Genomic DNA, 57671 nt, shown 5'->3' with positions numbered 1-57671 from the left:
TCAAAAATCAAAGAGTGAATCTCCGTTTGAGTTATCTTCCATTTCCAGCTTCTTTGGCTGCGGAATCATGGTTGACTGTTGGTTTATCGGCATTTGCTGCTGAGGGATGCTTGGCTGGACAGCAGCGAATTGCACCGGCGCAGCACTGCTATAATTTTGCTTTCCTCCGCCCTGCTGCAGAGGCTCATCTAGCACAAGCTCGCATAGCGTTTTGATGGAATGGATTCTTTCACGCTGACCGGTCTCTGTTTCTGCCGATTTTGCCCGCCTTAATTCTTCTTCCATCTTCAACAATAGCTTTTGCATTGAAATACTCATCGACTCACCTCCATGGATGGTTTATTTATGTATATACTGCGAATCATTTAGTATTTGTACCGTTCCATTCTACAACAATCCACACGTTTTTTCGACTTTAGGGAAGAAATCTGTAAGTTCCACGTGGAACATGTCAATTTTTATCATACTGATTTTTTTATGCTCTGTTTAAATTAGTTGTTGATTTCCGTTCCAGGCGCTTCGCTTTCCGCGGGGCTTGCGCTGAGCCTCCTCGTCGCAAGCTTCTGCGGGGTCTCATCTGTCCAGCTGATCCCGCTGGAGTCTGTGCGCCTTCCACTACAATCAACAGGTTTTTAAAATTCACATTGGTCTATAACAGAGTCTTTTAAAAAAACCCTGGTTACCCAGAGCTCTTAATCTTTTAAGTTTTCAATTTGCCAGTCAATCTCCTGCTTCCCCTGCGCCTCCAGCATTTCATTGACTCTCGAAAATGGCTTGCTGCCGAAGAATCCCCTTCTTGCTGACAGCGGGCTTGGATGTGCCGACATGATGATATGATGTTTATTTTCATCGATCAGCTTGATTTTACTTTGCGCCGGCTTGCCCCAGAGGATGAAAATCACTGGATTTTCACGCTCATTAAGGATGGTGATAATTTTATCAGTGAAGATCTCCCACCCTTTTCCCCTATGAGAGTTCGCTTCCCCTTCCCTCACTGTTAAGACAGTATTCAGGAGCAGCACACCCTGGTCTGCCCATTTTTTCAAATAACCGTTATCCGGAATCTGGCAGCCTAGATCTGCGCTCAGTTCCTTGAAAATATTCCGCAGGGAAGGGGGAAGTGCCACCCCTGGCTTAACCGAAAAGCTTAAGCCATGTGCCTGGCCTGGTCCATGGTAAGGATCCTGGCCAAGGATCACTACCTTAACATTTTCGTAATCTGTATAACGCAGTGCATTGAAAATCTCTTCTTTCTCGGGATAGACCATTATCGTTGCATATTCTTCTGTTAAAAACTCTCTTAATTCCAGGTAATACGCTTTTTCAAATTCTTCCGCCAGCAGCGGGGCCCAGCTATTATTCAAAAGTGCCATGGTTCCAGCTCCTTTCCTTCTATCAAACTACCCTTTTTCATAAAACTATATGTGAACATTTGCCAGCATGTTTAATAGAGCCCATACCGGATATATATATAGTGTAGACGCGGAAGGCTAAATAAGCTTCCCAAACTAGTATAAGAAAAAAAGCTATTAGGAGGAAGATACTATGTTAAAAGTTGAAGTAGTTGAAAACGGCGTACAGGCAGCGGAAAAAATCAGTTCACTTGAAGCATCTGGGTTCGGTAAAGAAAACATTTATATTTTTGCTCATGACGAGAACCGCAGTGAGCATTTAACGGATGCAACTGATACTGGTGGAGTCGGCTTCAAGGAACAAGGCTTCTTTGATTCCATCGGCAACATGTTCAAGTCGCGCGGAGATGAGCTTCGCAACAAGTTCGAGTCCCTTGGCCTTTCAAAACAAGAGGCTGAGCAGTATGAAGTTGAATTGGACAAAGGCCGCCTGGTCCTTGTTGCAACAGATGAAGTAAAATAAACCACCGCATAATCATAACCGATCCTGAGTGATCGTTTATATAGAAACCCCCTGCCAGCTTGGCAGGGGGTTTGCGCGTTATTATCCGAAAAACCTCTGGTATATGCTGCGCGCCTGGGCTAAATCCTTTGTGCCATGAATCAATGCGCGGCCATCCTGGAATATGACCATTCTATTTTCAGCCATTTCCACAGATACCAGATAAGGATTTCCTTTTACCTGATACCCTAGATCCCGCATCTTCTCGGCCGTTTCCTGGAGATTGAGCTCCTGCTGTTTAGGAGGCCTGATCTGTACGGTGTCACGGCCGCAAAGCACGGTTGTTTTCGTCATATTGTCTGCGTTCAAATAAGGGTACTCTGGCAGCTCCCCACAGGAAAGACATCCAGGGTCCTTCGCCTTTGACATTTTCATGCTCGTATACTGGTTCCGCCATAAATCAAAGCTGACAAAAGAAGTCCTGACCGCATCCCAATCTTCAACGAGGATTTTCAGTGCTTCTGCTCCCTGATGGGCAATGACCATCTGAACTGCTGGCCCGATGATGCCACCGGTATCGCATGTCATCCCCTGAAGCGGAACAGTTTTCAGCAGACAATTCAGGCAAGGTGTTTTTCCAGGAATGATCGAAAAACTCATGCCGAAGCTGCCAACACATGCACCGTAAATCCATGGAATCCGGTATTTCTGTGAAATATCGTTGATCGCCATTCTCGTTTCAAAATTATCCGTCGCATCAATGATTAAGTCGACGCCAGCAGCAAGCTCGGCTAATTTTTCCGGAGTGGCATCAGCAATGTATGCGCGCATTTCGACATCGGAGTTGATTGCCCGCAGCCTTTTTTCAGCCGCTGCGGCTTTCGGCAGCTTCTCAGCAACATCCTCTTCCGTATAAAGCTGCTGTCGCTGCAGATTGCTCGCTTCGACATAGTCCCGATCGACAATCGTCAAACGGCCAACCCCTGCCCTTACCAGCAGCTCCGCATTTCCCGACCCAAGCGCACCCGCCCCGATCATCAGTATATGCTTGCTTCTGATCTTCTCCTGTCCGGACTTGCCGATCGGAGGAAACAGAGTCTGGCGTGAATATCTTTCTGACATGGTTGTACCCCTCCCTGTAAAACCAACGCCCTGATCGCATCGGCCAATAAGCCAATGGAACGGGGCGTTGTAAAAATAATCAGCCGCCAGATACAGGCGGGATGAAGGCGATTGTATCTCCCTCTTTGATCATTTCATCGTTCGATGAAAATTCTTCATTGATTGCTGTCATCGAAGTATCAAGCTTTTGCACTCCGTATTTTTCCGCGACAATTTGCTTTAGCTCAGCAACAGTCTTGCCGGCTGCTTCGATTTCGATTGATTCATGTCCTGCTTCATCCCGTAAATGGGCAAAGAATAATATTTTATTCATTGAGATCCTTCTCCTCCGGTTTCCCTGTCGGATATGGGACAGTTTCTAATTGGTTGCCAATCCATTCCTCGCCATCTTCCCAATGTTCTTTTTTCCAGATTGGGACGATTTCCTTGATGCGTTCAATGGCATATCGGTTTGCTTCATATGCATCGTTGCGGTGAGGAGTGGATACAGCGATCACTACGGCGATATCCGTGATGTCTAGCTTGCCGACTCGGTGTGTAATCGCAACCTCTGCCCCGTTCCAGCGCTCCTGGATTTCCGTTCCGATCTGTTCAAGCTTTTTGACCGCCATCGGCTCGTATGCCTCATAGATCAGGTAAAGAGTTTTCTTGCCTTTAGTCAACTCACGCACAGTGCCAATAAAGGTAGTGATTGCCCCTGCCTCACGCTGGACCACTTTATCAATGACGGATTGAACGTTGATAGGTTCTTTCGCGATTTCGTAATTCATCAATATCACCTCAATAAATTGATCCGGATCAGGATTCTAATTCTTATATTTATTACGGACTCTTTAGCCGGATTTCCCGTTCAGTTTGTCCATTAGAGACCTTCTATTGGACGCTTTTCTCTGTTTCTGCCTTCGATCTGTCCGTAAAAATCATTCAAAACTCATCAATATATTAAAAATAAACTGGCTCTGGATTCTCTACGACTGCGTAGCCGCCGATTTTGGCGACTTCGGCTTTGAAGGCTTCGGATTGGATTACGGATCTTAACCAGATGCCCTTTTCGCTTTCGTAAAATGCTTTTGTCATCAGCAAATCGTAGCTTTCGTCTGCTACTGGAATGAAGTCCAGCCCCATCGCCCGGGCAGCGGGGAAGATGCCGAGTCCAGCCGCGTTGTCGTTCCCCTTCACTTCAGCGGCGACGCTAAGGTGGGAGAACATTTCACGGTCATAGCCGTTCACCTCGTCTGCAGAGAGTCCTGCTTCTTTTAGCAATAAATCAAACAAAATGCGGGTGCCTGCTCCCTTTTGCCTGTTGGCGTAGTCTGCACCTTTCACTGCGATGTCACTGACATTCTCGATTCCCAGTGGGTTGCCTTTTGGAAGCATCCAACCCTGGGTTCTTTTTAAAAACGGATAAAGGACTGCGTCTTGCCCGGCAAGAAGTTTCCTTACGTAGGTAACATTATATTCTTTAGTTTCCGGGTCAAGCAAATGAATGCCCGCTACATGGGCTTCCCCTTTTCTGATTGCCATTAAACCGGCCATGCTGCCAACATGGGAAGAAACAATCTTCATGTCGGTGCGCTGCTTTTTAAGCTGGGAGGACAACAGGTCGATCGTCAAATCATGGCTGCCGCTGAAGACGATTGCGTTCTTGATTTCTTCGACAGGTCTGTAAAGTTCGACTTCGACGGTATCTCCCTGCTCGTATCCAAGCTCCTCAGGCGGCACGACGAGCACTCCGTCTGCCCGCACAAGCGACATCGTGACGCCCGCCGCGCGCGTCAGCGGATTGGCAACAAATTGTCCATCCACATAGCCGATATTCATTCGGACAAAGTCCTCCGCTCCCATCGTGGAGACAATCCTGCGTCCCAGCTTAACCTCAAGCTTCGGCCTCTGGGGCTCAGCGATCCCCAAATACTTGCACACAAGCGGCCTTACGAACCACTCAAGCGCCAGGTATGCAGAAACCGGATATCCCGGAACACCTACCACTACTTTATCTTTAATTTTCCCGAGAATGACTGGCTTACCCGGCCTTGTTGCCACACCGTGGGTAAAAACAGTGCCAAGTTCCTCGAGAATATGCACAGTATAATCTTTCGAACCTGCTGATGAACCTGCATTAATGACGACGATATCCGATGTCTCAACTGCATTCAGCAGTGCTTCCTTAATTTTTTCAGGCTCATCCTTCACGATTGGGTGCAGGTATGGATTGCCGCCCCAATCTTCTACATACGCACTGAAAACGGTGCCATTGAATTCAATGATCCTGCCTGAAGACAATGAAGTTTCCGCGCTGACGAGTTCATTTCCTGTCGGGATGATAGTCACGAGCGGTTTCTTGACGACGCATACCTCTGTAACCTGGGCCGCAAGGAGGGCTCCAAGGTCGGCAGGACGCAATTGATGTCCCTGCGTGAACAGCATTTCTTCCTGAACAATGTCCTCGCCAATCGGCCGGATATGCTGCCATGGTGTTGCTGGCTCGATGATTTCGATTGTCTCGTCGTCAATGACGTGGATATGCTCGACCATGATGACTGCATTGTATTGCGTAGGAATCGCGTTCCCTGTATCCACATATTCAAACTGGACGCCCTTTTTCAAATGGAGCGGGCGCTGTTCATGTGCATCATAAGTATCCTCTGCGTTCACGGCAATGCCGTCCATCGCGGATGCATGATAAAAAGGCATCGAAACATTGGCGAAAACAGGTTCAGCAGTAATGCGTCCAAGGGCGGCGGCAGCCGGGATCCATTCTTTTTCCTGAGGCAGGCCGAACGCGGCAAGCACTTCATTCCTTGCTTGTTCGCGCGGCTTGTCTTCAAGATAGATTTTTCGGTTGTATCGTATTCTTTCCATGATGCGGCTCCCCCTATCTCGTCAAAATCACTGGAACGTATTCGCCTTGAGAAATCCCCTCTTTTTCGGAAACAATCTCGACGATTCCATCGCTTTTTACCAAAGTTGTAATCAGTCCGGATTTGCCGATGATCGGCTCTGCCCACCATTCTCCATCTCTTTCTTCCAGCCTGACCCTGATATAATCCGAGCGGCCTGGTGAGGATGGGATGTTTTTTACGATCCGGGCAAAAATCCGCTCAGGTCTGTGTTCGATTCTTTCACCCTTCAGCCTTCTGATGACCCTTTCGCCAAAAAGCTTGAAAATGATCATTGCGGATGCTGGATGCCCCGGAAGTCCGATCACCGGTTTTCCATCTGCAACAGCCAGGATTGTCGGCTTCCCTGGCTTGATGGAAATGCCATGGACAAACACACCTGGGTCACCGAGTGACTGGATGACCTCTGTCGTATAGTCCTTCGTGCCGACTGAACTTCCCCCTGATAAAATAAGGCAGTCAGCCTGTTGATATAATTCACGGGCTTTGCTGGAGAATTCCTGATAGTCATCACGCGTGATGCCGCCATAGATGACCTCAATATCCCATTCACTGGCAAGACCCTTGACAGTCAGGTAATTGATATCACGGATTTGCCCTGTTTCAAGTGTTTTCGTTTCATAAGGAACGATTTCGTCCCCTGAAGAAAGGTACGCAGCTTTCAGCTTACGGTAGACTTTCACTTCGGAAACACCAAGTGCCGCCAGCGCTCCAAGTTCCTGCGGCCGCAATTTTGTCCCTGAGGTTAACAGAACTTCGCCTGCCTTGATGTCTTCGCCTTTCCTGATGACATTCTCGCCTGGCGCGATCTGCTTGTACGTATTCAAGAGCCCGCCGATCTCCTCGCAATGCTCGATCATCAGCACGCTGTCACTGTCAGGAGGAAGCATTCCGCCCGTTGGGACATAAATCGCCTCGCCCCTGCAAACCGGCTTTACGGCTTCTTCTCCCATATGGACCTCACCGGCGACATTCAAGAAGCCTGGCATGGATTCAGAAGAGCCATATGTGTCCCTGGCGATGACGGCATAGCCATCGACGGTCGACCGGTCAAAACCGGGTACATTCTCTTCCGCCGTGACATCCTCTGCCAGGATGTAATGGAGTGCCTCATCAAGCGAGCGGATTTCGGTTTCCCTGATCTTGCTGATTTTTTCATCAATTAATGCAAAGGTCTCTTCAACCGTTTTCACTTTGAAAAATTGCATGCTGCCTAACTTCCTTTCTAGCACCTGAAAACTATTCTCCGGATTCCGCCCATTTTTTCGCATTTTCATATTCTTCTGGATGATTCATATTGAAAAAGACGCGTTCCAGGCTGCCTTCGCAATACAGCTGCAAATCTGATTCATCGAGGTATCGCACATCCAGCCCCTCAAGCATTTGCCTGATCCTCAGTGTCCCCTCTTCGATACAGTCCGCAGCATATCGTGCGACCCTTTTTTGGTAGGCAGCAAAAAGCGGATGCTGCCTGCCCTCGCTTACAGGGATGACCGCATCATGATGCTTCAGGACCTTAACCAGGCTGGATGCAAGCTCTGCTGAGACAAATGGCATATCGCATGCCACTATGAAGTTCTCTTCATAGTCTGATGCCTCAAGCCCCGCATGGATGCCTGCCAGCGGTCCAGAACCCGGATACTGGTCTGTAACCGTTTTAATATTTAAAAATTGATAGGTTTCAGGATCATTCGTTACTAGAATTATATCATCAAATACATGCTTTAACTCATCGATAATTCTCTCAATATTCGTTTTTTCTTGAAATTTCAGGAGAGCTTTGTTTGTCCCCATCCTGCTAGATTTGCCGCCTGATAAAATAATCGCTCCAGCTTTCATCCCACAGCACCTTCTTTTAATTCGTCTGTTTTGTTTGACCCGCTGCTTTATAGCCATTCTCCTGCGCGACAAAATCCAGATGGATTGTGTTCAAGTCAAGCATGGCTGGTGTTGGCTTCACAATATACTGTCTAGTATCTATTACCTTAGTATATCCCTTGCATTCCTCACAAACCTGGATTTGGGCAGCTGCATCCCCTTCGATTGTCAGGAACTGAACCGTTTCATGATCTTCATTGCCACAATGGGAACAGGTTATGCGCTTATCTTGCCAGTGCGCAAGGCAGCGCGGGCAGTGAATGACCTTCTTTCCTCCATCTTCAAGCTGGGCGAGACGAACCGGTTCTCCGCAAACAGGACAGCCCGCTCCATGCACCCCGTACTGAATCTCTTCCTGGACTTTCTCAGCAGCCAGCTGCAAATAAGGACGCAATACTGTTTCGGCAATGAATTGCGGGATCCATCTGTCAATTTCATTTTCCTCTGCAAAACTTGCAAAGTAGATATGGTTAAAAGCAAAGGCTTCATCGATCCACCTTTTTGCCGTCTCTTCATCTAACAATCTTTTAATCGATTCCATTGAATTCTTGAGCTCTGATTGATACTTCGCTAAAAGCTCGCCAATATCCTCTATCCACTGTAAGAATAGGGAAATATCAAAGTCAATGGCCGTCAACGCGAGTACAGGAACGCCTGCCTCCATTGCTGCTTTATCAAGATTAGGCTGGACACGGTCAGGGTTCAAACCAGTTTTCCATTGTTCCTGCAATCTGATGATATCCCTCTGCAATTTCTGGTACTCTTTTGAGACAACGGACTTCTTCATTGCTTCAGCCCCTCTTTCATTCGTAATCTAGTCTCTTTCTGAATCTAAACTTTGAAGGGAATGGTGCCCGGACGGGCAGCCATTCCCTTTATTGATGATTTACGCGCCTTTTTTCTTGTTCTTGTTTTTATCAAGGTCAGGGAAGTTGCCTTTCTTGACTTCTTCTTCATACCATTCTGTATAGTGGTCCTTTGCCCACCATGCCGGGACCTCTCCGGTAATGACGCCTGTGTATCCTGGTCTTGAATTTTTGTGGATGACACTGAGGTAGATGTGGCCGACTACTACCGCAATCGCCAAACCGAAACCGATATTGTGTGCTACATATGCCCATAGGACGACTGCCTTCGGGAACAGGTCTGGGAACCACATCGGGAATCCGGAACCGATGATCAGGATCGCAGTCAGGATCTGGATGATTGAGTTGATTTTTTCACCAGCGTTGAAGAAGGTTTGTTTTACATGCTTGAATTTAAAGCCGAACAGCTCTTTAACGAACTCAGTAAAAAACTGCAAATCCCGCTTCTTCCAGGTAACAAGCTCTTTGCCCCAGCGAATGAGCCCTTTAGGGTCCATGATCAGCCAGATGAAAGTAGGCAGGATGAACGCGATTGCAAAAATCCTGTGGAGCAGGCGTGCTCCCTCCGGCCCGCCAAGCACAGGGTACAGCCAGTCAAACCACTCTGTATACATTGGCAGTGCCGTAATATACAAAGCGAAAAAAGAAATGGCGTTCACGGCATGCGCAATGACGAAGCCTTTCGAGAAACGCTTTACTTTAACATCAGAATTCACTGGTTTACTCATGGCTGCCACCTCCATCCTCTTCATGGCTTTTGCCTTCTTTATTGAATAATTTGCTGGTCACGAAAGCCCCCACAAGTGCCATGCTTGTCGCACCAAGCATCATCTTGCCGATTGGCTGTGCGTAATCCTTCCAGACGACTGCAGATGTCGGGACCTTAGGCTTCTCAGGCAATCCATAGACAGATGGTTTTTCTGCCAGCACATAGATTGTATGTGTCCCTCCGACTCCTTCTGGATTGTAGATCATCGCATTCGGGAAGCGATCCTTGATTTCGCTCAGGCGCTTCTCAGCTTTTTTGAGCATTTCTTCTTTCGTTCCGAACTCCATCGCATCTGTATGACAGGTGGTGACACAGGCAGGCTGCATGCCTTCCTCAAGACGGTCGACGCACATGGTGCATTTCTGTGCCTTCTTGTACTCCTTGCCGTTTTTATCTTTATACGTTGCCAGTTGAACGACATCGAATGGGCAGTTCTGTACGCAATAGCCGCAGCCGACACATTTATCCGTGTTCACATCGACAGTGCCGAATTCTGTATAGTGCATCGCATCCTCCGGGCAAACCTTTACGCATGCCGCTTCCGAGCAATGGAAACAGGATGAATGACGGAAAAGGTACTCAAGATTGCCTTTTCCGTTTTCGTGCTCGATGAATGACAGTACGTTCCAGGTGTTCGCAGTTACATTCGCGTGCGACTGGACGCTGCCCTGGAAGGCTTCCGGTTCAGCCGGAAGGTCATTCCAGTTTTTACAGGCGACCATACATGCACGGCAGCCGTCACACTTGGTGACATCGACAAATTTTACATATTCCGCTTTTGGCATCAGTCAGCCCTCCTTACATCGCAGAGGAATGCCTTATACTCAGGAATCATTGTGTTCGCGTCCCCGATATGAGGTGTCAGGCGGTTTGCTGTATCCCCTGTTGCATATCCTTTATATCCGAAGTGCCAAGGCATGCCGATCTGGTGGACTTTCCTGCCATTGACCGTATGCGGCTTGAAGCGCTTGGTCACCATCGCGTATGCTTTCACTTCGCCGCGCGCGGATGTGACGATGACTTTGTCTTTATTCTTGATGCCTTTTTCCTTCGCAAGCTCTTCGCTCATTTCAATGTACATATGGCCGGCAAGCTCTGACAGCCACTGCTGGTTGCGTGTCATCGAACCTGATTGCCAGTGTTCACTTACACGGTAAGTTGTCGCGACGATCGGGAATTTCTTCTTCGTGCCTTTAAGGTTGAAGTCACCGTCCCAAACCTTGATCGTCGGATTGAATTCCTGGCTTGAGAATGCATTTGGCACCGGACTTTCAAACGGCTCATAGTGTTCAGGGAATGGACCATCGTTCAATGTCGGAGCGAACATGCCGCCAACTCCGTCCTTTGTCATGATGAACGGGTTAGTGCCGCCTGGATCTGAAGGCGCAACAACTGCTTTAAAGTCTGGAACATCGTTTCCGGCCCATTTTTTCGCTGCTTCATCCCACCAGATAACAGCTTTATCCTTATTCCACGGCTTCCCGCCTGGATCTGCAGAAGCCCGATTATAAAGAACGCGGCGGTTCATCGGCCATGCATATGACCAGTTCAGGAAGTTGCCCATCCCTGTGTCTTTGTTGTCACGGCGCTTAGAAAGGTTGCCTTCTTCAGGATAGAATCCAGAATAAATCCAGTTACCGGAACATGTAGATCCATCATCAGCGAGCATTCCGAAGTTTTCGACCTGTTTGCCTGTTTTTGTGTAATATCCGTTGATTTCCCTTGCAACGAGATCGAATTCAGGATGGTCATGTTCACCATAATTCCAGTACAATGCATTAATCGCTTTTGCTGCTGGTGAAGCCTCATTTTTATACATTGCCTTCAGGCGCTGCATAAGCATATGGATGATTTCCATATCTGCTTTTGCCTCACCTTTAGGTTCAATCGCCTTCCAACGGTATTGCATCCAGCGCCCGCTGTTTGAAACCGTTCCTTCTTTTTCATAAGAAGATGCTGCCGGAAGCAGGAACACTTCTGTATTGATCTTAGATGGGTCGCTGCCAGCTTCTTTCTGCCAGAAGGATGACGTCTCCGTTTCCCAAAGGTCAACAGCCACGAGCCAATCAAGGTTGCTGAGAGCTTCTTTTTCCTTGCCGGCATTTGGCCCGCCTACAACAGGGTTTGTTCCAAACAGGAATGTACCGTTCAGCTCTCCTTTGTACATGGCATTGAAAAGCGCGATATGGGAGTAATTCTTGTTACCTTTTGGAATGTATTGATAACAGAACTCATTTTCTTTTGTAGCATTCGGCCCATACCATGCCTTCAATAAGCTGACTACAAATTTTGGCTTATTGCTCCAGTAGCCGGTCTTTGGTGTTTCTTTTTCCAGGTACGCTTTAAGCGTTGCATGTTCAGGAAGCTCTTTTGGTGCTCCAAGATAGCCTGGAAGGTCCCCGAAAAGCAATCCAAAATCTGTTGAACCTTGAACGTTGGATTCACCGCGGAGCGCGTTAACGCCGCCGCCAGGCATCCCAATGTTTCCAAGAAGCAGCTGAAGCATGGCATATGATCGAACGTTCTGAGTTCCGACTGTATGCTGGGTGGTACCCATTGCATATAAAATGGTACCTGCTCTTCCTGTTTTTCCAGTTGAGCAGAATGTTTCTGCCACCTTCAGGTATTCTTCCTTAGGTGTTCCCGTCACCGCTGATACTGTATCAACGTCGTATCTGGAATAATGCTTTTTCATCAATTGGAAAACAGATCTGGGATGTTGCAGTGTTTCATCCTTTACTGGCTTCCCGTCCTCTGTTGTTTCAAATGACCAGCTTTCCTTCTCATAAGAACGGGTTGCTTCATCATAACCACTGAACAAGCCGTCTTTAAAATCGAATCCTTCTTTGACAATGAAGGATGCATTTGTATATTTAGCAACATACTCTTTGTGGAAAAGATTATTTTCAATCGAGTAATTGATCAAGCCTCCGATAAATGGAATATCCGTTCCTGATCGAAGCGGGGCATAAATGTCAGCCTGTGAAGACGTTCTTGTAAAACGCGGATCGACAGACAGGATTTTGCCTCCGTTTTCCCTTGCCTTTAAAAGCCATCTGAAGCTGATTGGATGGTTTTCAGCAGGGTTAGCTCCTATGATCAATGCACAATCTGTATGCTGCAGATCATTCCAATGGTTTGTCATTGCTCCACGACCAAATGAAGGTGCCAGACCGGCAACCGTAGAACTATGTCATATTCGTGCCTGGTGCTCTAAATAAGTGACACCAAGCCCTCTCATCATTTTCGCGAGCAAATAAGTCTCTTCATTATCAAGTGCAGCACCGCCAAGGCTGGCGATCGCTTCCGTTTTATTGACATACATTCCGCCAGATTTTTCAACGAATGTTTTGTCGCGTGTTTCCTTCACGCGTTTGGCTATGGTATCGAGCATCCATCCCCAGTCTTTTTCTTCCCATTTATCGCTACCAGGAGCGCGATAACGCGGCTTCAGGACGCGTTTCTCTGAAGTGAAAAGCTGTCTGATCGTCGTCCCTTTACTGCACAGGCTTCCTTCATTGATGGGATGATCCGGATCCCCTTCCGTATATACCACATCTTTGTTTTTTGTATGGACTAAAATTCCGCAGCCGACCGCGCAGTATGGACAAATGGTTGGTGTAACAGTAGCTTTGGCAATCTTGAATTCTTTTGTTTTCGCATGGACTTCAATTTCATTGAAGCCAAGCTCGACAACAGCCAGGGTAGCCGCAGTGGCACCTGACAGCTTCAGGAACTGCCGGCGATTCAGGTTGATTTCAACCATCTCTCTCTCTCCTTCCCAATAGTTGCTAAGAACATCCCTAATCCCACAGGTAATCTAATTCAATAACTGCTGGGCTTCCCCCCTTTCAAGGAGGCCTTCAGAAGCAGATGTCGGGTTCAGGTCATCATTGATCCTCCCGGCTGAAGTATAAACGGTCGCCATTTTTCCGCGCAGGTAGCCAACGACCTCTATATTAAGGAATCGGGCTAATTGCACAGCCTGCTTTGTGGCCGCGGTGCGCGAGCCAATGACGGCAAAACCAAACTTCGCTGCCTTTGAGAGCATTTCATATGAAACCCTTCCAGTCGTCATCAAGACAAGCCGATCAGGATGCAAACGCTTACGAATTGCATGGCCAATAATTTTGTCGACCGCATTATGCCTGCCGATGTCTTCACGGACTTCAATGCTTCCATCCTCAAGGATGATGCATGCGCCGTGCATACCGCCTGTTTCCAGGTATAACGGCGAATTCTGTGCGAATTCGGCGCGTTTTTTTAATAAATATGTCAGCGAATAGGTTTCATCTGAATTCACTTTGTTGAACTTCTTCACATCCGTCATCGAAAAGAACGTCACTCCGCGGCCGCAGCCAGCTGTATAATGCTTCTTTTTTGAAAACAGCTGTTCAGGGTCAAAGGAATTGCACAACGTCACGTTCAGATTGCCTGTTTTTTCATTAAAATGAACACTGACAATATCTTCAGGTGTATCAATCATCCCCTCGGAAAAAAGGTAGCCATATACCCAATCCTCCAGATCCTGATTTGTCAGCTGGAAAACAGCGATTTCGTATCCATTCAATTTGAGGCTGATAGGATACTCTTCGGGACAGCCTTTCATGTTCATGTTTTTCACCCCTTATCTGGTCGTTCGTCATGGGTTATGATGCAGCAACCGACTATTCCAAAAACGGTTTCTCAACCTTCTAAACTGTTAATTTACATTCCACTATGAATAAGAGAGCAATACCCCTACACCCTTAATGTACTGGAAAAAGAATGGTTTCAACTGCGTCAATTGTTACAATAATATAGATGAAAATTGTCTAATTCTTTAACAATCAAGATTTTCTGTTAACGAAAGATTTTTATCCCAAGCTGTGCCAAATTTCACATACCAATCCTAAACGAATTCATTCTCCCTCTCAGTAACTTTCATCACGGCAACTTGCTAATGACACAAAATCGTCAAAAATTACGGCTTCCACTTTAACATGGAATGAGAAACCTCATGTGCCGAGGTGAAATGACTGAACAAAACCAATTCTTTGTCTAATCCATCAGAATTGGTATAATCATAAGAAAGTGAAGAAAGGTGACCGGTCTAGCCCGGCGCCAGTTTTTGAAAAATGGAGGTATTTGTTCATGGCTTTGAAAAAGGTGTTAACACTCGCAGGTTCCGATACTAGCGGCGGCGCTGGCATCCAGGCTGACCTTAAGACATTCCAGGAGCTTGGCGTTTATGGGATGACCGCTCTTACGACAATCGTGACGATGGACCCTAAAAATCACTGGCACCACGAAGTTTTCCCGCAGCCAGTTGATCTTGTTGAAAAGCAGCTTGAAACGATCCTTTCCGTCGGCATCGACGCGATGAAGACAGGAATGCTTGGTACGGTTGACATTATCGAGCTTGCCGCACGCAAAATCGATGAATTCAAATTAGAAAAGGTCGTCATCGACCCTGTAATGGTATGCAAAGGAGAAGACGAGGTCCTGATGCCTGAAAACACAGACGCAATGAGAGAATTGCTTCTTCCAAGAGCAACAGTCGTTACTCCAAATCTGTTCGAAGCATGGCAGCTTGCACAGACTGGCCCGATCCGTACGGTAGATGACATGAAAGAAGCAGCGGTTAAGATTCATGACCTTGGAGCAAAAAATGTCATGATCAAGGGCGGAAACAAGCTGAACCACGAAAAAGCTGTAGACCTTCTTTATGATGGAAAAGAATTCACCCTTTTCGAATCTGAAAAAGTCGAAACCAGCTTTACGCACGGTGCAGGCTGCACATTCGCTTCAGCGATCACAGCACAGCTTGCAAAAGGCAAGACAGTCAATGAGGCATTGGACGTGGCAAAAGGCTTCATCACTGAAGCAATCAAACACGGCTTCAGGCTGAATGAATACGTAGGCCCAACCATGCACCTTGCATACAATAAATTCGCAGACGGCAATCGTGGCGAATAATAAGAAAAGCGAAAGCGCCTCGGTCAGCCCCGACAAGCGGTGGAGGTCCGACCAGTGAAGTCGTTCTTTGACTTCATTGGGCGGACCGAAATCGAAATGTGTAGGCGACTGCCCAACTCCGACAAGCGCTGGAGGGCCTGACAGTGAAGTCGCTCTTTGACTTCATCGGCAGGACCGAAGCGTCTCGAGGAGTTAGGAGCCGAGCTAGACAAGCGTCTCGAGGGGCTAGGCGCTGGAGCTGGACATTTCTCGGAGTGAAATTTATTCTTTCTTATCTCAAAACAAAAAGGATGGCGGCTGCCATCCTTTTTGTTTTTCCCCTAAAAAACAATTCACTTAAAGCATACATTTCGCTTTCAGAAGTGTTTTTTAGTAATATAGATATAATCGATTTTTAACATAGAAGGCTGTTCATTCGGCTAATATAAACTGCATGACATAGTGCTGCCGCATCGACTCGGGAAGGAGGAATGAAGATGGATCCGGTTATTTTATCAGAAGTCCAGGAAACTCTGGAACGTTTTGCAGACAAGGAAGTCTACATCCATTTGGAAACAACTAATGGTGCATATGCCTCACATAACAATGAATCGTTTTTCTCATCTGGGGCTTTTATCCGCAACGCGAAGGTTACATATGAGCGAGCGAAGATGACAGGTGAAGGACCTTATCGGGTCGGATTGAAAATCCCATTTGGCTGGGTATACGCTGAAGGGATCACCCATTTCGAAATCGATGATAAAGGAAGGCTGCTGCTTGCCGGCCATGATTTTAGCGGAAAGCTTGCCGTCGCTCTGCAAATAAGCGAAACGCCTTTTAATTAGAGACACTCAGCTTTGAACAGGCTGGCCGAAAGGAGAGATTTTACGATGGAAAAAGAAAGGCATGTACTTGTGGTATTCCCTCATCCCGATGATGAGGCATTCGGTGTTTCCGGTACAATCGCATCACATGTCAACCTGGGGACTCCTGTCACATATGCCTGCCTGACGCTTGGGCAGATGGGCCGAAATATGGGAAACCCGCCGTTTGCGAACCGCGAAACGCTGCCTGCAATCCGGGAACAGGAATTAAAGGCAGCAGCACACGCACTTGGGATTAATGATTTGCGCATGCTAGGTTTCCGTGACAAGACGGTCGAGTTCGAGGATGAGAATATGCTAAGCAATCTTATGTCCTCACTGATTACCGAATTGAATCCTTCACTCGTCATCACCTTCTATCCTGGGTACTCCGTCCACCCGGACCATGAGGCAACAGGTGCAGCAGTGGTGAGCGCCGTTGGAAAAATCCCCGAAGCTGACAGACCGAAGCTGCACTGCGTCGCATTCTCAAGAAATTGCGTCGAAGAGCTGGGAGAGCCGGATATCGTCCATGATATCAGCGCTGTTGCGGACATCAAGCTTGAAGCAATCAAGGCACACCGCTCCCAGACGGAACTGATGCTTGCTGAAATGGCTGATAAGCTGAAGGAAAAAGATCCTAAGACAATGGCCTGGATCAATAACGAACGCTTCTGGACGTATAAGTTTTCCTGATCAATCCACCTTTTAGGGTGGATTTTTCATTTCCGCTCATATATTCCTTCAACCATCAATCCCTTTACAAACACAACTTCCTGCTCCGGTTTCCCTTTGATTTTCCAAACAGACTCTTTGAAACCAAGGAATTTGCTGTTATTTGTCTTGCCGATCAACCGGTCGAGCTCGAAGTTTTTTTCTCCATTCAAATAATATTTTTGATAACTATCATAGCCGCGCTGGAATTCTTTATCCTTATAGACGAGTACCCCGTCTTTTTTATTCGTATACACTTCTAAACTAGCATCATAGGAATAAAGACAGCCTATTAAAATAATTGGGGCAAGAATAAACACCCATCTCTTCTTCTTAAGAAACAAGAGATCACTTCCTCTATATTTTTTTAATTTTCAGCTATTTCCCTCTAATATTATCACAAAAACCCATTACTTTTCATTCACCCTTTAGACAACTAAAAGAAAGGTGCGCATCTAAAACCACTTTTCTGCACTTATAATTTCATTGATTCTCTAAATGTAAGCGCCAACACCTCCTTCATATTTTAGACACATCCCGTTCAAATACCTTTCACAATTATGGAACTATTGTGTGAAGCTCATCACACTTCTGATCTTTTCATCAAGTTACGATAATTAGTGAAAAACACTTAAAGGGGGTAAGAAAGTGATGCAAAAAGCTTTGATTAGTTTTGTCATCAGCGCTCTGCTCGGCCTCGGGCTTGGTTATATAGCCTTTGAGGTTGCAGGCAGCAGTAATGATAACCCAACCGAGGTGGCAAAACCAGAAAAGGAACAATCCAAACCAGCAAGTGACAGCAAGCAAGAAAATGACGAGGACCAGGCTGCTCAGACTGTATCTGCTGACGATAACATCCTTAAGGCAAAAGGCTGCCTTGGGTGTCATTCGGTTTCCTCATTAAACCTCACCGGCGGAGCTACCGGACCGGATCTATCAAAGGCATTTGAAAATGTAGAGGGCAAACATGGAAAGCCAATCGACCAGTTTTTAAAAGAGCCAACCTCTGCTGTAATGTCAGGTGTCATCGGCGGTAATCCACTATCAGAGCAAGAGATTTCCGAAGTGGTAAAGATTCTTGAGGAAGCTTCCAAAAAATAAATAAGGTGGTGCAAGGTTGATGAAAAAATGGATTCCAATTGCCTCTGGACTTGCAACCGGGCTCCTGGCCGCAACAGTTTTATTCGCTGATTTTTCACCTGGGAACCGAAATGAAGCCATTGCGGACAGCAGCAAAAACAAGTCAAGTGCAGAAAAGGTATATGTACCATTTGGTGAAAAGGATGAGTATTATCTATTTGCATCAGGCGGTCACTCAGGGCAGATGTTCATTTATGGCGTCCCTTCCATGAGGCATATCAGGACGGTACCGGTATTCAGCCCAGATTCAGCAACAGGATACGGTTTTGATAACCACTCAAAAGAAATGATGGGCGGGTTTACCTGGGGAGACCTCCATCACCCGGCATTTTCTGAGACAAATGGGGACTATGACGGCAAATACATGTTTGCGACCGACGTCGGGAACAGCCGTGCTGCTGTCATGAACCTCGAAACGTTCACAGTGCGTGATATCATCAATGTTCCGAATACGAGCGGTCCTCACTGTGCAGCGTTCGTTACTGAAAACACTGAATATATGTTCCTTCCAACCCGGTTTGCGGTACCGATCGGCAGAGAATATGCTCCATTGGACGAATATAGCGATAAATACCGCGGAGTGATGTCCGCTGTCACATTCGATGAGAAGAATGAAAAATTGAACATTGCCTATCAGGTCGCTCTTCCGCCATGGTCCTATGACTTATCGGATGCAGGGAAAAAGGAATCTAAGGATTGGGCAGTCATGACCACGTATAACACAGAAGAAGCTACAACGAATCTAGAAATCAATGCTTCACAGGCAGACCGCGACTTCATCGTCCTGTTCAACTGGAAAGAGCTCGAGAAGATGGTCAAGGACGGACAGTATGATGAAGTGACAGGACAGAAAATGATCTTCCCTGAAAAGCATAAGGGCGGAATCTATTTAGTGCCTGTGGCTAAATCGCCGCATGGTGTCGATGTCACTCCAGATGGCAAGCACTTCATTGCATCCGGAAAATTAGCGCCGGCGATGACCGTGTTTTCTTTTGAAAAAGCGTTTAAAGCGATTGAAAACAAAGACTTTGCAGGAGAACGCAACGGAATTCCAATCATCAAATATGAATCAGTCATGGAAAGAGAAGTTAACCCTGAAAACGCATTGGGACCGCTTCACACCCAGTTCGATGACAAAGGATTAGCCTACACCACCATGTTCATCTCATCTGAAATTGTTAAATGGGATCCTAAAACAGGCGAAACATTAGACCGGGTTCCTGTACAGTACTCACCTGGACACTCTGTAGCAGCTGAAGGCGACACAGTCGCACCTGATGGAAAATACATCATTGCCTTAAACAAAATTGCGAAAGATAGCTATCTATCTGTCGGGCCTTCCCATCCTGAATCGATGCAGCTTATCGACTTGCGCGGCGACAAGATGGAAGTCATCCAGTCTGCCCCTGTAAACCCTGAACCACACTATGCACAAATGATCAAGGCAGACAAAATCAAGACCATCACAGTCTACCCAAAGGATGAGAAAAACCCAGATGCAGTTTATAGTCAGGAAGAAACACGAATCGAACGCAAAGGCAACGAAGTCCATGTGTACGGAATCGCCATGCGCTCAAAGTTCATTTTCGATTCAAAAGCGAAAAGGCCTGACCAAATCGAAGTCAAAAAAGGAGATAAAGTCTTTATCCACCTGACAAATATTGATTTTGACCAGGACATTACGCACGGCTTCGCAATCAATGGTTACGACTTAAATATTGAAGTACAGCCTGGACAGACAAATACAGTAGAATTTACAGCCGATAAAGCAGGAACATTCCCGATTTACTGCACGAACTTCTGCTCAGCGCTGCATCAGGAAATGACCGGGTACTTCCTTGTAAAGCCTTAATAATTCCAAATGAAAACAGGTGAAGGGTATCATCCTCTGATGTTGATGCCCTCTCCCCTTTTAAATCCTGTAAATAGAAAGGGCGTGATTCCTTTGGCTGGAAAAAAACTCTCTATTCTCTCTTCCGGATTGATTGCTGCTGCAGCTGTATTAATAGCAGCATCCATATTTTTCCCATGGTGGGGAATGGAGTTTTTTGCTCCCCAATATCCTGAAGGGTTGAACATCATTGTGTATCCAGATCAATTGCAAGGCGAAATTGATATTGTCAATGGGCTTAACCACTATATTGGAATGAAGGGCTTCAGTGAAGAAAACTTCCCTGAGCTCAGTTATCTTAAGTACTTGATTGGCGGATTAGCCGCACTCACACTCCTTACTGCCATCCTAAGAAGTAAAAAGCTTCTCTATATCCTGATTGGAACTTTTACAATTGGCGGATTGCTTGGTGTTTGGGACCTGCGGCGCTGGCTTCATGACTTTGGAACAGATTTAAGCCCGACAGCACCAATAAAGGTAGAACCATTTGTCCCGCCAATCCTTGGCGAAAACACGCTCGCAAACTTCATCACAAACAGCTATCTTGGACTGGGTTCTTATTTGGTATTAGCAGCATTCATCCTGATTCTCATTCCCCTCTGGAGGGATCGTTGACCATGAAAAAAATTCTTTGGCTGCTCTTGCTCTTTTCCGTTATGACGATTCCGGAACAAGGGACGGCAGCAGAAAACCTGCAGGCCGTCATTGATTCAGCCAAAGACGGCGCCATAATCGAGCTTGAAAATAGGATATATAACGGCAATATCGTGATTGATAAGCCACTGACCCTTATCGGCAAGAATGGGACTGTCATTTCAGGGGATGGCAAAGGGAATGTTATTTCTGTGCGTGCCCCTGGTGTCACTGTGGCAGGCCTCGCTATAAGAAAAAGCGGAATGGACCGAAACAGCTCTGAAGAATACGCAGCGATCAAGATCTATACAGATAGAAACATCATAAGGAACATCAGCATTGAACAATCCTTTCACGGAGTTTATTTAAGCAAAGCGCATAACAACAGGATTGAAAATGTTCGGATTATTGGGCTTGGAAAGGGAGAAATCGCTGCCCAGGGAAATGGCCTCCACATTTATTACTCAAATGGCAATCTATTAAAGAATAACTTTATCGAAGGAACAAGAGACGGAATGTTCTTCGATTATGCAAATGATAACAAGGCAATAGGCAATGAGATAACCAAAACACGTTACGGTCTGCATTACATGTATTCAGACCGCAACGAATTTAAAAACAACATATTCACATTTAATACAGGTGGAGCGGCCATCATGCACTCCAGCCATCTAAAGCTAACAAACAATCAATTTATCTTTAATTATGGACACCGTTCCTTCGGAGTGCTGGTGTTATCAGCAAACGAGAATGATATCGAGAACAACACTTTCTACATGAACCAAAGAGGGTTATATATAGATCAATCTACAAGAAATTCGATTCGAAATAATAATATTTCCCAAAACCAAATAGGAATCGAACTTTGGGCCAGTTCAAATGAGCAGGTGTTTTCCGGCAATACAATCGATGAAAATACAATACCGGCTGTGACGCTTGGCGGAACTGGCAGAAATGAGTGGAGCTATAAGGGATTAGGCAATCACTGGGGCAGCTCCTTCCCTTTGCTCGATCTTGACCAGGATGGCATTGGCGACAGTTCCGCTATCTATAAATCCTCACTCTATCAACTGATTGAAGAGCAGGAACTTGTCTACCTTTTCCTGAAAAGCCCGGCAATAAAAGTTTATGAAACAATGAATCAGCTGCTGGATAACGAAAAGGTAATGTTTGAGGATCACCATCCTCAGATGGGCAGGGAGAAAAGTAAATTCTCCTTTCCAGCCATGATGGCAATCGCCGTCTTGATTGCGGCAATCTTCGTAAAAAGGAGACAATTGTTATGCATTACATTTGGAAGGAATGGAAGGAAAATATAAGAGGCAAAGGGCTTTGGCTCGCAATCGGGACCATTATGCTTGTTTCTGTCCTTTTGCTAGTAAGGTCATCCGCTCTTTCCTATGATCAAGGCTTTTATATCCTGCTTATCAATCTTTTCGACACGCTTGTTTATTTCATCCCAATCTTATGTCTGTTCATGGGTGCATTTTCTGTTTACCAGGAAAAAGAGCAGAAAACACTTGTCATGCTTTTGACAAGGCAGGATCACTTTATGGCATTCCTCGTTAAAAAAAGTCTTGGACTGCATTTAGTGCTTCTAGGTCCTGTTTTATTCTGGTTCTTCCTGTACCTAGTACCATTGAAAATATATTATTCAACAGATATCGTAACCTATTTTATCTTTATCCTGGCAATCTCGGTATTGGTGGTTATTTTTATCCAGATGGGTACCCTTATTGGCAGTATTAGCCGTTCAAGGATGCAAATTGCAGGTCTTTCCATCATAGTCTGGTTCTACTTCTTTTTTCTGCATGATTTTGCTTTGCTCTCATTCATGAAAGATGTAACACATGAAAATGTAAAGCTGTTTTCCCTCGCCTACTTCCTGAATCCAATTCAGGCAGTGAGAATGTATTTAGAGACAGGGCTGGGAATTTACTCATTTGGTCACATGTCACGCCTATTAAAGTCTTTCATGTGGCTGCAGCCAGGCGTCTTCCTTGGAGCAAGCTTTTTGTTCTGGATGATTGTCTCATTTATCAGTTCTATCCTGCTCCATCGCAAGGAGGGGTTTGAATGATCAGCGTTTCAGGTTTAACACAGTCCTATGGCAATAAAGAAGTCTTAAAAGATATAGACCTATCAATTGAAAAAAATGAGATCTGTGCGCTTGTAGGAAGAAACGGTGCCGGGAAGTCAACATTTATCAATAGTTTGCTTGGCCTGATTCCGATCAGAAAAGGCGAAATAACGGTAAATGGCATGAATCGGAAAAATAGTAAGCGGTGGAAAAACGAAATAGCCTATTTGCCGGAGAAGTTCATGTTGTATCCATCTTTGACGGGTTACGAAAACATGTTATTTTTCGCCCAAGCAGGTAATGGAAGGGCCAATTCTGAAAAAATGGAAAAGCTCCTCCGGTCTGTGGTCCTTTGGGAAGAACGAAACATGGCGATTAAAGGTTATTCCAAAGGAATGCTGCAGCGGTTGGGATTGGCTATTACTCTTTATCAGGATTCTGACATTTTGATTCTTGATGAACCAACAAGCGGCATTGATCCAATGGGACGGAAGGAAATTTTAGAGGTGCTCAGTTCCTTGTCAGGAAAAACAATCCTTCTTTCCTCCCATCACATGGATGAAATTAAGCAGATTTGTACTCATGTTGCATTTTTAGACAATGGAACGATCTCCAAATACACAGTTAATGAATTTTTAAAATCCCAGAAGCTGGAGGGTATTGAAAAATGAAAAAATTGGCGGGATTACTCGTGTTATTTATGTTCATAACGGCTGGCTGCAGCCAGGAGCCTGATTGGAAAGTCGAAGTTGCGAAGGAACCGGTCTTTTCGGAAGGTAAAGAATCGGAATTTGAAATTAAGGTCACAGAAGATGGCAAGAGCGTTTCAGATCTTGAAATTTCCGCTGAGCTTGCAATGGCCAGCATGGACCATGGGATGATCAATCTTGATTTAAAAGAAGTGGATGATGGAGTTTATTCAGGAAGTGCAGAGTTTTCAATGGCTGGCAATTGGGAAGCAGGCTTCATGTTAAAAAAAGACGGCATGACACAAGAAAAGGTTGTTGAAATGAAGGTCAAAAAAGCTGAAGGCGTTGCATCCATCAATGATGAATGGATTACTGACGAAGATCTGGAATTTTATCAATTCATCAATAAGCTCCATATCGAGATCAACCGCGAAAAAGACAGAAGCAAATACTCTGGTGAAAAACTGGATGAAGCCATGGCCTATTGGGATAACCAGGAGAAACTGAATCAGGATAGGAACCAGCTTTTAACCCAAATCATCCGGCTCAGGGCAATGGCCATGCTTGGACTAGAGAAAGGTCACAAGGCTTCAGAACAGGAAATCCAGGATGCAATTGAGAATGTGCGCAGCCAGTATAGCAGTTCAGACGCAGCCAATGCTCTGATCGCCGAATTCGGCGAAGAGCGGTTCTGGGAAATCCAAAAGCAGCAGTATGAACGGATTGTCCTCACCCAAAAGGTCCAAAATGACCTAATCCAAAAAGTGAAGGAGGAAAATCCAAAAGCCGGCGAACAGGAAGTCCTTTTCACAGCCGAAAAAGAATATGAAGAACTGCTAGTAAGCCAGGTAAATTCGTTGAAGATCAAGATTATGTAAGTCCTCATTTTGAGGGCTTTTTTTGTCATTCTTTGTTTAAATTTGTGAGTGATTACTCACTATACAATATGTAGATTTTAAGTTATCCTAAAAGTGAGTGATTACTCACTTTTTAAAAGGCGGTGGAATTCAAATGATTGTTGAGATTAAAAATGTATCTAAACGATACGGCAACCATGAAGTTTTGAGAGAGATCAATCTGGAGATCGAAAACGGTGAAATCTTTGGGCTGCTTGGCCCCTCGGGTGCAGGAAAAACCACTCTTGTACGGCAGCTTGTCGGACTTGAAATGCCAAGCGAAGGTGAAAACTATCTTTTCGGCGAAAAAATGCCGTCATTGGAACTGATTGAGAAAATTGGCTACATGGCGCAATCCGACGCGCTATACACCGAGTTATCCGCGAAAGAAAACCTTGAGTTCTTCGCATCATTGTTCGGTCTGAAAGGCTCGAAGAGAAAAAAGCGCATCCTTGAAGTGATGGAGCTGGTTAACTTATCCCCTCATCTTAACAAACTGGTAACCAATTATTCTGGCGGCATGAAACGACGCCTATCCCTTGCTGCTGCATTGCTGCATGAGCCTGAGCTGCTGATCCTCGATGAGCCTACAGTCGGAATTGATCCCGTCCTGCGCCAGAGCATCTGGGCAGGATTCTATGATTTAAAAAATAGCGGCAAGACGCTGATCGTTACAACACATGTAATGGATGAAGCTGAAAAATGCGACAGACTCGGACTGATTCGTGATGGCAGGCTGATCGCAGTCGGCACTCCTGCCGAATTGAAGGAAAAGACTGGTTCAGCCAGCGTCGAGGAAGCATTTTTGGCATACGGAGGTGTCCATCATGAGAATTAGAGCTTTAGTGATCAGGATTATCCGGCAATTTCTGAGGGACAAAAGGACGCTAGCAATGATGCTTGTCGCCCCGCTCCTGATCTTGACGATGCTCCACCTTGTTTTTAACGGAGAAAACTATATTCCAAAGGTTGGTTTGGTCGATGCCCCAGACGCTGTAGTGGAGAAACTGGATTTAAACGATGCAAAAATTACAGAATATGACTCTGAAAAAATCGCAAAAGAAGATGCCCTCGGCCATGATCTCGACGGCTATGTTGTCTTTGATGGCCCGATGGTGGAAAAAATCGTGCTCGAAGGAAGCGATCCATCCGTTAACGGCGCAGTGATGAAGTGGATCCAGCTTGCTACGAAAAAGCTGCTGCCTACACAGGTACAATTTGAACTGAACGTCGACTATCTTCATGGTTCTGAGGATATGGGCCAGTTTGATTATTTCGGACCAGTACTGCTCGGATTCTTTGCCTTCTTCTTCGTGTTCATCATTTCCGGGATTTCATTTTTACGGGAACGAACGAGCGGCACACTTGAAAAGTTACTGTCGAGCCCGCTGAGGAAATGGGAAATCGTCATCGGTTATGTTCTTGGATTCGGACTCTTCACAATGCTGCAGGCTACGCTGATTGCCTGGTATGCGATCTATATCCTCGGAATGCTGATGGAAGGTTCCTTTTTCTATGTATTGCTGATCACTTTATTGCTGTCGATGACGGCGCTGACGCTTGGCACCCTGTTATCCGCGTTTGCGAACAATGAATTCCAGATGATCCAGTTCATTCCGATCATCATCGTGCCGCAGTTTTTCTTCTCCGGCCTGATCAATCTTGATACAATCTCCGATTGGCTGAGCTGGCTTGGCCCGATCACGCCGCTGTATTATGCTGCGGAGGCATTGCGTGATATTATGGTGAGAGGATATGGATGGGATGCCATCTATGGGAATATGTTGATGCTGGCCGGGTTTTCTGTTCTTTTCATGTTCCTGAATATATTAGCATTGCGGAAACACCGCGCAGTCTAAACCGCGGCGAAAGGAGTAAACGATGACAGATCATGACTTAAAAATTGACGAGTTAATGGACGGAGAAGAACTCACTGATAAGCAGAAGAAAATTATCATCTCTGCGATTGAATCCTTCGCTGAAAAGGGATTTTCCGCCACATCAACCAGCGAAATCGCCAAAAAGGCAGGCGTCGCTGAAGGTACGATTTTCAGACACTATAAAACGAAAAAGGATTTGCTGTTGGCAATTGTAGCTCCGGTGATGGCCAAGTTCGTGGCACCTTTTATCATAAAAGATTTAAAGAAGGTCCTGGATCAGGATTATGAGCATGTAGAGGATTTCCTTAAGGCAATGCTTGAAAATCGCCGGGATTTCCTGATCAAAAACCTCCCTACAGTTAAAATCCTGGTGCAGGAAATTCCATTCCACCCTGAATTGAAGGAGCTTTTCAAGGAACATATAGGTTTGAGAATCTACGAACGGTTTGAAAAACTTGTAGAGCATTATCAAGCCAAAGGCCAGATTATCGATATTCCTGTCTACAGCGTATTCAGGATGACGTTTTCCGCCATATTTGGGTATTTGATCGCGCGATATATGATCCTGCCCGAAGCTGAGTGGGATGATGAAGCAGAAACAGAGCGGACAATTCAATTCATCCTGTATGGATTGGCTGGACCTAACAGTCAGAAAAGCGCAAGCGCCTTGGTCAGCTCCGACAAGCTTTGGAGGGCCGAGTGAAGTCGTTCTTTGACTTCATTGGGCGGACCGAAACGTCTCGAGGGGCTAGGCGCTGGAGCTGGACAATTCTTGAAGTTAATTTTATACATTCTTAAATTACAAAAAATAAACCGGGCATGCCCGGTTTATTTTTTCATTTAAAGAAATCCTATTTCTACTATTACCGCAACTCATCAAGCTTCACGCGATAAAGCTTATCGTCACCTTCCCCAGGTGTACCGCGGCCGTCTGTGTTATTGCTGATAAAATAAGCATACTCGTCGTCCACAATAACATCGCGGACTCGGCCCACACCAGTGACAACCTCTTTCGTTGTTTTCGCAGCAGGATCGAATTCACGCAGCGCTTTTCCTCTCAATGTTGCAACAAATAGCTTACCGTTATGCGAAGCCATTCCGGATGGAGCCCAGGTATTGTCCCCTGACTGGAAGAGCGGTGTTTCCATGCCCTGCTTTGTATCATTGCCTGTAATCTCTGGCCACCCATAATTCTTTCCTGGCTCAATCACATTGATTTCATCGTGGGCGGACGGACCATGCTCGCTTGCATACATCGTTCCATCCTGTAACCAGGCCAGCCCCTGTGGATTGCGGTGTCCATAGCTGTATACGTATGAGTTTTCGAAAGGATTATCCGATGGAACAGACCCATCAAGATTCAGTCGCAGGATTTTACCGCCTAGTGAATCTAAATCCTGGGCAATTTCAGGATTGTTTGCTGCATCTCCAGCTGTTGCATATAGCTTCCCATCTGGGCCGATTTTGAGCCTGCCTCCATGATGAACCCGGCCGCTCGGAATTTTATCAAGTAATAACCTGCCTTCAACCCATTCATCATTACCCAATGTCAGTTCGACGATCCGATTGAACTGTCCGGTGCCATTCTCGTATGTGTAATAGGCAAAGGCTTTGTTGGATTTTTCGAAATCAGGTGCGAGCACAAAACCAAGCAGGCCTGCTTCCGCTGCCCTGGACAATTCTTTTTTCAACGAAACTTTCTGCCTCGTTGTGCTGTTGCCTTGCACTTTCACGATCGCCCCAGGGCGCTCACTCACGTAAAACGTGTCACCAATTTTATTGATAGACCATGGAATTTCCAGATTTTCCGCGATAACCTCAAGCTGATCAGCCTGGGCGACAGCTTCCTGATCTGGCGAATCCCCCTGACCTTCACCAACGGGTTTCGTTTCATCCTCACCGCTCGAACAAGCGGCCAAAACCATCATCCCCGCAAGCAGCACATACAAGATTTTATTCATGACACCCGCCCTTTCAATAAATTTATCTTATGAAAATCACGCTTCCAACACTTTCATAATCGCCTTCCCTACGCCGCTTTCTTGATTCGTCAAGGTCACTTCGCCGCATAGCTGTTTAATCTCTTCGGCTGCATTTCCCATCGCAACCGGTTTTCCGACTCTTTCCAGCATAGAAACATCGTTAAAATTGTCTCCCAGCGCCATCGTTTCTTCCATGGTGATGCCCCTGGATTGCACAAACTTTTCAAGGGCAATCCCTTTTTGTGCGTCAAGACTGGTAACTTCAATGTTTTCACTGCCCGACGAACTGACTGCAAGACCGGAGATTTCCTTCAATCCGGACCGTGCTGCCTCTAGCTTTGCATCATCCAGTGAAAAGGCAAGCAGCTTATAGATTTCATATTGATCATCTTCAAACAATTTTTCATACTGCCCAATCACCCTGACCAGTCCCTTATGCAGCCTTTCTTCAGCTGCTTCAGCTATTTGATCAATCGGCACTTCAGGGTTAGCTGTTGAAAATATATCAACAATAATCGAGATGGCCTTATCTTCATCTTCGGTAAAAGTTCCCTGGTTTGTATAGACCTCAAAGTATACGCCGCTTTCCACCATCCTTAGTGCTGCCTGGCGTGCTTCTGCTTTGTTAAGAGGATTGGAAGAAACAATCTCCCCATTATCTCCTCGCACCTCTGCCCCATTCACGCAGATCATCGGCAGCTGAAGGCCTGCTTCCTCAAGCACGAATCTCGCTTCCTGATACGAGCGCCCGGTTGCGACGACAACTTCAACTCCCTGTTCCTTTGCTTTTAAAATCGCTTCCCGGTTTTCTGCAGTAATCTGCTGGGTCGCCGTCAATAATGTTCCATCCATATCTGTTGCTATGCATTTAATCATGTCTTCACCTTCTGTAATTATTTTCAGTATTATCATCCATGATAGACCTTCAAACATTTCACTTCAAATAATACGTGTATATACATCTCCATCATTACTAAGCTCTATTAAACTTGCTTTTTATAAATTTTAATTTCTCTGATACTTTCATATTGTCATGGTAAAAATCATATGCTATTATGTAGCCACGAGCTGCAATCGTTTGCATATAAAAATAGCATAAGGAAAAATCATTCAGGAATTCATCAATATCAATGCTTTTCCTTATTTTTATCCTTTATATGTAAGCGTTTTAAAGGTGTTGTATAAGATTTATTTCTTCTAAGAATTTATGCAAATGTATGCAAACGCTTTCGGAACGCATGGGATTGCATGCCACAAAAAACAAAACATTTGGGGGTATCTCTACAATGAAAGCAAAAAAGCTATTTCCAGCAGTTCTTTCCCTTGGGCTTTTAGTCGGCGGGGGTCTTGCAGGCTGTTCATCAGGCGATGACACTAAGAAGTCAGGAGATGGCGGCGGAGACCAGGTTACCGTTGACATTTTCCAATTCAAGGTAGAATTTAAGGATCAATTCGAAAGCCTTGCAACAGCTTATGAGGAAGCAAACAAAGGTGTTGATATCAACATCACAACTGTCGGCGGCGGGGAAGATTACGGTGCTGCTCTTAAATCAAAATTCGCTTCAGGCAATGAACCTACTATTTACAATGTAGGCGGACCACAAGACGTTGCAGACTGGGAAGATAAGCTTGCTGACCTTTCTGATACAAAAGCTGCAAAAGCTGCTCTAAGCGGAACTCTTGAAGGCGTTACAAAAGACGATAAAGTACTTGGACTTCCATACAACCAGGAAGGCTATGGCTTCATCTATAACAAAGCTATTTTTGAAGAAGCAGGAATCGATCCAAAGAGCATCACTAGCTACAGTGCTCTAGAGGAAGCTGTTAAGACACTTGACAGCAAGAAGAAAGACCTTGGTCTTACATCTGTATTCGCTCTTCCAGCAAAAGAAACTTGGGTAACAGGACTTCACCTTTCAAACGTGTTCCTTGCACCTGAATTTGACCAGAACGTAATCAACGCTTTCGAATCCAAGGAAGTGACTTTCGAACACGGTGATGCATTCAAGAAGATTCTTGACCTGCAAAACAAATACTCTGACCAGCCTACTGTAAGCCTTGACTATGCTAAGCAGGTAGAAGAGTTATTCTCAACTGGCAAAGCTGCAATCATCCAGCAAGGTAACTGGGTATCAGGTTCAATCGCTGGAATCGACGAAGAGCTTGCAAGCAGTGGCGTAGGAATCCTTCCAATCCCTGTTGAAGGCTACAAAGAAGATTCAATCCCTGTTGGCGTACCAATGTACTGGGCTGTAAACAGCAACAAGGACGAAAAAGAAGTAGCAGCTGCTAAGGAATTCCTTGACTGGTTATATACTTCTGAAGAAGGTAAAACAGCAGTAATCGAAGATTTCAAATTCATTCCTGCATACGATGGTTTCGACGCTGGCAAAATCTCTGACCCTCTTGCAAAAGAAATCTATGAGTACTCTCAAGCTGGAAAGACTTTGGCTTGGACATTCATGGGTTACCCAACTGGCTGGGGACAAGAAAAGCTTGGTGTTAACATCCAAAAATACGTGAGCGGCGAAATGAGCTGGGATGAACTAGTAGAAGAGTCTTCCAAAGCTTGGGCAGACGCTCGTAAGTAATAGTTTTTTACAAAAGAAGGAAACAGAACGGCTCCGGCTGTTTTGTTTCCTATCTTTTTTCTGTGGCACTGTTAGCATTCCGCTCCAAAGCTGGTTTTTTGTGGAATTATGAAAAAGCCCTACTGCCGGTTTTTTCATAATTCTTCTCTTTCAGCCTGGGAGTCCCAATAGCACACAAAATTAAAAACATCCTGACACCAATAAGAATAGGAGGATTTACAGATGCGCAACCGGAATCTCTGGTACTGGCTTTTCCTTGCACCAGCATTGCTTGCTCTTGCTGTGGTTGTTCTTTTGCCGCTTGCTTACGGCGTTTATTACTCATTTACGGACTGGAACGGGATCAAGACCCCTTCTTTCGTTGGCCTTGAACATTATAAAGCACTATTTGCTGAAGAAGAATTCAGGAATGCTCTATGGTTCACCACAAAATTCACTGTTGTTTCTGTGTTCCTGATCAACTTTTTCGGCCTCTCATTGGCATTGCTGGTCACACAAAAATTCAGAACGAATAATATCCTGAGAACGATTTTCTTCATGCCGAACCTGATCGGTGGATTGATCCTTGGTTTCATCTGGCAGTTCATTTTTATAAAGGTGTTCGCGAGCGTCGGAGAACTGATTGGCGTAGAAGCTTTAGAGGGATGGCTATCCACTCCAGCAACTGGATTCTGGGCAATGGCAATTTTGATGAGCTGGCAAATGGCCGGTTACATCATGGTCATCTATATCTCATTCCTTGAAGGTGTACCGCAGGAATTGCTTGAAGCAGCTGAAATTGACGGCGCAAACAGCTTCCAGCGTTTTTATCACGTCACATTCCCGCTGGTTATGCCGGCTTTCACTGTCAGCTTATTCCTGACCCTTTCAAACTCATTCAAGCTTTATGACCAGAACCTGTCGCTCACTGGCGGAGGTCCCTACAACTCCACTCAAATGGTCGCGATGGAAATTTTCAAGACAGCATTCGTGGAGAATGCGATGGCATTCGCGCAGGCAAAAGCGGTCATTTTCTTCCTGATCGTTGCTGTCATTTCACTGACACAGGTGTATATCAATAAAAAACGGGAGGTCGAGATGTAATGAAAAAGAAAAAGCAGAGCCGAATTATTTTAGAAATTCTCGGCATCATCCTTGCTCTGATCTGGCTTTCCCCGTTTTATTTGATGATCGTCAACTCTTTTAAGACGAAAAAAGAAATGTTCACGGATACACTCAAGCTTCCCGATGTTTTTTCATTCGAAAATTACACAGTCGCATTTGAGCGTCTTGATTTCATCAAAACATTTTTCAATTCAGTCCTGATCACCGTCCTTGCGGTTGCGGTAATCATCCTTTTCTCCTCGATGGCTGCCTATGCCCTTTCGAGACGAGGCGGAAAAACAAGCGGCATCATATTCATGCTGTTTGTTGCAGCGATGCTGATTCCTTTTCAATCGGTCATGATTCCATTGGTGTCGATTTTCGGTAAGCTTGAAATGCTTAACAGGGCCGGGCTGATTTTCATGTATCTTGGCTTTGGCGCGAGCCTCTCGATCTTCCTCTATCACGGAACATTGAGCGGAATCTCAAAATCGCTTGATGAAGCGGCGACGATTGACGGAGCGAACCGTTTCCAGATATTCTGGTACATCATTTTCCCGATGTTAAAGCCTGTTTCCGTCACAGTGGCAATCCTGAACATCATCTGGATCTGGAACGACTACCTGCTTCCTTCCCTTGTCATCAATCAGCAAGGAATGGAAACAATACCGCTTAAGATGTTCTTCTTCTTTGGGGAATATACGAAGCAATGGCATTTGGCGCTGGCCGGATTGACGATTGCAATCATTCCAGTCATCATTATTTACTTCTTCCTTCAAAAGCAAATCATCAAGGGAGTTTCAGAAGGTTCGGTAAAATAATCGATACTATAGGAGAGACAACCAATGGCAGTCACAATCAAAGATGTAGCCAAGGCGGCCGGTGTATCACCTTCAACCGTTTCACGGGTGATCGGCGATCATCCTCATATCAATGAAGAAACGAAGAAGCGTGTCCGAAAAGTGATGGAGAAGCTGGGGTATCACCCTAACTACCAGGCAAGGAGCCTCGTGGTAAGGAGCACTGAAACAATTGGCATTGTCATGCCCCATTCAGCTACCCAGGCAATGCAAAATCCCTTTTTCCCTGAGGTCCTCAGGGGTATCAGCCTGTTGGCCCATGAACATCAATTCGGGATTTATTTAACGACCGGCATTACTGACGAAGAAATTTTCCAGCAGGTTGTATCCATGGTCCAGGGCCGGAGAGTCGACGGCATCATCCTTTTATATTCAAAAACGAATGACAGGATCATGAAATACTTGCTGGATGAAAAATTTCCTTTTACCGTCATAGGCCGCCCATATCTGAATGCTGAGCGGATTACTTATGTCGATAATGATAATATTTACATCACCAGGCAGGTAACGGACTATTTGATCAGCCTGGGACATAAAAAAATTGCTTTCATCGGTGTCAATTTAGACTATGTTTTTACAATTGACCGGCTTGAGGGATACAAACAAGCGCTCCAGGAAGCTGGCATTCCTTTCGACGAAACGTATATTATCCATGAGCAATGCTTAAAATCTGAAGGAAAAGAAGGCATCAAGAAATTCCTCTCCTCTCATGAGCCGCCTACTGCACTTGTAGTCGCAGATGATTTTACCGCCATCGAGCTCATGAGTTTATCGGAAGAATTGAACATAAAGGTGCCAGAGCAGATTTCAATTGTCAGCTTCAATGATGTACCTTTAACCGAGCATATGAAGCCGCAGCTGACTTCTGTGAATATCGACATCTTCCATTTAGGATTCGAAGCTGCTAACTGTTTAATAGAAATTATCAAAAATCCAAAATCACTGCCAAAAAGGATTACGATTCCTGCCAGGATGATTGAACGAAAATCATGCTGCGCAATCAATAAGTAAGCCTATGGCTAGCAATACTATTAAAGTAAAATATCGGGATACATCAGGTCTATTACAAGAAATGAGGGTTCAAATGAAACACACATGGTGGAAAGAGGCAGTTGCCTATCAGGTATATCCAAGAAGCTTCATGGATTCCAACGGCGACGGCATCGGCGATTTACAAGGAATGATTTCAAAATTAGATTACTTAAAGGAATTAGGGATTGATGTCATCTGGATATGCCCGATGTACAAATCCCCTAATGATGATAATGGATATGATATCAGTGATTATCAGGATATCATGGATGAATTCGGGACGATGGCAGACTTCGACCAGCTGCTTGCTGAAACACATAAGCGCGGGATGAAGCTGATCATTGACCTTGTTATCAACCACACAAGCGACGAGCATGCCTGGTTCCTTGAGTCACGCGAATCAAAGGATAGCCCTAAACGCGACTGGTATATTTGGCGCGACGGCAAAGACGGCGCTGAGCCGAACAACTGGGAAAGCATCTTCGGCGGTTCTGCATGGGAATATGACGAAAAGACAGATCAATACTTCCTGCACATTTTCTCCCGCAAACAGCCGGACTTGAACTGGGAAAATAAAGAGGTCCGTACAGCATTGTACGATATGATCAACTGGTGGCTTGATAAGGGCATCGATGGTTTCCGCGTTGACGCAATCAGCCACATCAAAAAGGAAGAAGGCCTTAAGGACATGCCTAATCCTGAAGGGGTACAGTATGTCTCTTCTTTTGACAAGCATATGAATGTGGATGGCATCCAGACCTTCCTTGAGGAGCTAAAGCAAGAGACTTTCTCTAAATACGACATTATGACCGTCGGCGAGGCAAATGGCGTCAGCATCGAGGAAGCAGACCTTTGGGTTGGTGAGGAACAAGGGAAGTTCAACATGGTATTCCAGTTTGAACACCTTGACCTTTGGGACTCTGAAAAGAAGGCCCTGGACCTGGCAAAGCTGAAGAAAACTTTTACACGCTGGCAAAAAGGGCTTGAAGGCCACGGCTGGAATGCATTATTCATCGAAAACCATGATAAAGCCCGCATTGTTTCCACATGGGGAGATGACAAGGAATTCTGGCGCGAAAGTGCAACTGCACTTGCTTCAATGTATTTCTTAATGCAAGGAACGCCTTTCATCTATCAGGGACAGGAAATCGGCATGACGAATGTCCAGTTCCCATCGATTGATGATTATGATGATGTAGCCATCAAAAATCTTTACAAAATTCGCCGTGAAAACGGTGTGCCACATGAAGAAATCATGGAATTCATCTGGGCAACGAGCCGCGATAACTCCCGGACTCCAATGCAGTGGTCTGATGCGCCTAACGCCGGATTTACAACAGGAAATCCATGGCTCGGCATGAACCCTAATTACACAACCGTCAATGTTGAAGCACAGCTGAATGACCCTGACTCCATCCTTCATTTTTACAAAAAAATGATTGAGATGAAGAAGGCGAATGAAGTATTCACATATGGCACCTATGATTTAATCCTTGAAGACCATGACCAAATCTATGCATATACCCGTACATCGGAAGATGCACAAACTGTCGTGATTTCAAATATTTCCGGGGAGCCAGCAGCATTCGAATTCAACGGATTCCCGCTTGAATCAGTCAAGCTTCTGCTCAACAACTACGAAGTTGAAGAACACGGTCCAGAAACAGCATTTACCCTGAAGCCTTATGAAACAAGAGTATATAAGAAATAAAATATTAAGGGAGTGCCTATTTCGAAGGCACTCCCTTTGTTGTATCTATATTGCATGCGTAGTTTCGGGTATTTAAAATCATTCTTATTTCCCGAGCTTTTACTCAATAACAAAAGTTTGATAAATGACTTCTTCCCCATCCTGGAGTTCTGTTTGTTCGACAAATTCAACACCTTGCAGTGAAAAGACCTTCTTCCAAAACTGTACTGCTGGTTTGTTCTTAACAAGCTGGGAGATGTAATAACGGCCTTTATTATGCGTAAAAACTTCAAGCGCGGCTGCTATTGCGATTCCCTTTCCTCGGAAGGAGTTCAGGACAAAAAAGTCATTGACCACTTTATCGACTTTTTTCGTGAACGGGGCTTCAAGAATCAGGATAAAACCTGCAATCTTTCCATCGACCTTGATCATATATGGAGTAACCCCTTCTTTCCCCCAGATTAACTCAAATGAATCAAATTCAAAAATACCATCTCCCCCGATCTGCAAGCCGTCTGAATACGCAGAGAGATCGTGCAGATAAAGTGAATACAGATTGCGGAGCAACTGCTTTTGCTCTAATTCAATTTGATCTAATAACAGGTCACCTCTTCTTCTCCTACTGAAATTAAGGTAATAGTCCTATTAACATTTCAATCAATTCGACAGGAATCCTTCTTTCAAATATTGAATTTATCTAATTGGGGCTGTTTTCTGTTTAACCTGCTTGCTTTAGGAGAATATAACACAGGAAGGAATTGGGCGAAGAAAGTTGTTGGCAAAACAGGGGTTATGCATTAAAATGATTTTTGGCTTATAAATATGTATTTTAAGGGTGAATTTGTTTTGGAAAAATCATTGCGTAAAACGAGATCTACAGGGGATTTATTAGCATTCATCATTCCCTCATTAATAGGAATTTTCTTTTTTATGATACCAGTCTCCTACAAAGGAGAAATCACGATTCCAATCGCTGTCTTATCTGGTTGGGTCCAGGACATTCTTGGCGGCACGCTGCCTGCAATCATGACTGGAATCATAGTTTTGACACTAATCGGTACTGTTTTAATTAAAACTGTAAGGCCGGAAATATTGAATCGCAATCATTTTCTTAAAGCCTTGTTCGATGTTCCGGCAATTTGGCTTGTTGCACGAATCTTAGGTGCCTTATTTGCGATCATGACCTTATTCAAATTAGGACCTGAAGCGGTTTGGTCACCTAACACAGGCGGACTTCTGCTTAATGACCTATTGCCAATCCTGTTTGCCGTTTTCCTGTTTGCAGGCATGTTCCTGCCGTTGCTGTTGAACTTCGGTTTGCTAGAGTTATTTGGTACATTGCTGGCAAAAGTTATGCGCCCGATCTTCAAGTTGCCTGGCCGATCTTCGATTGACTGTATTACTTCTTGGCTTGGCGATGGCACAATCGGCGTACTGCTGACCAGCAAGCAATACGAAGAAGGTTACTATACAAAAAGAGAAGCGGCAATCATCGGCACGACATTCTCTGTAGTATCCATTACTTTCAGTCTCGTGGTCATTGCCCAGGTTGATCTTGCCCATATGTTTGTTCCTTTTTACCTGACTGTAACCGGTGCGGGTGTTGTTGCTGCCATCATTCTTCCTAGAATCCCGCCACTGTCTAGAAAGCCAGATACTTATTATGGTGAGCAGAAGAACACAGACTACTCCGAAGATGAGATTCCAGCAGGATATACTCCTTTCTCCTGGGGTATGGCGCAGGCTGTCGAAAAGGCAAGCAGCAATAAAAGCATGAAAGATTTCTTGATTGCCGGCATCCGCAATATCCTTGATATGTGGATGGGTGTTGCGCCAATCGTCATGGCGCTTGGAACTCTGGCTCTGATCGTTGCTGAATATACACCAGTATTTCAATGGCTCGGCATGCCATTCATTCCGCTGCTTGAACTGATGCAGGTGCCTGAAGCAAAGGCTGCCTCAGAAACATTGATTGTCGGATTCGCGGACATGTTCCTTCCGTCGGTAATCGGTGCGGATATCGCCAGCCCTATGACGAGATTCATTGTAGCCGCTGTTTCCGTAACTCAGCTGATTTATATGTCTGAAGTTGGCGGATTGCTGCTTGGTTCAAAAATTCCTGTCAGCTTCGGGGAATTGTTCATCATCTTCCTGCAGCGCACGCTAGTGACATTGCCAATTATCGTTCTCGTTGCACATATAATTTTTTAACACTAAAAGAGAGCACCTTTTTAACAGGGGCTCTCTTTCTTTAGTGATATGACAGAATAAATTCCACTTCGAGAATTGTCCAGCTCCAGCGCCTAGCCCCTCGAGTCGCTTGTCTAGCTCGGCTCCTAACTCCTCGAGACGCTTCGGTCCTGCCAATGAAGTCAAAGAGCGACTTCACTGTCAGGCCCTCCACCGCTTGTCGGAGTTGGGCAGTCGCCTACACATTTCGATTTCGGTCCGCCCAATGAAGTCAAAGAACGACTTCACCGGTCGGCCCTCCAGCACTTGTCGGGGCTGACCAAGGCGCTTGCGCTTTTCTTATTAAAAGCACTGAAAAGAACGAATCTGTCTCAAGTCGATACCGAAGTATACCCATCCCCAGCGGCGGCGCCATCTCCAGCCTGCTACGGAATTCCTTCCGACAAAGGTTGGATAAAACCAGAAGCTGTTGCCATTGTTCAGCCAGATGTAGGTATATCGGTACAAGCATCTTCTGATCCCGCCTGGATCAACTGCGAAAGCGCTTGCCTGCGTTTCCTGCGGGGTGAATTGAGGTGGAGGTGATGTTGGCGCCCCGCCTCCTTGCTGACCTCCGCCTGGTCCGCCTGGAAATCCACCAGGCCCTCCCGGGAATCCGCCTGGTCCTCCCGGGAATCCACCAGGTCCTCCCGGAAATCCACCAGGTCCTCCTGGGAATCCGCCAGGTCCTCCTGGGAATCCGCCTGGTCCCGGAAAAATCCTTGCATCATATTGTGGGTAAAATTCATTTTCATAGAAGCCATAGCCCTCTTCATTTTGCTGATATGGTCCATATGGGTAAAAGTTGTTGTAATACAAACTCATATCCCCTCTCTAGATGTATTCCATGTAATGTATGCAAAATGCCCATATCGGTGCTAATCGGCACTCAATTTTTCAATCTCTTTTCGAATTTGTCCGGTAATGGTATCCACCTTCTCAAAATCCATTGCTTCGATATAAATGGCCTCTAACTGATCTCGCAATTGTTTTGCACCGGCAAGTGAAGCGATCGCTTCATTCATCTTATTTTTGTAACGGCTTCCGACATCCTCGATCTCGACAGCATATTTTTCATCCGTACCGGGAGAGATTAGCTCTTCATACATATCAATGATTTCATCCGTCTCTCTTTCCGGGAAATATTCATGTGGTGCCGTACTGTCAAAAATCGCAAAGTCCAGTTCGCGCACGATCACCATATCAAGGCTGTGGGGATCGAATCCGCAATGATAAACCTCTACGTCAAAACCACGTGACTGTGCTTGTGCAGCGAGCTTTTTAAGCATTGTCGATTTCCCTGAACCCGGACGTCCTTTGATAAAATACCTCTTGCCCACTGTCTCTGTCAGGTTCGGAACGAAGTCGACCGCACCAACAGGAGTGGCGGCACCGAGGAATCGGTCAAGTACCCGGCCATTTCCATCTGTTGACTGGTTGTCACCGAAAAACCGCTCAATCAATCTGTTCGTCAGCTCATTCGCTTTATCAAAGTCCATGTTTTCGATATAAAATTTTTCCCATTCATCGTGAATCTTCAAAGCTTCGGCGAATAGGCTGTATGCTGTATTGAATGACTCGCTGATTTTTTCGCCAAGCTGCAAGATCGTCTCCTTGTGCTCCTGGAGTTGTTCGGAATCCCAGGCTTCACCCAGGTTCACATACTCCTCAACTGCACCAGGTGCTTTTGGCTCGATGACATGCGGTGCAGTGCCATCAACGATTCCTGCATTCAATTCAGGAATCAGCACTCCATCAATCGATTTGTTATCTGAAGAGCAATGCAGGAATTGTATGTCATACCCTTTTTCGCTCCATTCATTGCCGATTTTTTTCATGAGTGAAGATTTTCCCGTTCCTGGTCCGCCCTTCAATATGAATAACCGGGACAAGCCCTGCAAACTAGAGTCATATAAACTGTAAAATCCGCGGGCAGTGTTGCCGCCGGCAAAGTAGTTCAGAATCTTTCCAGCCATTTAATCGCACTCCCTCCAGCCGTCAGTACACGGCAAGTTTTTGCTTCCCCCTCACTATATGCCAGTTGAATCACCTAGGTGTTTGCCCATTTACAACCTCAATTTGTTTTCCATTGATAGCTCTTCTTTTCTACCAAAAAATACCACAGCCATAAACTGTGGTATTTCATCATTTTGTTATCTCAGCGTATTTTCCATCCGCAGTCTTTATCAATTGCTCCGGAGCCAATTCTACCTGGAAGCCAATCTTACCTGCGCTTATAATGATCGTCCCGAGTTCCTGTGCACTGGCGTCCAAAAAAGTCGGATAGTTCTTTTTCATGCCAATCGATGAGCAGCCGCCTCGGATATAACCGGTGAATTTCTGGATGTCCTTAACCGGCAGCATTTCCACGTTCTTTTCGCCTGCTTCCTTCGCAGCCTTTTTCAAATCCAGCTCCGCTTCGACCGGAATGACGAAGACATACAAATTCTTGCTTGCTCCCACCGCCACAAGTGTCTTATAGACTTGAGCAGCATCGCGGCCAATCTTGCCGGCAACAGCCACTCCGTCAATCTTGCCATCATTCGCGTCATAAGTAAGAATCTCGTATGGTACCTTCTGCGTGTCGAGAATCCTCATCGCATTTGTTTTAACCTTAGCCATCCTTGTTCCTCCTAAACTGAGGTGTTTAGGTTCATTTTACCTTATGAGCTCAGTTGGGTTCAATTGCCATCAACGCCTAAGGCTATTCAAGCTATTGTTCACATTAACAGCCTTCCTGCCGACAGAAATATACGTCACTCCAGCTGATTCTGCCTGATCAAGGTCATAGCAGTTGCGGCCATCAAAGATAATCGGCTGTCTCATCAAAAGTGGATAGCGCTCCAAATCATACTGGGTGATTTGCGGCCACTCCGTCATGATGAATACCACATCCGCTCCTTTGAGGGCAGTGTCGACATTTTCAGTATAATAAAGCCTGCTGCCGAAGAAATCTGCGACCTTGCATGAAGCAGCCGGGTCATAAACTGAGATGTCCGCCTGTTCCTCTAACAACTGGGCAATCAGCTCGACAGCCGGCGCTTCACGGATGTCATCGGTGTGAGGCTTGAACGCAAGGCCCAGCACTGCCACCCTTTTTCCGCTCAGGCTTCCAAACAGCTCCTTCGCTTTATGAAACAGCTGCTGCTTCTGCCGGCTGTTCACCTCGATGACGGACCGCAGGATTTTAAAATCATAATCATAGTACTCTGTCAGCTTTTCAAGCGCCTTTGTATCCTTCGGGAAGCATGAACCGCCATAGCCAATCCCCGCTTTTAAAAACTGGCTGCCGATCCGCTGGTCCATGCCCATTCCCTTTGCAACGTCCTCGATATTCGCGCCGGTATGCTCACATAGGTTCGCCACTTCATTGATGAAACTGATTTTCGTCGCCAGGAATGCGTTTGATGCGTACTTGATGAGCTCCGCACTGCGTACATCCGTCTGCACAACCGGCCGCCCAAACGGTTCATACAGTTTTGCGACCGCGCGGCCCGCCTCACGATCATCTGCGCCGATGACAATGCGGTCAGCATGGAAGGTGTCAAGGATCCCTGAGCCCTCACGCAGGAATTCAGGATTCGAAACGATTTTTACCTTCAGTCCATTCGGAATGATAGCCTGAAGCTTCTTTTTAATCCTTTCATTTGTCCCTACTGGCACAGTGCTTTTGGTGACAATGACCACATCCCTGGTCAGATGTATGCCAATTTCACTAACCGCAGCTTCAAGGTATTCAAGATTAGCCGAGCCATCTTCATTTTCAGGCGTCCCCACAGCAATGAAAAAATAGTCAGCCTGTTTGCAGGCGATTATTGAATCGCTAGTAAAATGGAGCCTTCCCTCTGCTACATTCTTTTTCAGCATCTCTTCTAGCCCAGGCTCATAAATCGGGCATATCCCACTAGAAAGCGTGTTGATTTTATGTTCATCTATATCAAAACAGGTCACATAGTACCCAACTTCCGCAAAACTAACACCCGTGACAAGGCCAACATAGCCTGTCCCCACTACCGTGATTTCCATATTGGCCCTCCATTCTTTAATGCATTCATTTTATCACGCACCAACCACATTATTAGCCAAGAAGCTCCATTTGGTAAAAACTTGTCTAGTACATTTATTGTCAGGGTAAAGGAAAAAAGCATGTTTTTGATCAAATAAGGAAAAATTAGTTATTATGAAGAATTTCAAGGAGGATTGCAGATGAACGATTATAATTCAAAGCTGCCTCGCTTTCCTGAGCCTTACTGGCGCAAAACTGCTGAGCTGCCAACATTCCCTAAGCTGCAGGAAAATCTCAAGGTGGATGTTGCTGTCGTAGGCGGCGGGATTACTGGTTTGACTTCCGCCTACCTGCTTGCCAAAGCGGGAGCCAAGGTAGCCGTGATTGAGGCCGGCACCATCCTGAATGGAACAACAGGGCATACAACCGCAAAGGTAACCGCACAGCACGGCTTAATCTATGATGAGCTGATCAGCCATTTTGGCGAGGAAAAAGCACGCCTATATTACCAGGCGAATTATGATGCAATGCAATTTGTCAAAAACATCGTGAAAGAACAGCAGATCGACTGTGATTTTTCAGAAGAGGATGCTTACATTTACACGAATTCCGAAAAAGAAATGGAAAAACTGCTGAAAGAATTCAAGGCATATGAAAAGCTTGGGGTCGTTGGCAGTGAATATGTTTCCGAGATACCGATTCCGGTTCAGGCAAAAGCTGCAATCGCCATGCGCAGCCAGGCCCAATTCCATCCGCTGAAATTTTTAAAGCATCTCGTTGAGCGTTTTACAGAGATGGGCGGTATGATTTATGAAAATACAACCGCAGTCGATATGGAAGAAGGCTCTGAACCTGTCGTGACGACAAGAGACGGCCATAAGGTGAACTGCAGCCAAATGATCATCAGCACGCACTTCCCATTTTACGATTTAAAAGGGTTTTATTTTTCAAGGATGCAGGTCAATCGCTCTTATGTGCTTGCCGTCAAGACTGAAAAAGAGTTCCCGGGCGGCATGTACATCAATGCCGAGACACCGACCCGCTCACTGCGCTATACAGACTGGAATGGCGAGAAACTGGTGCTGTTTGGCGGCGACAGCCATATCACCGGACAGGAAGAAAACACCCATCAGTATTATGAGGCACTCGAGGCATTCGCTGCACAGACTTTCGGCGTGAAGGAAATTCCTTTCCGCTGGTCGGCGCAAGATCCCACTACCCTGGATAAAATTCCTTTCGTCGGCAAATATTCATCTGGAACGGATAACATTTTCGTTGCCACAGGATACCGGAAATGGGGGATGAGCAACGGCATCAACGCTGCCATACTCATGTCCGACCTTGTTCTGAAAAAAGACAATCCGTACAAGGAATTATTCGAGCCGCAAAGATTCCATGCCAAGCCTGATGTAGCAACATTCGTAGCAGATAATGCCCTCGTTGCAAAGGAACTGATCAAAGGAAAATTGGATCGGCCATCAACCAATCCAGAGAGCCTGGATCATGAGGAAGGTGCAGTCGTAACGGTCAATGGTAAACGCGCAGGAGCATATCGCGATGAAACCGGCCAGCTGCACATCGTCGACACAACCTGTACCCACATGGGCTGCGAACTAAACTGGAACAACGGAGAACGCACTTGGGACTGCCCATGCCACGGCTCACGCTTCTCATATAAAGGGGACGTACTTGAAGGGCCAGCAGAGCTACCCTTGCAAAAAGTGGACTTAGAATAAACAAAGCCGCCATTCAATGTTTGAGTGGCGGCTTTTCATTTTTCTTCGAGATTCTGGCAACGGGGAATATATTCAGTTCAACGGGGATTATCTTTGTTCCAACGAGGATTATCTCCATCTCAAAGGGGGAAAATTAATTCCAACGAGGAATATCTTCTCCCCAACGAGGAATATCTCTATCCCCACGCAGATAAAAAGTCTCCAACTTTAGAAAACAAAACCAACCTTATCCCTTCTCCGCTAAAAGTGTCTTATGAATCCAGATGCTGGCCTGCATGCCGTCCCCCAGCGCGATCGTCACCTGTTCTGAATGTGCGACGACATCGCCAGCGGCCCAGACGTTCTCGACATTAGTCATTTTTGTCCTGGGATCGACCAGAACATGCTTGTTTTTATGAAGTTCCACACCAAGCTGTTTTGCCAGCTGTGATTTCACTTCATTGCCGCCGAATGCAATGAATCCTCTTTCGGCTTCCAGCTGCTCACCGCCTGAGAGAACAACTCCTTTGAAATCAGAACCCTCAGCAAGAATTTTTTCAATCGGACCTTCGACATACCGGATGCCTTTTTCCTTCATTGCCGACTTTTTTTCCTCATCCACTTGAGTATTTTCATGATTCACAAAGGTTATTTTATCGGTAAAATAGTTCAAAGTCAGCGCCATATTCGCGCCTGCATTGCCTGCACCCATCACGATGGTGGACTTGTCCTTCACTTCATGGCCATCACAATCCGGACATACATAAACACTCATTCCAAGCGTCGGCATCAATTCTGGAAAGGAAGGGATGCGATCCATGACGCCTGTGGCCAAAAGCAATGTCTTTGCTTCGTATCGATCTCCTCTGTCCGTCTCAATCTGGAAGCATGATTCCTTCTTCTCCGCACTCACTGCCTTCTTTGCCACAAACTCGACTCCGTATTTTTCGGCCTGTTTGCGGCCTGTCTCCCTTAATTCTGGACCACTGATGCCATCCGGATAGCCAAGGATATTATGATAACTGTGGCATATTGCCGACCGTCCATCCCCGGCATCCAGCACTACTGTTTTATGATTGTAACGGCCAAGCTGAATTGCTGCCTGCAGCCCGGCAATTCCGCCACCTACTATAAGACAATCGTACATATCCATCCACCGTCCTTTTAAAAAAATTCCCATAGTAGCATATTTCCCTGTTAAAGCGTGGATAATCCGGATTTTGCAGACAATTGGAAGGACCGGCAACTCACGAATTTTTTCAATATTTTCACTAACACTAGTTTTGTCGAAGAGCTGTAAATTACTACTTATGCACTATGAAATCATATATAATTAACGTGAGGTGGATAATTATGACAAATTCAGTCGTTAAAAAGTCAAGAATTCTGCTTTATGTAGTTTTAGCCTCTATGATCCTGCTATCGAATTACATTCTTTACCGTACATCAATGTTCGGGGCTGTTCCAGATGGTGCCGTCATTGGTTCATTGCTAGATTTATTAATCATTTTGCCTCTCATGACTTACTTCTTGATCATCCGTAAAAGATATTCCTTGAAGTACCTGGGCATCGTCATTTTAGCCGGCTTTGCAGCTGCCTATTTCATCGTTCCTCAGCAGCATTTATCCCAATACCCCTTCCTTCCCTATCTCCTGCTGGTTTCAGAAGGTGCGTTCCTGCTGTTCGAGCTATACATTGCCTATACTGTCATCACAAGGATGCCTAAACTGCTCAGGGAATATAAGCGGCTATCTAAACAGAACTCTTTGTTCCTTTTTAATATTAGAGAGGCAGTCGAAAGCCATCTTCCAGGCAATTCGGCGGCAAAAATCCTTGTTACCGAATTTTCCTTGTTCCATTACTCGCTTTTCTCTTGGAAAAAGAAACTGCAAATTGATCAGGGTCAGCCTTTTACCTACCATAAAAAAACAAGCGTGAACGCAGTCTATATCATGATTATCCACGCTATTACGATTGAATCGATCGGGTTGCACTACTTCCTGCATAATTGGAATGCCATTGTTTCTTACATCCTGCTGTTTTTAAATGTGTACGGGATCCTGTTTTTCCTGGCTGAGCTCCAGGCTACCCGCCTGACTCCATTCCTGCTCACCAAGGATCACTTGTTATTGCAGACAGGATTCTCGAAATCAATGCACCTGCCCTTAAGCAATATTAAGGAGATCAAACACTACGAAGGTCCGGAAAAATTCAGCCGGAAAGAGGAAGCAGAGCTCTATGATGCAAGGGTTGCTGATTTAATTCAAGAAAAGCCAATGTTTGAAATCCTACTTCATAAACCACAAGATGTCCATTTCATGTATGGGTTGAAGCGGAAAGTGAACCGGATTGTCCTGAATGTTGATGAACCCGATGTTTTTTATCGCGAAATGAAGCGGTCACTCCCTGAGTGATCGCTTTTTTCTTATAATCTCTCAGATAAGCAGCATAATCACCCGAAAATCCTTGGCAATCTCTCAAAAAAACACAATAATCTCTCAGTAAGAGTCAATATTCTCCTACTCCGGCAGTATAATCTCTCTTTCACCCAAAAAAAGTAAAAACCCGGACGCAATTCTGCGACCGGGTTACGAATCTGCTAAGCATGATAAATTTCTAAAATTCTTTCCAGTGAAAGCTCTGCAGTGCTAGCATATACAATATCTGCAGTCTCGAAGCTTTCCTTCGGCCCAACGGCAACCGCGTACATGCCCGCTGCCTTGATTGCCTGGACGCCTGCTGCGGCATCCTCGACGCCAATACATGCTTTAGGCTCAACGCCCAGCATTTCTGCCGCGCGCAGGAATACTTCCGGATGAGGCTTTCCATTGACGACAGTCTTAGCGTCAACGATGATATCAAACTCTGATTTCATCCCAAGAGAATCCATTACGGTGAAGGCATTCTTGCTTGCGGATGCAAGGCCCAGCTTAAGTCCTTTTGCCTTAATACCCGTGATCAATTCTTTGATCGCTGGCAACAGATCAGCTGGCGTGATGTCTTGGATCAGAGTAAGGTAATGATCATTTTTCTTGTCAGCCAATGCCTCTTTTTCCTCGGCTGTAAAATCGGCAGTCCGGCCGCCGATCTCAAGGATTTTCTCCAGCGAATCCATTCTGGATACACCCTTCAGTTCCTCATTATCCTCACGTGTAAAAGTGATCCCCAAATCTTCCGCCAGCGCTTTCCACGCTAAGAAGTGATATTCTGCTGTATCAGTGATGACGCCATCGAGGTCAAAAATAAACGCTTTAAGTGGTCTTGTCATGGTCAAACTCCTTTCATGAATCGCTGCTGCAGCTTCTTGCTGCATTTTCTCGTGATTAAAGACACTTTGATCCTGTGCACACTCCAAAATGTCTATTCAAGCACTCTTCTTGGACATTTCGAGCCTTCCCTCTCTCCAAAATGTCCATTAAACCCTGCTTCCTGGACACTTTGAGCCTATCCTCACTCTAAAATGTCCATTAAACCCTGCTTCTTGGACACTTTGAGCCTATCCTCACTCTAAAATGTCCATTAAACCCTGCTTCTTGGACATTTTTAGCTCATCCTCACTCCAAAAATGTCCATTAAACCCTGCTTCTTGGACATTTTGAGTCTTTCCGCTCTCCAAAATGTCTATTATAGCCTTCTTCTTGGCCACTATGAGCTCATCCTCACCCCAAAATGTCCATTAAACCCTGCTTCTTGGACATTTTTAGCTCATCCTCACTCCAAAATGTCCATTAAACCCTGCTTCTTGGACATTTTGAGTCTTTCCGCTCTCCAAAATGTCTATTATAGCCTTCTTCTTGGCTACTATGAGCTCATCCTCACCCCAAAATGTCCAATAAAGTCTTCTCCCGTAGCTGCATTCTAATGATAGAGACCTTCAGGCTTCCCCGAAGATCTCTTCATCACCTTATTTCATTTTTACAGAAAGTTTGCCCTCTGCAGGGATCGTAACGTCCTCGCCGTAAAGCTTCATGGCAAGCTCTGGTCCTTGCTGTGATAGGACGACGTTTTCCTGGTTGACTTCTACCTTGATGTAGTGGTCGCGGTAGATGATGTTGAAGCTGTATTGATCCCAGGCTTTAGGGATGAACGGCGCGAATGACAATGTGCCTTCAGCCGTGCGCATGCCCGCGAAGCCCTGGACGATTCCGAGCCATGCGCCAGTCATGCTCGTGATGTGCAGGCCGTCTTCTGTATCGTTGTTGTAGTTATCAAGGTCAAGGCGCGCTGTGCGGTTGTACATTTCATATGCTTTCTCTTCCATGCCAAGCTCTGCAGCAAGGACTGCATGAATACTTGGTGACAGGGATGATTCATGGACTGTCATTGGCTCATAGAATTCAAAGTTGCGGCGCTTCTCTTCTTCTGTGAACTCATGGTTGAAGAAGTATAGTCCCTGAAGGACATCCGCCTGCTTGATGAAGCAGCTGCGCAGGATTTTATCCCATGACCAGTTCTGGTTGATCGGACGGTCTTCAGCTGAAAGCTCATCCACCGTCATCAAGTCCTTATCAAGGAAGGTATCATGCTGGACGAAAACACCTTTTTCTTCATCATACGGGAAGTACATTTTTTCAATGATATCCTGCCATTTCGCCTGCTCTTCACCAGTGAATTCAAGGCCTGCAAGGCGTGCCTCATGGCCGTTCTGCTTTAAGAAATCGATGACTTCCAGAGTGTAGCGAAGGGTCCAGACTGCGATTCGATTCGTGTACCAGTTGTTGTTTACGTTGTTTTCGTATTCGTTTGGCCCTGTTACACCGTGCATCATGTAGACGTTCTTGGACTTGCTGAAGTGGACGCGGTCTGCCCAGAAACGGGAAATGCCTGCGAGCACATCAATTCCGTATTCATGAAGATAATCCTTATCTCCAGTGTAGTTCACATAGTTATAGATCGCGTAGGCGATTGCGCCATTACGGTGAATCTCTTCAAACGTGATTTCCCATTCATTGTGGCACTCGACGCCTGTAAAAGTAACCATAGGGTAAAGGGCACCTTGAAGCCCCTGCTGCTTCGCATTGTGGAACGCGCCATCAAGCTGGTTGTGACGATAAATCAGCAGGTTGCGGGCAACCTCGGACTCCGCAGTCGAAAGGTATAGCGGGATCGCGTAAGCCTCTGTATCCCAATAAGTCGCACCGCCGTATTTTTCACCTGTAAAGCCTTTAGGGCCGATATTCAAGCGTGAATCTTCACCATAGTAAGTGGAGAACAACTGGAATAGGTTGAAACGGATTCCCTGCTGTGCAGAGTCATCACCTGCGATTTCGACATCAGCGATTTCCCAGCGGCTCAGCCAGCCATTTCTGTGCTCTTCCAATAGCTGTTCAAAGCCTTTTTCAACCGATCGTGCAAGTACTTCACGCCCTCTTGAAACCAGTTCGCCAGCTTCATAATCACGGTCTGTTGTGACAGCTACATATTTATAAAGGGTTACAGTTTGTCCCTGCTCCGCCTTAATTTCAATCACATTTTCTACATATTCTTCTTTTTCATTTACTTCGACCTTGGCTACATCTGCATTGACAACCGTTTGCATAGATGTCGCTACCTGGAAAGTCGGAGTGCCAAATGGGTTGTCTTTCGTCTTCATCACCAGGCTGCCGTTATGTTCGGAAACATCCCTGCTCACTTCATACCAGAAGTCTTCTTCATAGTTCGAGTCTTCATTGCGTACGTCGCCATCCAGATATGGAATAAAGGTAACGTTTCCATTATAGTTTTTAGCGGTCACAGAATAACGGATTGCCGCAAGCTCACGGTCAGCAACAGACAGGAAGCGCACAGCTTCTACTTCCGTTTCCTTCCCATTCAGGACGAATGTGAATTTTCGTGTCAGGACACCATGCTGCATATCCAGCTCACGATAGTAATCCTTCACTTCTGCTTTGTGAAGATCAAGCTCCTCTCCATCAACAAGCACCTTGATGCCGATGAAGTTCGTCGAGTTGATTACCTTGCCAAAATAGTTCGGATAGCCATTTTTCCACCATCCTACACGCGTCTTGTCCGGGAACCAGACACCAGCGATATAAGAACCGCGATGGAAATCTCCTGTATAAGTTTCTTCAAAGTTGCCGCGCATCCCCATATGGCCATTTCCAAGGCTCATGATGCTTTCAGCAAGACGGAAATCTTCTTTATGCAGTTCAGTTTCGATGATCTTCCAGCTATCTATTCCAAATAGTCTTTTCATAGCTTATATCTCCCTTTGAAAAGTTGTACAAACGTTTGCACTATTATATCATGAATTTCCGTAAAAATGACAAAACGAAAGATGATATTTTTGTGTCTTACTGAACTTATTATTATTTTACTACTATAATCCAGTACCTCTTTGCTCACTAAGCTACACTTTGTGAAATCCCCTATTTATATAGTAAATATGTTATAATTTTTCAGAATTTTCATATAATCTAATAGTACTAAAAAATTACAAAGAAAGGAGGGAAATACAATGAGCATCAGATTTTTCAAGGTGGCCGTGGTCTATTTTGTTATCGCAATTATTCTTGGGATTGTTATGGGGATCACGCATGATTTTTCACTGACTTCGGTACACGCACACTTAAACCTGCTAGGCTGGGTATCGATGGCCTTGTTCGGAACGATTTATTATCTTTTTCCTGGAGCGGGTAACAGCAAGCTCGCATCGGCGCATTTTTGGCTGCACAACATCGGAGTTCCAGTGATGCAGGGCGGGATTACACTCGTGATGCTGACAAAGAACAACAGCTTCACTATACTGGCTATTGTCGGATCTTTAGTCGTCGTCCTTGGCGGCATACTCTTTCTGGTGAACGTGTTTAAAAATGTAAAGGCCTAAAATCCGTCTTTAATTCTCATCAAAAAAAGTTCGCCTGGGCCCAGGCGAACTTTTTATATTATGCAAGCTCCTTCTGTTTCGTTTCTGTGCCCCAGAAAAATACTGCAGCGGCACCGATCAGGATCGCAATGCAGAATACGGTGAAAATCGTGGTGATCGATAGGTTTTGCGCTGACAGATACGGTACCATCAGCGGGCCAATTATTCCGCCAATACGCCCAAAGGATGCGGCCATCCCTGCTCCAGAACCGCGGATTGTAGTCGGGTACTGTTCCGGTGTATAGGCGTACAATGCACCCCAAGCACCAAGGTTGAAGAATGACAACAATACTCCCGCGGTAATCAGCAATGCCAGTGAGTCAGCCGTTCCAAAGAAGTATGCGCTTAATGCCGTACCGATCAGGTAGACAATCAGCACGAACTTCCGGCCTGCTTTTTCAATCAGCCATGCAGCTGTAAAATAACCCGGAAGCTGAGCAAGGGTCATGATCAAGACATATTGGAAGCTCTTGATTAACGTGAAGCCCTTCATCACCATTACGCTCGGCAGCCAGAGGAACATTCCATAATAGGAAAATACAACGCTGAACCAAAGCACCCAAAGCATTGCCGTTTTTTTGATATGTTCTCTGGACCATACCTCGGCGATACTCTCCATGATGGTCAGCCTTTCCTTCTTCTCGACAGCCAGATATCTCGGGGAATCCGGCAGGTTCATACGGAGATAAAGAGCATACAATGCAGGCAATGCACTTAATATTAAAGCCGTCTGCCACCCGTAATTTGGAATGATGAAATAGGAAATCAGTGCTGCAACAAGCCAGCCCGCTGCCCAAAAGCTTTCCAGCAGAACAACGACCCTGCCCCGCTTCTCAGCAGGCACGCTTTCAGACACTAATGTTGACGCGACCGGCAGCTCCCCTCCAAGTCCCATACCAATAAAGAACCTTAACAGTAAAAAGAAAGATAAAGTCGTTGCCATCGCGGATATCCCGCTTCCGACAGAGAATAGCAATAACGTTATAATAAAGACATTTTTCCGGCCAATCCGGTCAGCCAACAGGCCAAAAACGAGTGCTCCGACAGCCATGCCAATTGAATTCACACTGCCAATCCAGCCCATTTCCTTCGCTGACAAATTCCAATCCACTTTTAATGCAGCAATAATGAAGGATAAAATCCCCACATCCATTGCATCAAACATCCAGCCAAGCCCGGCAATCCCCAGCAGCTTTTTCTCCGATATCTCCTGTGTCTTCTTCATTTGACCCTCCTACTATACAGAGATACAAATAGTTTCCCTTAATTTGTTATTTTTAACATACAAGTTGTATCAACACATCTATATTACCACTTGTCTTTACATCAGTCATGATAAAAAATCAGGTCCAGATCTTCTTCATAAATAATTTCCATGAATCAGCAAACATTATAACTAATTCCCTTTAAAATGGAGCGGATCATGAGAAAAAACAAATCAAACTCGATACCTTTTCTGATTTTGGCGTTCATCCATATCGTGCTTTACATAGTATTTGCAAAACGCAGCAATCAAAAAAATGTATGGGTGCTGTTAATGTCCAATATCGGATTCGCTTATTTGTTTGAATATCCAGTCCTTAATCTTTTCAATGGATATTCTTATAAACCATCCATGATCAAGAACCGCACCCAGGATAAAGTTATGGGCGCTATATTATCACAAGGTTTTTATGTACCTGTTACGGCTACCCTGTTGACCTTATACAGGAAAAATGGGTATTGGAAACTTGGCAGCACCCTCATTTATTATCTAATCGAACATTTTTTCTTACGCTTGAAAATTTATAAAGCCCATTGGTGGAGGCCTGCCTTTACGCTTTTTTTCATGAATATCTATTTTTATTTCAGCGATTGGTTCTACAAAGCGCTGAACGAGAAAAAAAATTGGGCACTGGTGATTGCCCAATACCTGTCAACTTTAGTAATCGGAGTTACATTGCTATTTATATCTGCCGTTGGAAGAAAGGTCAGGTTTGGACGTGGTGCCTACCACTCATGGCGCGAGCATTTTATCATTGCTCCGCTCTATAGTTTGATTCGGGTCGTATTCCTGGTAAGAAACTCTTCAAAAAATGGACTGCTGCCGAGACTGACGATGTTCATCGGAACCATCGGCATGGATATCATGCTGGAACGGGCAGGCATCTTGAAACTGCGTCCTAACAAGGTATGGAATTTAGCTTTCAACGCTGTGATGGTTTTTACATCAAGGTTTCTGTATTTAAAAATCCGCCAAAAACAGTAGAAACCCCCTCTGCAAAGCAAAGGGGGTACTCAATTATTTAAGTTGGTCAAGGATGACCTTAACCTTGAACAGGTCGCCATCGATTTCGATATCAAGTGAGCCCTCGTGAAGGTCGACGATTGATTTTGCAATCGCAAGCCCAAGTCCCGAGCCTTCTGTATGGCGTGACTGGTCGCCGCGCTTGAACCTTTCAAACAGCTCATCCAGGTTTTCCCCCAGCTCGTATTTCGTGACATTCTTAAAGGTGAGGAAAGCTTGGTTTCGCTCTTCTTTTACCGAAATATACACTCTCGTATTCTCCAGTGAATACTTGAGGATATTGCCAATCAGGTTATCAAACACCCTCCACAGCTTCTGGCCATCAACAAATGCATACACTGGATGTTCCGGCTGGGAAACTCTCAGCTGGAGAGAAGATTGGCTGAGTGCCTCATTATGCTCCGCAAGTGCCTGCTGCAGCAGCTGGTTAAGGTCGACCTTTTCCTTGTGCAGTTCGATATTGCCGCTTGCCATTTTCGTTGCCTCGAACAGGTCATCGATCAACACCTTCAAACGCTTGGATTTCCGGTCGAGGATTTCGATGTAGGAGTCACGATCGTCCGGAGCAAGGTCAGGAGTTTTCAGCAGCTCCGTATACGTAATGATCGATGTCAGCGGTGTCCTCAGATCATGGCTCACATTCGTGATCAATTCCGTCTTCAGGCGCTCACTTTTCGCCTGCTCCTTGTGGGAAACCTTGACTGTATTCCTCAGTGCATTGACATTAGCTGCATGCCTTGCGATTGCTGACTTCCCCTTCACCGGAATGTCTGCACCAAGATTGCCGGCAGCAAGTTCTTCTGTATGCTTGATCACTTTATTCAGGTAACCTGCTTTCCTCATGATGAAGATGATAATCGGAAGGCTTATTACTCCAAAAGCGAAAGCAATAACAATAATATCTCCTCCACCCGCCACAAGGACTGCAACAAACAACATGCCCATTACGAACACAATCCCGAGGATGACAAGAAGCTGAAAACCGATGCTCTTGATAAAAAAAGCATCAAGTATGGCGTAATAGCTTTTAACTAATAGGCTTTGATTCATATCTTCTTTTAGCTTTAGCCAATTTTTCCGGTAATCTGTAAAGAATTTAAGCTGGATCCACCCGAATGCCAGCAATGCAGCTGCACATACCAGACTGAATATAAACTCAATAAATGATGCGAATAGATTTGAATGGTAATAAACAAATTGTTCACTTACCAGTGTCATGAACAGCAAAAGAAAACTTCCAGTCGCTAAAAGCAGCATTGCTCTTACATCCAGCGGGACCCTGAAATAGAATGGCTTCAGCTGATCAAAAGAGCCAAATACAGCAGCGGGTTTACGTTTTGCCAGGAAGTAACTGGCAATCAGTGCAGCAATACTTGATATAAGATAACCGAAAAAGAGTTTTTGCCCTTTCTGGTAGTCTTTATATTGAATGATTGCGCTATTCCTTTGTGAAGCATGCTTAGATAAGCCAATTTGACCCGTGAATTCCCGGTTTTTTTGATTCTCCAGGATCGTTTCGGCCACCTCATTATAAGGCATGAAGTTTTCGCTAAAACCTGTGAATAAATAATTTTTCTGAACAACACCAAAATCCTGCACATAATACATATCTTTCTTATTCAAAAAGTCAGATCCTGAATCCCTCTTTGACAGATTTAGATTCGTATAGACTTCTCCTGTTGCACTGTCCTTCAGATAATATTTGAATGCATACCCAAGATTGGTGAAGTCATGCCGATATTTTTCAAGTTCACGGTAATAATCGTCGATTTTCTTTTCTTTTTCTTTCACGATTTTAGCGCGGACATGTTCATCATTGTTGAAGTTTTCGGTTATATCCGCGATTTTTGTGTCTCTTTCCTTTGTCAGCGCTTCTTCTGCGGCTTTATTACCAGAATCGATTGCTTCCTGGATCTGCTGATCATATTGCATTCCGATATTGGATAACTGGTCTCCGAGATTGCCGTACCTCGTACGATGCTCTTGAATTTCCTCTTCTGAAACGGTGATTTCCTTTTTCATGTCTTCTTTTGGCATTTTATAAAGCTCATACACATTCAGCATTTGAACAAGCTGATCCATTTGCGAGTTATATTCATCCGATTCAAAATAATCGCCTTGCATATACCTGCTTCCATTTGTAAGGACCGAAAACAGTCCGCTAAGACCGAATGTGATCAAAAGAACCCAAGCGACAAATAAATACTTACTTTTCGATTTTATATCCAATCCCCCACACCACCTTCAAAAATCTTGGATTTTTCGGATCGATCTCTATTTTTTCGCGTATTTTGCGGATATGGACGGCGACTGTGTTTTCGGCATTATAGCTCGGTTCCTTCCATACTCGCTCATAAATATCGTTGATGGAAAACACTCTGCCCGCGTTGGTCATCAAGAGCTCGATTATCTTGTATTCAATCGGCGTCAGCTTGACGGGCTCGCCATGCGCGGTGACTTCCTTAGAGGACTGGTCCAGTGTCAGCCCGTTCAGGTCAATCGCCTTTGTCTTCCCTTCATATGTACCAAGCGTGACATACCTTCTAAGCTGCGATTTCACCCTCGCAATCAATTCCAGCGGATTGAACGGCTTCGTGACATAATCATCCGCTCCAACCTGAAGCCCAAGAATCTTGTCCGTATCCTCGGTTTTCGCACTCAAAATGATGATTGGGATATTCTTGTCCTCACGGATACGGAAAGTCGTCGTAATCCCGTCCTGCCGCGGCATCATCACATCAAGGATAATCAGGTGCACCGGCTGCTCGTTCAAATTCTCGATCGCTTCAATCCCATCAGCTGCCTTAATGACCTTGATTCCTTCATTTTTCAAATAAATCTCGATCGCATCGCGGATTTCTTTTTCATCATCAACCACCAGCACATTGTATTGCTCCATGTAAAAAACCCCCTTCCCATACAGGCAAGCTTTGATAGTTCCTATTCTAGACGGAGAACCTTAACATTCACCGACGATAAATCTTAAGATTTTCTTAATATTGGTAAAAGCAGTGTGTGAATCTATTATATGTTTTATCAGGAGAGATAGAAAAGGCATTTTGCGAGGGGGAGGTTCGGATGATGGAAATGACTGAGGGGGACAGACAGCACTTAAATAGTTTTGCCCATCCCCTGTGTAAGCATGAATACACCTCCCTATTTCTGATAGAATATGGTTATGATGTACCGCAAGGAGGATCTTAGATGAAAAAGAACACTGTCATACTTTATATCGCAATGAGCATGGATGGTTATATCGCGAGGCCCGATGGATCAGTTGACTGGCTTGATGATGTCGAAGGTGAAGGCGACAATGGGTACATTGATTTTTACAGCAAGGTTGGAACGGTTATAATGGGCAGGAACACGTATGATGAAGTCCTGAAGCTTGCGGATAAATTCCCTTATGCCGATAAGCCTTGCTATGTTTTAACCCGTACATACAAGGGTGAACACCCTCATGTGAATTTTACTGATGAAGACATCAACACGCTGATCCCACGTTTAAAAGAAAAGTCCGACGGCTATATTTGGCTTGTGGGAGGAGGGCAGCTCGTCCGACAATTCCTTGAACTGAATATGATTGAAGAGATCGATCTATATATCATTCCTAAATTGATAGGCGCAGGGATTCCTTTGTTTCCGCAGGGCACACCACCAGCCAATCTTGAATTAACCAGTACGGGGCGCATTGGGCAGATCGCAAGACTCACATATAAGCTAAAACCATAAAACAAGGCGCTGGAGTATCCAACGCCTTGTTTCATTAGTTCAGGTTAATATGGATTGGATCAAGTTCAATTGGAAGATTTGTGCTTAAAGAGCTTAAGTTAATTCTAAACACATATTCTTCCGCTGAGAAGTTTTTGATTTTACTGATATCAAAGGTACTCCTGAATATCATATTTTCCTTATCAAGAACTTTTACCGAATGTTTGATTGGCTGTTCCAAGATATCTTTTCTTGATTCTTCAACCAGTATGATATCGTTTCTTGCAAAATCCTTGAAAAGCATGAATTCATTTTCATTTCTATCTCCGTTATTTACACGGAAATCGATAATGACTTTATCGCCTATTACGTCCAAATTCTGGACCATTACACCAAGTTCCTGACGGTCTGATTTTATTGCAGCCGGCATTGACTGATTAAGCGCGAGGAAAGCAACTTTGTCACTCAATCTCAAATGAGGCTGAATTGTAATACTGCTTGTATCAAGGCTTGTTGGAAGAGTTAGCCTTCTTTTTTCAATGACCACACCATCCATAACATTCCTCTCTAGTTTATTGTCAGAAGAACCCCCTCTTTCAATTGGCTTGCCTTTATCATCAACGATCCCAAATTCGACAAAATCCCGTTCACCATCCTTATAGGATAGTGTATATTCAATAGCTGCCGAAGACTGAGCTTTAATTAATGAATTTAGTTGAATAGTATTTTGTTCGATTCCAACCTTTTGGTTCAAAGCGATTTTTTCAAATGGCAGCTGTTTAATCGGCACGTCAAAATTCCATTTCCCTTGCTCATTTCTCCAGTTATCATCTATTTCACCAATCCCATGGAAGTTTAATGACAAAGTCGTTTCCGCAGGTAATTCTTTCCTTGGGTAGCTTAGCTGGATATGACCTTTGTAACCATCGTCAGTCGGCAGCAATTTTACCAGTTCCATCGTTTCCTCAATAATAGGATCCCGGTCAAAGATTTCATAGAAAGCATAGACCTCTTCCTTGTCTCCTTTTACCTCGCCTTTCACATCAAAGGTGACGCCAACCATCGCACCGTCATAATAGGCATCCGTAACCGTCACATCAATGCCAGCAAAGCTCGCCTTTTCATTCAATTCGGTGATGAGCTGTTGCGAGGATAGATCCATTGCTACCCTGTCATGTTCATAAAGCTTCGCTAAAAAAGGAATTTCAGCCAATACATTCGACATGGATGGGAATAAGAATCCTGACGATACGAAAAGGACTGCAGCCGCAGCAGCTGACATCCCCAGCACCTTTAATCCCGGCTTTCGCTTTGATTTCATCGGGATTCCCTTCCTTACTCCTGCCCTGATTGCTCTTACAACATCATCCTTTGGTACCTCAATCTTTTCGATTGAGTCATGAAACATTTTCTTTTCCATCTGGACCGCCTCCCAATCTAATCTTTAATTCCTTCCTTCCGCGCTGCAGATAAGTCTTCACTGAGTTCTCGGGTATGTCCATCATTC

Annotated in this window: 55 protein-coding genes (1 of these 55 only partly in view); 25 read left to right on the top strand and 30 right to left on the bottom strand. The window is 45.1% G+C overall.

Annotated elements, in window-relative coordinates; genetic code table 11:
• Both ACXAEA_RS02305 and ACXAEA_RS02300 read right to left on the bottom strand, forming a co-directional pair.
• The gene (locus ACXAEA_RS02305) at positions 1–318 is read right to left on the bottom strand and encodes a YwdI family protein (protein ID WP_475094329.1); all 318 of its coding nucleotides are present in this window, start codon (positions 316–318) and stop codon (positions 1–3) included.
• 374 nt (positions 319–692) lie between these two features.
• Positions 693–1373 carry a uracil-DNA glycosylase gene (locus ACXAEA_RS02300; RefSeq protein WP_475094328.1) on the bottom strand — a complete coding sequence of 227 codons (681 nt, stop codon included), beginning with the start codon at positions 1371–1373 and terminating at the stop codon, positions 693–695.
• Positions 1374–1545: 172 nt separating this feature from the next.
• Between ACXAEA_RS02300 and ACXAEA_RS02295 the strand changes: the two genes are divergently transcribed.
• Entirely contained in the window at positions 1546–1875 is a 330-nt protein-coding gene (locus ACXAEA_RS02295; protein WP_475094327.1) for a YflT domain-containing protein, read from the top strand.
• A gap of 81 nt (positions 1876–1956) precedes the next feature.
• Here the strand turns inward: ACXAEA_RS02295 and ACXAEA_RS02290 are convergent, their stop codons facing one another.
• The 11 genes from ACXAEA_RS02290 to fdhD all read right to left on the bottom strand — a co-directional run bounded on the left by ACXAEA_RS02290 (position 1957) and on the right by fdhD (position 14004).
• A complete protein-coding gene (locus ACXAEA_RS02290) occupies positions 1957–2976 on the bottom strand; it encodes a thiazole biosynthesis adenylyltransferase ThiF (RefSeq protein ID WP_475094326.1) in 1020 nt (339 codons plus the stop codon).
• Between the two features lie 79 nt (positions 2977–3055).
• A complete protein-coding gene (gene moaD, locus ACXAEA_RS02285) occupies positions 3056–3289 on the bottom strand; it encodes a molybdopterin converting factor subunit 1 (protein WP_475094325.1) in 234 nt (77 codons plus the stop codon).
• Positions 3282–3746 carry a molybdenum cofactor biosynthesis protein MoaE gene (locus ACXAEA_RS02280; protein WP_475094324.1) on the bottom strand — a complete coding sequence of 155 codons (465 nt, stop codon included), beginning with the start codon at positions 3744–3746 and terminating at the stop codon, positions 3282–3284. Before ACXAEA_RS02280 ends, moaD begins: the two co-directional genes overlap by 8 nt.
• A gap of 172 nt (positions 3747–3918) precedes the next feature.
• Positions 3919–5838 carry a molybdopterin biosynthesis protein gene (locus ACXAEA_RS02275; protein ID WP_475094323.1) on the bottom strand — a complete coding sequence of 640 codons (1920 nt, stop codon included), beginning with the start codon at positions 5836–5838 and terminating at the stop codon, positions 3919–3921.
• A gap of 13 nt (positions 5839–5851) precedes the next feature.
• Positions 5852–7084, bottom strand: coding sequence for a molybdopterin molybdotransferase MoeA (locus ACXAEA_RS02270; RefSeq protein WP_475094322.1), 1233 nt, complete (start codon positions 7082–7084; stop codon positions 5852–5854).
• Positions 7085–7115: 31 nt separating this feature from the next.
• Positions 7116–7715, bottom strand: coding sequence for a molybdenum cofactor guanylyltransferase (gene mobA, locus ACXAEA_RS02265; RefSeq protein WP_475094321.1), 600 nt, complete (start codon positions 7713–7715; stop codon positions 7116–7118).
• A gap of 16 nt (positions 7716–7731) precedes the next feature.
• On the bottom strand, positions 7732–8541 hold the full coding sequence (locus ACXAEA_RS02260; RefSeq protein ID WP_475094320.1) for a formate dehydrogenase accessory protein FdhE: 810 nt from the start codon (positions 8539–8541) through the stop codon (positions 7732–7734).
• Positions 8542–8640: 99 nt separating this feature from the next.
• Positions 8641–9348, bottom strand: coding sequence for a formate dehydrogenase subunit gamma (locus ACXAEA_RS02255; protein ID WP_475094319.1), 708 nt, complete (start codon positions 9346–9348; stop codon positions 8641–8643).
• A complete protein-coding gene (locus ACXAEA_RS02250; protein WP_475094318.1) occupies positions 9341–10174 on the bottom strand; it encodes a 4Fe-4S dicluster domain-containing protein in 834 nt (277 codons plus the stop codon). The genes ACXAEA_RS02255 and ACXAEA_RS02250 overlap by 8 nt, the downstream gene beginning before the upstream one ends.
• Entirely contained in the window at positions 10174–13155 is a 2982-nt protein-coding gene (gene fdnG / locus ACXAEA_RS02245; RefSeq protein WP_475094317.1) for a formate dehydrogenase-N subunit alpha, read from the bottom strand. The genes ACXAEA_RS02250 and fdnG overlap by 1 nt, the downstream gene beginning before the upstream one ends.
• A gap of 54 nt (positions 13156–13209) precedes the next feature.
• Complete coding sequence (fdhD, locus tag ACXAEA_RS02240) at positions 13210–14004, bottom strand: formate dehydrogenase accessory sulfurtransferase FdhD (RefSeq protein WP_475094316.1); 795 nt, start codon at positions 14002–14004, stop codon at positions 13210–13212.
• A gap of 518 nt (positions 14005–14522) precedes the next feature.
• On the opposite strand from fdhD, the gene pdxK reads away from it, so the two are divergent.
• The 3 genes from pdxK to bshB2 all read left to right on the top strand — a co-directional run bounded on the left by pdxK (position 14523) and on the right by bshB2 (position 16885).
• On the top strand, positions 14523–15347 hold the full coding sequence (pdxK, locus tag ACXAEA_RS02235; protein WP_475094315.1) for a pyridoxine/pyridoxal/pyridoxamine kinase: 825 nt from the start codon (positions 14523–14525) through the stop codon (positions 15345–15347).
• A 476-nt stretch (positions 15348–15823) separates the two neighbouring features.
• Entirely contained in the window at positions 15824–16171 is a 348-nt protein-coding gene (locus ACXAEA_RS02230; protein WP_475094314.1) for a YojF family protein, read from the top strand.
• Positions 16172–16216: 45 nt separating this feature from the next.
• Positions 16217–16885: a bacillithiol biosynthesis deacetylase BshB2 gene (gene bshB2 / locus ACXAEA_RS02225; protein ID WP_475094313.1), complete on the top strand. Its 669-nt coding sequence runs from the start codon at positions 16217–16219 to the stop codon at positions 16883–16885.
• A 26-nt stretch (positions 16886–16911) separates the two neighbouring features.
• On the opposite strand, the gene ACXAEA_RS02220 is transcribed toward bshB2, so the two are convergent.
• The gene (locus tag ACXAEA_RS02220; RefSeq protein ID WP_475094312.1) at positions 16912–17247 is read right to left on the bottom strand and encodes a hypothetical protein; all 336 of its coding nucleotides are present in this window, start codon (positions 17245–17247) and stop codon (positions 16912–16914) included.
• A gap of 307 nt (positions 17248–17554) precedes the next feature.
• On the opposite strand from ACXAEA_RS02220, the gene ACXAEA_RS02215 reads away from it, so the two are divergent.
• From ACXAEA_RS02215 to ACXAEA_RS02170, 10 genes are all read left to right on the top strand, one after another.
• Complete coding sequence (locus ACXAEA_RS02215) at positions 17555–18004, top strand: cytochrome C (protein ID WP_475098040.1); 450 nt, start codon at positions 17555–17557, stop codon at positions 18002–18004.
• A 19-nt stretch (positions 18005–18023) separates the two neighbouring features.
• A complete protein-coding gene (nosZ, locus tag ACXAEA_RS02210) occupies positions 18024–19895 on the top strand; it encodes a Sec-dependent nitrous-oxide reductase (RefSeq protein ID WP_475094311.1) in 1872 nt (623 codons plus the stop codon).
• 84 nt (positions 19896–19979) lie between these two features.
• Positions 19980–20549, top strand: coding sequence for a hypothetical protein (locus ACXAEA_RS02205; protein WP_475098039.1), 570 nt, complete (start codon positions 19980–19982; stop codon positions 20547–20549).
• A 2-nt stretch (positions 20550–20551) separates the two neighbouring features.
• Positions 20552–21886 carry a nitrous oxide reductase family maturation protein NosD gene (nosD, locus tag ACXAEA_RS02200; RefSeq protein ID WP_475094310.1) on the top strand — a complete coding sequence of 445 codons (1335 nt, stop codon included), beginning with the start codon at positions 20552–20554 and terminating at the stop codon, positions 21884–21886.
• Positions 21850–22647, top strand: a complete 798-nt coding sequence (locus ACXAEA_RS02195; protein ID WP_475094309.1) for an ABC transporter permease — start codon at positions 21850–21852, stop codon at positions 22645–22647. Before nosD ends, ACXAEA_RS02195 begins: the two co-directional genes overlap by 37 nt.
• Complete coding sequence (locus ACXAEA_RS02190; RefSeq protein ID WP_475094308.1) at positions 22644–23318, top strand: ABC transporter ATP-binding protein; 675 nt, start codon at positions 22644–22646, stop codon at positions 23316–23318. The genes ACXAEA_RS02195 and ACXAEA_RS02190 overlap by 4 nt, the downstream gene beginning before the upstream one ends.
• Positions 23315–24214 (top strand): FixH family protein, encoded by a 900-nt coding sequence (locus ACXAEA_RS02185; RefSeq protein ID WP_475094307.1) that lies wholly within the window; start codon positions 23315–23317, stop codon positions 24212–24214. The genes ACXAEA_RS02190 and ACXAEA_RS02185 overlap by 4 nt, the downstream gene beginning before the upstream one ends.
• 133 nt (positions 24215–24347) lie before the next feature.
• Entirely contained in the window at positions 24348–25070 is a 723-nt protein-coding gene (locus tag ACXAEA_RS02180) for an ABC transporter ATP-binding protein (protein WP_475094306.1), read from the top strand.
• Positions 25060–26091, top strand: coding sequence for an ABC transporter permease (locus tag ACXAEA_RS02175; RefSeq protein WP_475094305.1), 1032 nt, complete (start codon positions 25060–25062; stop codon positions 26089–26091). The genes ACXAEA_RS02180 and ACXAEA_RS02175 overlap by 11 nt, the downstream gene beginning before the upstream one ends.
• Before the next feature lie 22 nt (positions 26092–26113).
• Positions 26114–26815 (top strand): TetR/AcrR family transcriptional regulator, encoded by a 702-nt coding sequence (locus ACXAEA_RS02170; RefSeq protein ID WP_475094304.1) that lies wholly within the window; start codon positions 26114–26116, stop codon positions 26813–26815.
• Between the two features lie 160 nt (positions 26816–26975).
• Here ACXAEA_RS02170 and ACXAEA_RS02165 read toward each other — a convergent pair whose 3' ends face one another.
• Together ACXAEA_RS02165 and ACXAEA_RS02160 are read right to left on the bottom strand one after the other, a co-directional pair.
• Positions 26976–28073 (bottom strand): PQQ-dependent sugar dehydrogenase, encoded by a 1098-nt coding sequence (locus tag ACXAEA_RS02165; protein WP_475094303.1) that lies wholly within the window; start codon positions 28071–28073, stop codon positions 26976–26978.
• A gap of 36 nt (positions 28074–28109) precedes the next feature.
• Positions 28110–28970, bottom strand: coding sequence for a Cof-type HAD-IIB family hydrolase (locus ACXAEA_RS02160; RefSeq protein WP_475094302.1), 861 nt, complete (start codon positions 28968–28970; stop codon positions 28110–28112).
• A gap of 410 nt (positions 28971–29380) precedes the next feature.
• Between ACXAEA_RS02160 and ACXAEA_RS02155 the strand changes: the two genes are divergently transcribed.
• From ACXAEA_RS02155 to ACXAEA_RS02135, 5 genes are all read left to right on the top strand, one after another.
• The gene (locus ACXAEA_RS02155) at positions 29381–30685 is read left to right on the top strand and encodes an ABC transporter substrate-binding protein (RefSeq protein WP_475094301.1); all 1305 of its coding nucleotides are present in this window, start codon (positions 29381–29383) and stop codon (positions 30683–30685) included.
• A 222-nt stretch (positions 30686–30907) separates the two neighbouring features.
• Complete coding sequence (locus tag ACXAEA_RS02150) at positions 30908–31768, top strand: carbohydrate ABC transporter permease (protein ID WP_475094300.1); 861 nt, start codon at positions 30908–30910, stop codon at positions 31766–31768.
• Positions 31768–32589 carry a carbohydrate ABC transporter permease gene (locus ACXAEA_RS02145; RefSeq protein ID WP_475094299.1) on the top strand — a complete coding sequence of 274 codons (822 nt, stop codon included), beginning with the start codon at positions 31768–31770 and terminating at the stop codon, positions 32587–32589. The genes ACXAEA_RS02150 and ACXAEA_RS02145 overlap by 1 nt, the downstream gene beginning before the upstream one ends.
• 24 nt (positions 32590–32613) lie before the next feature.
• Positions 32614–33639 (top strand): LacI family DNA-binding transcriptional regulator, encoded by a 1026-nt coding sequence (locus tag ACXAEA_RS02140; RefSeq protein WP_475094298.1) that lies wholly within the window; start codon positions 32614–32616, stop codon positions 33637–33639.
• 73 nt (positions 33640–33712) lie between these two features.
• The gene (locus tag ACXAEA_RS02135) at positions 33713–35371 is read left to right on the top strand and encodes a glycoside hydrolase family 13 protein (RefSeq protein ID WP_475094297.1); all 1659 of its coding nucleotides are present in this window, start codon (positions 33713–33715) and stop codon (positions 35369–35371) included.
• A gap of 99 nt (positions 35372–35470) precedes the next feature.
• Here ACXAEA_RS02135 and ACXAEA_RS02130 read toward each other — a convergent pair whose 3' ends face one another.
• Positions 35471–35917 carry a GNAT family N-acetyltransferase gene (locus tag ACXAEA_RS02130; RefSeq protein WP_475094296.1) on the bottom strand — a complete coding sequence of 149 codons (447 nt, stop codon included), beginning with the start codon at positions 35915–35917 and terminating at the stop codon, positions 35471–35473.
• Between the two features lie 279 nt (positions 35918–36196).
• On the opposite strand from ACXAEA_RS02130, the gene ACXAEA_RS02125 reads away from it, so the two are divergent.
• The gene (locus ACXAEA_RS02125; RefSeq protein WP_475094295.1) at positions 36197–37561 is read left to right on the top strand and encodes a YjiH family protein; all 1365 of its coding nucleotides are present in this window, start codon (positions 36197–36199) and stop codon (positions 37559–37561) included.
• A 321-nt stretch (positions 37562–37882) separates the two neighbouring features.
• Here ACXAEA_RS02125 and ACXAEA_RS02120 read toward each other — a convergent pair whose 3' ends face one another.
• The 4 genes from ACXAEA_RS02120 to ACXAEA_RS02105 all read right to left on the bottom strand — a co-directional run bounded on the left by ACXAEA_RS02120 (position 37883) and on the right by ACXAEA_RS02105 (position 41605).
• Entirely contained in the window at positions 37883–38404 is a 522-nt protein-coding gene (locus ACXAEA_RS02120; protein ID WP_475094294.1) for a hypothetical protein, read from the bottom strand.
• A gap of 53 nt (positions 38405–38457) precedes the next feature.
• Positions 38458–39555 (bottom strand): PRK06851 family protein, encoded by a 1098-nt coding sequence (locus ACXAEA_RS02115; RefSeq protein WP_475094293.1) that lies wholly within the window; start codon positions 39553–39555, stop codon positions 38458–38460.
• Positions 39556–39724: 169 nt separating this feature from the next.
• Entirely contained in the window at positions 39725–40201 is a 477-nt protein-coding gene (gene ybaK, locus ACXAEA_RS02110) for a Cys-tRNA(Pro) deacylase (RefSeq protein WP_475094292.1), read from the bottom strand.
• A gap of 69 nt (positions 40202–40270) precedes the next feature.
• Entirely contained in the window at positions 40271–41605 is a 1335-nt protein-coding gene (locus ACXAEA_RS02105; RefSeq protein ID WP_475094291.1) for a UDP-glucose dehydrogenase family protein, read from the bottom strand.
• 180 nt (positions 41606–41785) lie between these two features.
• Here ACXAEA_RS02105 and ACXAEA_RS02100 point away from each other — a divergent pair, with 180 nt between their 5' ends.
• Positions 41786–43321, top strand: a complete 1536-nt coding sequence (locus ACXAEA_RS02100) for an FAD-dependent oxidoreductase (protein WP_475094290.1) — start codon at positions 41786–41788, stop codon at positions 43319–43321.
• Between the two features lie 226 nt (positions 43322–43547).
• Here ACXAEA_RS02100 and ACXAEA_RS02095 read toward each other — a convergent pair whose 3' ends face one another.
• Positions 43548–44447: an NAD(P)/FAD-dependent oxidoreductase gene (locus ACXAEA_RS02095; protein WP_475094289.1), complete on the bottom strand. Its 900-nt coding sequence runs from the start codon at positions 44445–44447 to the stop codon at positions 43548–43550.
• Between the two features lie 206 nt (positions 44448–44653).
• Between ACXAEA_RS02095 and ACXAEA_RS02090 the strand changes: the two genes are divergently transcribed.
• Positions 44654–45715, top strand: coding sequence for a hypothetical protein (locus tag ACXAEA_RS02090; RefSeq protein WP_475094288.1), 1062 nt, complete (start codon positions 44654–44656; stop codon positions 45713–45715).
• Between the two features lie 185 nt (positions 45716–45900).
• Here the strand turns inward: ACXAEA_RS02090 and pgmB are convergent, their stop codons facing one another.
• From pgmB to ACXAEA_RS02075, 3 genes are all read right to left on the bottom strand, one after another.
• Positions 45901–46569 (bottom strand): beta-phosphoglucomutase, encoded by a 669-nt coding sequence (pgmB, locus tag ACXAEA_RS02085; RefSeq protein WP_475094287.1) that lies wholly within the window; start codon positions 46567–46569, stop codon positions 45901–45903.
• A 234-nt stretch (positions 46570–46803) separates the two neighbouring features.
• A complete protein-coding gene (locus tag ACXAEA_RS02080) occupies positions 46804–46947 on the bottom strand; it encodes a hypothetical protein (RefSeq protein ID WP_475094286.1) in 144 nt (47 codons plus the stop codon).
• Positions 46948–47205: 258 nt separating this feature from the next.
• Positions 47206–49497, bottom strand: a complete 2292-nt coding sequence (locus tag ACXAEA_RS02075) for a glycoside hydrolase family 65 protein (RefSeq protein WP_475094285.1) — start codon at positions 49495–49497, stop codon at positions 47206–47208.
• Between the two features lie 261 nt (positions 49498–49758).
• Between ACXAEA_RS02075 and ACXAEA_RS02070 the strand changes: the two genes are divergently transcribed.
• Positions 49759–50127 (top strand): cytochrome-c oxidase, encoded by a 369-nt coding sequence (locus tag ACXAEA_RS02070; RefSeq protein WP_475094284.1) that lies wholly within the window; start codon positions 49759–49761, stop codon positions 50125–50127.
• Positions 50128–50185: 58 nt separating this feature from the next.
• Here the strand turns inward: ACXAEA_RS02070 and ACXAEA_RS02065 are convergent, their stop codons facing one another.
• A complete protein-coding gene (locus tag ACXAEA_RS02065; protein ID WP_475094283.1) occupies positions 50186–51391 on the bottom strand; it encodes an MFS transporter in 1206 nt (401 codons plus the stop codon).
• Positions 51392–51589: 198 nt separating this feature from the next.
• On the opposite strand from ACXAEA_RS02065, the gene ACXAEA_RS02060 reads away from it, so the two are divergent.
• Complete coding sequence (locus ACXAEA_RS02060; protein WP_475094282.1) at positions 51590–52414, top strand: hypothetical protein; 825 nt, start codon at positions 51590–51592, stop codon at positions 52412–52414.
• A gap of 33 nt (positions 52415–52447) precedes the next feature.
• Here ACXAEA_RS02060 and ACXAEA_RS02055 read toward each other — a convergent pair whose 3' ends face one another.
• Together ACXAEA_RS02055 and ACXAEA_RS02050 are read right to left on the bottom strand one after the other, a co-directional pair.
• Positions 52448–54682, bottom strand: a complete 2235-nt coding sequence (locus ACXAEA_RS02055; RefSeq protein WP_475094281.1) for a HAMP domain-containing sensor histidine kinase — start codon at positions 54680–54682, stop codon at positions 52448–52450.
• Positions 54660–55352 (bottom strand): response regulator transcription factor, encoded by a 693-nt coding sequence (locus ACXAEA_RS02050; RefSeq protein ID WP_475094280.1) that lies wholly within the window; start codon positions 55350–55352, stop codon positions 54660–54662. The genes ACXAEA_RS02055 and ACXAEA_RS02050 overlap by 23 nt, the downstream gene beginning before the upstream one ends.
• A 305-nt stretch (positions 55353–55657) precedes the next feature.
• On the opposite strand from ACXAEA_RS02050, the gene ACXAEA_RS02045 reads away from it, so the two are divergent.
• The gene (locus tag ACXAEA_RS02045; protein ID WP_475094279.1) at positions 55658–56185 is read left to right on the top strand and encodes a dihydrofolate reductase family protein; all 528 of its coding nucleotides are present in this window, start codon (positions 55658–55660) and stop codon (positions 56183–56185) included.
• A 34-nt stretch (positions 56186–56219) separates the two neighbouring features.
• Here the strand turns inward: ACXAEA_RS02045 and ACXAEA_RS02040 are convergent, their stop codons facing one another.
• Both ACXAEA_RS02040 and ACXAEA_RS02035 read right to left on the bottom strand, forming a co-directional pair.
• Positions 56220–57584, bottom strand: a complete 1365-nt coding sequence (locus ACXAEA_RS02040; protein WP_475094278.1) for a DUF4179 domain-containing protein — start codon at positions 57582–57584, stop codon at positions 56220–56222.
• Positions 57562–57671 carry the 3' portion of a sigma-70 family RNA polymerase sigma factor gene (locus tag ACXAEA_RS02035; RefSeq protein WP_475094277.1) on the bottom strand. Its footprint extends 424 nt past the window's final position, so the window shows 110 of its 534 coding nt (coding positions 425–534); the start codon falls outside the window, past its right edge — the gene reads right to left on this strand; it ends in the stop codon at positions 57562–57564. Before ACXAEA_RS02035 ends, ACXAEA_RS02040 begins: the two co-directional genes overlap by 23 nt.

The organism is Mesobacillus sp. ABV4_180, from assembly GCF_056158485.1.
The sequence above is the reverse complement of the archived record's forward strand: the minus strand, read 5'-3'. Positions and strand labels throughout refer to the sequence as shown.

What these genes read in the sequence shown, in the direction of transcription:
- ACXAEA_RS02305 (WP_475094329.1), bottom strand. Translation starts at nt 318, where the DNA reads ATGAGTATTTCAATGCAAAAGCTATTGTTGAAGATGGAAGAAGAATTA.
- ACXAEA_RS02300 (WP_475094328.1), bottom strand. Translation starts at nt 1,373, where the DNA reads ATGGCACTTTTGAATAATAGCTGGGCCCCGCTGCTGGCGGAAGAATTT.
- ACXAEA_RS02295 (WP_475094327.1), top strand. Translation starts at nt 1,546, where the DNA reads ATGTTAAAAGTTGAAGTAGTTGAAAACGGCGTACAGGCAGCGGAAAAA.
- ACXAEA_RS02290 (WP_475094326.1), bottom strand. Translation starts at nt 2,976, where the DNA reads ATGTCAGAAAGATATTCACGCCAGACTCTGTTTCCTCCGATCGGCAAG.
- moaD (WP_475094325.1), bottom strand. Translation starts at nt 3,289, where the DNA reads ATGAATAAAATATTATTCTTTGCCCATTTACGGGATGAAGCAGGACAT.
- ACXAEA_RS02280 (WP_475094324.1), bottom strand. Translation starts at nt 3,746, where the DNA reads ATGAATTACGAAATCGCGAAAGAACCTATCAACGTTCAATCCGTCATT.
- ACXAEA_RS02275 (WP_475094323.1), bottom strand. Translation starts at nt 5,838, where the DNA reads ATGGAAAGAATACGATACAACCGAAAAATCTATCTTGAAGACAAGCCG.
- ACXAEA_RS02270 (WP_475094322.1), bottom strand. Translation starts at nt 7,084, where the DNA reads ATGCAATTTTTCAAAGTGAAAACGGTTGAAGAGACCTTTGCATTAATT.
- mobA (WP_475094321.1), bottom strand. Translation starts at nt 7,715, where the DNA reads ATGAAAGCTGGAGCGATTATTTTATCAGGCGGCAAATCTAGCAGGATG.
- ACXAEA_RS02260 (WP_475094320.1), bottom strand. Translation starts at nt 8,541, where the DNA reads ATGAAGAAGTCCGTTGTCTCAAAAGAGTACCAGAAATTGCAGAGGGAT.
- ACXAEA_RS02255 (WP_475094319.1), bottom strand. Translation starts at nt 9,348, where the DNA reads ATGAGTAAACCAGTGAATTCTGATGTTAAAGTAAAGCGTTTCTCGAAA.
- ACXAEA_RS02250 (WP_475094318.1), bottom strand. Translation starts at nt 10,174, where the DNA reads ATGCCAAAAGCGGAATATGTAAAATTTGTCGATGTCACCAAGTGTGAC.
- fdhD (WP_475094316.1), bottom strand. Translation starts at nt 14,004, where the DNA reads ATGAACATGAAAGGCTGTCCCGAAGAGTATCCTATCAGCCTCAAATTG.
- pdxK (WP_475094315.1), top strand. Translation starts at nt 14,523, where the DNA reads ATGGCTTTGAAAAAGGTGTTAACACTCGCAGGTTCCGATACTAGCGGC.
- ACXAEA_RS02230 (WP_475094314.1), top strand. Translation starts at nt 15,824, where the DNA reads ATGGATCCGGTTATTTTATCAGAAGTCCAGGAAACTCTGGAACGTTTT.
- bshB2 (WP_475094313.1), top strand. Translation starts at nt 16,217, where the DNA reads ATGGAAAAAGAAAGGCATGTACTTGTGGTATTCCCTCATCCCGATGAT.
- ACXAEA_RS02215 (WP_475098040.1), top strand. Translation starts at nt 17,555, where the DNA reads ATGCAAAAAGCTTTGATTAGTTTTGTCATCAGCGCTCTGCTCGGCCTC.
- nosZ (WP_475094311.1), top strand. Translation starts at nt 18,024, where the DNA reads ATGAAAAAATGGATTCCAATTGCCTCTGGACTTGCAACCGGGCTCCTG.
- nosD (WP_475094310.1), top strand. Translation starts at nt 20,552, where the DNA reads ATGAAAAAAATTCTTTGGCTGCTCTTGCTCTTTTCCGTTATGACGATT.
- ACXAEA_RS02195 (WP_475094309.1), top strand. Translation starts at nt 21,850, where the DNA reads ATGCATTACATTTGGAAGGAATGGAAGGAAAATATAAGAGGCAAAGGG.
- ACXAEA_RS02190 (WP_475094308.1), top strand. Translation starts at nt 22,644, where the DNA reads ATGATCAGCGTTTCAGGTTTAACACAGTCCTATGGCAATAAAGAAGTC.
- ACXAEA_RS02185 (WP_475094307.1), top strand. Translation starts at nt 23,315, where the DNA reads ATGAAAAAATTGGCGGGATTACTCGTGTTATTTATGTTCATAACGGCT.
- ACXAEA_RS02180 (WP_475094306.1), top strand. Translation starts at nt 24,348, where the DNA reads ATGATTGTTGAGATTAAAAATGTATCTAAACGATACGGCAACCATGAA.
- ACXAEA_RS02175 (WP_475094305.1), top strand. Translation starts at nt 25,060, where the DNA reads ATGAGAATTAGAGCTTTAGTGATCAGGATTATCCGGCAATTTCTGAGG.
- ACXAEA_RS02170 (WP_475094304.1), top strand. Translation starts at nt 26,114, where the DNA reads ATGACAGATCATGACTTAAAAATTGACGAGTTAATGGACGGAGAAGAA.
- ACXAEA_RS02165 (WP_475094303.1), bottom strand. Translation starts at nt 28,073, where the DNA reads ATGAATAAAATCTTGTATGTGCTGCTTGCGGGGATGATGGTTTTGGCC.
- ACXAEA_RS02160 (WP_475094302.1), bottom strand. Translation starts at nt 28,970, where the DNA reads ATGATTAAATGCATAGCAACAGATATGGATGGAACATTATTGACGGCG.
- ACXAEA_RS02155 (WP_475094301.1), top strand. Translation starts at nt 29,381, where the DNA reads ATGAAAGCAAAAAAGCTATTTCCAGCAGTTCTTTCCCTTGGGCTTTTA.
- ACXAEA_RS02150 (WP_475094300.1), top strand. Translation starts at nt 30,908, where the DNA reads ATGCGCAACCGGAATCTCTGGTACTGGCTTTTCCTTGCACCAGCATTG.
- ACXAEA_RS02145 (WP_475094299.1), top strand. Translation starts at nt 31,768, where the DNA reads ATGAAAAAGAAAAAGCAGAGCCGAATTATTTTAGAAATTCTCGGCATC.
- ACXAEA_RS02140 (WP_475094298.1), top strand. Translation starts at nt 32,614, where the DNA reads ATGGCAGTCACAATCAAAGATGTAGCCAAGGCGGCCGGTGTATCACCT.
- ACXAEA_RS02135 (WP_475094297.1), top strand. Translation starts at nt 33,713, where the DNA reads ATGAAACACACATGGTGGAAAGAGGCAGTTGCCTATCAGGTATATCCA.
- ACXAEA_RS02120 (WP_475094294.1), bottom strand. Translation starts at nt 38,404, where the DNA reads ATGAGTTTGTATTACAACAACTTTTACCCATATGGACCATATCAGCAA.
- ACXAEA_RS02115 (WP_475094293.1), bottom strand. Translation starts at nt 39,555, where the DNA reads ATGGCTGGAAAGATTCTGAACTACTTTGCCGGCGGCAACACTGCCCGC.
- ybaK (WP_475094292.1), bottom strand. Translation starts at nt 40,201, where the DNA reads ATGGCTAAGGTTAAAACAAATGCGATGAGGATTCTCGACACGCAGAAG.
- ACXAEA_RS02105 (WP_475094291.1), bottom strand. Translation starts at nt 41,605, where the DNA reads ATGGAAATCACGGTAGTGGGGACAGGCTATGTTGGCCTTGTCACGGGT.
- ACXAEA_RS02100 (WP_475094290.1), top strand. Translation starts at nt 41,786, where the DNA reads ATGAACGATTATAATTCAAAGCTGCCTCGCTTTCCTGAGCCTTACTGG.
- ACXAEA_RS02095 (WP_475094289.1), bottom strand. Translation starts at nt 44,447, where the DNA reads ATGTACGATTGTCTTATAGTAGGTGGCGGAATTGCCGGGCTGCAGGCA.
- ACXAEA_RS02090 (WP_475094288.1), top strand. Translation starts at nt 44,654, where the DNA reads ATGACAAATTCAGTCGTTAAAAAGTCAAGAATTCTGCTTTATGTAGTT.
- pgmB (WP_475094287.1), bottom strand. Translation starts at nt 46,569, where the DNA reads ATGACAAGACCACTTAAAGCGTTTATTTTTGACCTCGATGGCGTCATC.
- ACXAEA_RS02075 (WP_475094285.1), bottom strand. Translation starts at nt 49,497, where the DNA reads ATGAAAAGACTATTTGGAATAGATAGCTGGAAGATCATCGAAACTGAA.
- ACXAEA_RS02070 (WP_475094284.1), top strand. Translation starts at nt 49,759, where the DNA reads ATGAGCATCAGATTTTTCAAGGTGGCCGTGGTCTATTTTGTTATCGCA.
- ACXAEA_RS02065 (WP_475094283.1), bottom strand. Translation starts at nt 51,391, where the DNA reads ATGAAGAAGACACAGGAGATATCGGAGAAAAAGCTGCTGGGGATTGCC.
- ACXAEA_RS02060 (WP_475094282.1), top strand. Translation starts at nt 51,590, where the DNA reads ATGAGAAAAAACAAATCAAACTCGATACCTTTTCTGATTTTGGCGTTC.
- ACXAEA_RS02050 (WP_475094280.1), bottom strand. Translation starts at nt 55,352, where the DNA reads ATGGAGCAATACAATGTGCTGGTGGTTGATGATGAAAAAGAAATCCGC.
- ACXAEA_RS02045 (WP_475094279.1), top strand. Translation starts at nt 55,658, where the DNA reads ATGAAAAAGAACACTGTCATACTTTATATCGCAATGAGCATGGATGGT.
- ACXAEA_RS02040 (WP_475094278.1), bottom strand. Translation starts at nt 57,584, where the DNA reads ATGGAAAAGAAAATGTTTCATGACTCAATCGAAAAGATTGAGGTACCA.